This window comes from Pseudomonas sp. 31-12 (assembly GCF_003151075.1).
Lineage (GTDB): Bacteria > Pseudomonadota > Gammaproteobacteria > Pseudomonadales > Pseudomonadaceae > Aquipseudomonas.
The window spans coordinates 4,458,759-4,515,345 of the sequence record NZ_CP029482.1; the positions used below are offsets into that span (position 1 = coordinate 4,458,759).

Sequence of the window (56,587 nt, forward strand, 5' to 3'; positions counted from 1 at the left end):
AGGACTCCCACATGACGTTGCCGCAAACCATGACCCTGATTGAAATCACCGAGCCCGGCGGCCCCGAGGTGTTGAAGCCGCGCCAGGAACCGGTGCCCACGGCCGGCGCAGGCGAAGTGCTGATTCGCGTGCACGCTGCCGGGGTCAACCGTCCCGATGTGATTCAACGCGCCGGCAAGTACCCGATGAAACCCGGCATGAGCCCGATTCCCGGGCTGGAAGTGGCCGGTGAAGTGGTGGCGATCGGTGCGGGCGTCAGCGAATTCATCGTCGGCGACAACGTCTGTGCGCTGACCAATGGCGGCGGCTACGCACAATATTGCGTCGCGCCGGCCAGCCAGACGCTGCCGATTCCAGAAGGCATGGATTGGGTCCACGCCGCGGCGGTCCCGGAAACCTTCTTCACGGTCTGGGCCAATCTGTTCGACATGGGCGGCGCCAGCAAGGGCCAGCGCGCGTTGATTCACGGCGGCACCAGCGGCATCGGCACCACCGCGCTGATGCTCTGCCGCGAATTCGGTGTCAAGGCGTTCGCCACGGCGGGCAGTGAGGAAAAGTGTGCAGCGATCCGCAAGCTGGGCGCCGAGGCGATCAACTACCGCGACCAGGATTTCGTCCAGGTCATTGCGGAAAAAACCGCCGGCAAAGGCGTCAACGTGATCCTCGACATCATGGGCGGCTCGTACCTGAACCAGAACATCGCGGCACTGGGCATGGAAGGTCGCCTGGTGATGCTCGGCTTCCTCGGCGGCGCCCGCGCCAACGACGTCGACCTGATGGCGATCATGGGCAAACGCGCGACGATCACCGGCTCGCTGATGCGCTCGCGCACCCGTGAAGAAAAAGCCTCGATCGCCGAACAGTTGCGTGAATACGTGTGGCCGGTACTCGCCGCCGGGCGTTGCCTGCCGATGATCGACAAGGTTTACCCGTACACCGACGCGGCGCAGGCCCATGCGCGGATGGAAGCCGGCGATCACATCGGCAAGATCGTGTTGCAGGTGGACTGATCAGTAGCCCTCGCCTGCCGATTTTGCGCCGCTGATGATCGCAATGCCCGAGCTGGTGCCCAGTCGCGTGGCGCCGGCTTCGATCATCGCCAGTGCGGTCGGGTAATCGCGCACACCACCGGAGGCCTTGACGCCGATGTCGGGCCCGACGGTACGGCGCATCAGCGCGACGTCTTCTACGGTGGCGCCGCTGCGGCTGAACCCGGTGGAGGTCTTGACGAACGCGACGTTCAGTTCACGGCAGATCTCGCAGCCCTTCACCTTTTCCGCATCGGTGAGCAGGCAGTTTTCCAGGATGACTTTCAACGGCACCTTGCCGCACGCCTGCAACACCTGGGCGATGTCGTCGCGCACCTGATCGAACAAGCCGTCCTTCAACCAGCCGATGTTCAACACCATGTCGACTTCCCCGGCGCCGGCAGCAATCGCCCGCTCGGCTTCGAAGGCCTTGGTGTCGCTCAGCCCGGCGCCCAGCGGGAAGCCGACCACCGCGCAGATATTCACGCGCTGCCCTTCAAGGCACTGAGCCGCATGAGGGACTTGACCCGAATTCACGCACACCGAATAGAAGCCGTGTTCGGCAGCTTCGCGGCACAACGCAGCGATTTGCTCGCGGGAAGCATCAGGCGTCAGCAAGGTATGATCGATGTAGTGCGCCAGCGCTTGGGGTTCGAGGTGTGCCATGGCAAAAACTCCTGTTTGTATATTCAAATGCCCCTGCGCCACAATCGAGGGTGATTCGCGCAAAAACGTTACAAAACTAACAAATAATGTTACTTAAATAACACCAACAATCAACCCCGGAATGCCTGTGGACAGTAAAAAAGCCGAGCGTCTCAAGCTGATTCAACAAGCCCTGCAAGACCAGAGCGCCATCCATCTGCGCGAGATGGCGGCATTGCTGGACGTGTCCGAGATGACCCTGCGCCGCGACCTCAGCAAGTACACCGACCACCTGCGGCTGCTCGGTGGCTATATCACCAAGATCCACGATGGCAACGAGCCCGGCGATTACCGTGTGGCCGAACAGGACACCCGCCACGTCGAGGAAAAACGCCGCATCGGTAAGCTCGCCGCCGGGTTTATCCAGCCGGGTGACACCGTGTTCTTCGACTGCGGCACCACCACGCCTTTCGTGGTCGACTTCATCCCCGACGAGCTCGAATTCACCGCCGTGTGCAACTCCCTGAACGTGCTGCTCAAACTCTCGCAAAAACCCAATTGCCATATCGTGGTGTGCGGCGGCACGTTCCACCGCAAGAACCAGGTGTTCGAGAACACCACCGAGAGCGGCATCCTCGACAGCGTGCGCCTGACCTGGGCTTTCGTTTCCGCTGCCGGCATCAGCCAGGACTTCGGCGTGACCTGCTTCAACTTCAATGAAGTGGAGGTCAAGCAGAAGGTCCTGCGCCAGGCGCAACAGCGGCTGCTGCTGGCCGACCACAGCAAGTTCGACACGGTGCGCACCGCGCATTTCGCCGACCTTGGGGATTTCCAGTTCGTGGTCAGCGACAAGAAAATCCCCAAGGCCTACCGCGACGCCATTACCGCCAGCGGCGCGCAGTTGATCATCTGATCAAGGCCTGTTGCTCACCCGCGCTGAGGTAACCGGTGGTGACGCTGAAATCCGCCGTCGCCCCCGCCGCCAGTGAGCGCACATGGCCCTTGGCGGACTCGGCGCGGTAGCCCTCCGGTTCGCAGGTGGACGGCAGCACGAACGCGGCCACTTGCTGATCGGCGTTATGCAGGATCCACCGCGCAGCGTGGTCGAATTGATCCGGACGGTAGCGGGTGTAGAACGCCGCGCCGTCGGGATGACTCAGCAGAAAATGCGCATGGCCGCTGTCGTCCGCCCGCACGCCGTCGAAGAAAAACACGATCTCGGGATCGTAGAGATGTGGCTGATCCAGACGGTTGAATTGCTGCGGATCTTGCGCCAACGCTTGCATGTATTCGGTCCAGACCGGCGTCGGTTTCACGTGGGCCGGCACGCTGCTGCGCAAGCGCACCCGTTCGAAACCCAAGGGTTCGATGAAACGAGCACCGTCGACATAGGCGTAATTCATGTGCGCCATGTACATCAGGTCCATTGGCTTGCCTGCCAGATTGGTCACTTGCATGGCGATGTCGAACAGTCCTGAATCAGCGCGCAACGTCACGCTTGGCGTGGCCAGGTATCGATCACCAAACCCCTGCGCATATTCGTACTCGCCAGCCAATCGAAGGTAGCCGCCAGCGCTGTCCTCACCGACCTCCAGCCAGGCGCGATCCATCGCCGCGCACGGCATCTCGCCATGCAGCGGATGATCGTCCTCGGGGCTCGGGCAACCGTTGCGCAGCAGGCCGCTGTGAAACATGAAACAACCGTAAGTGCCGATCACCGTCGGGCTCGGCCGGGGCTGGCTGAACAGGTTGCTCATGGTCAGGTCGCAACCATCGAACACGGCGGACCAGATCATCTGCCCCTGATACGGCAACACCACCAGACGGCCGCGGCTGTTGGCCAATTCCAGCGCCAGCACGCCACTGGGATACACCCAGGAACTGACGGTGAACGCCTCCGATTCCAGCAAGGTTTTGCGCGCCTCGCCAAACTGCGACGGCTGAAGGTTGATCCGCGTGTTCATGAAGTCACCACCGCACCCACCGGCGCTCGTTCGCTGTCGGAATGACGCAGGCAACGCACCGCGTACAGCACGATCACGATGAAGCACAGCAACGGCACGCTGTAGGCCAGTTGCATGTTGCCGCCGCTGAAATCGGACAGCAGACCCTGGAAGATCGGGATCACCCCGCCACCGACGATGCTCATCACCAGCAGCGATCCGCCGACGCCGGTGTCTTCGCCGAGGCCGTCAATGGTCAAGCCGTAAATGGTCGGCCAGCACGGACCGAGGAATACGCTCACACCCACCGCCGCATAAACCGCGGTGATGTTCGGCACCAGAATCGTATAAGCCAGCAACACGATGCACAGCACGCCATACACCGCTAACACCTTGGCCGGGTGCAGTTTGCGCATCAGCACGTTGGCGATCAGCTTGCCGACAAAGTACGCGGCAAACGTCGTCAGCAAAAACCACGACGCGCTGCGCTCGTTCATACCGCCCAACTGCATCGCCAAACGAATGGTGAAACTCCACACCCCGACCTGGGCGCCCACGTACAGAACTGCGCCAACACACCAAAGGTGAAGCGCTTGTTGCGCCACAGTCGCGACAGGCTCTGGCCGAGGCTGGCGGTTTTAGTGCTGCTCGGCTGATTGCCCTTGCACTTCGGAAACCGGGTGATGGCGATCAGGATGAACATCAGCACCAGCACCGCGATCATCCATTTGTACGGCAGCAAGGTGGACTGGATCATTTGCAGCTGCTGGACCGCCGCGTCCGAGGCGCTCATTTGCGTGAGCTGCTCGCGGGTCGCGTCGGTGTCCTTGAACATCACGAAGCTGCCGACATAGACCCCGGCCATTGCGCCGAACGGGTGGAAGGTCTGGGAAATATTCAGGCGACGGGTGCCGGTTTCACGCGGGCCCATCAGCGTCGAATAGGTGTTGCACGCGGTTTCGAGAAACGACAGCCCCGCCGCAATCACAAACAGCGCCAGCAGGAACATGCCGTACTTGGCGGTCGACGCCGCCGGGAAAAACAGCAGGCAACCGAACATGTACAGCATCAGACCGATGAGGATGGTGGTCTTGTAGCTGAAACGGCGAACCACCAGCGCGGCCGGAATCGCCACGAAGAAATAACCCAGGTAAAACGCCGACTGCACGAACGCCGTCTGGAAGTCGCTGAGCAGAAAGGCCTTCTTGAAATGCGCGATGAGCACGTCGTTCATGCTCGCGGCCGCCGCCCACAGCGCGAAGATACTGCACAGCAAAATGAAGGCGAACCAGGGCGTGCGGTTCAGGTAGAAACCATCGGCCGTCTGTTGGAGCGGAGGCTTTGTCATTGTTGTTCTCCGTGGTGAGTGTCGAGGGGTGAATCAGCTCGATTTCAAGCGCCGAGTTGGCGCTGGAATTCAGCGAATGTTGGGGCGTCCGGGTAGGAGGACTGGGTGCCGAGGCCGGTGACCGAGCAGGCGGAATACGCCACGGCGTGGGTCATGGCGGCGCGGATGTCGCGGTCGCGGCTCCAGTGATGAATGAAGCAGCCGATGAAGGCGTCGCCCGCCCCGGTGGTATCGCGTGCGGCGACGGACAGGCCGGGAATCTGAAACTCGCCCTCCTCGCCCACGTACAACGCGCCTTGCTGGCCGAGGGTCACGATCACGTGGCGAATGCCGCTGGCGACCAGTGTCTGGGCGGCTTTGTGCGCCGACTCCGGGGAGTCCACGGTCTGGCCGGTGATCAGCGCCAGCTCGGATTCGTTGGGCACCAGGAAATCCAGGTGCGCCAAATGCTCACGGCTCAGGCCCGACAAGGCTGGCGCGGGGTTGAGCAAGACTGGAATGTTGTGCGCGCGGCCGAATTCGATGGCGTGGTAAACGGTGTCGACGTTGATTTCCAGTTGCAGGACGATCAGCGAGCACTCGCGCAATGCCTGGGCCGCCGCGTCGATATCCGCCGGAAGCAGATGCGCGTTGGCGCCTTTGACGATGAGGATGCTGTTGTGCGAGTCGGCCTGGACGAAGATCGGCGCAACGCCGCTGGACACACCGGGCACGCGCTGCACGTAACGGGTGTCGATGCCGAAGCGCTGGAAATTGGCCAGGGTGTTGTCGGCAAACATGTCATCGCCAACCTTGGTGAGCATCAGCACATCCGCCCCAAGCTTCGCCGCAGCGACCGCCTGATTGGCGCCCTTGCCGCCACAGCCGAGGGCAAACCCCGGCGCTTCGAGCGTCTCGCCCTGGGCCGGCATGCGGTCGATGTAGGTAATCAGATCCACCATGTTGCTGCCGATGACTGCGATCTTGCTCATTGCTATCCCACCTTGATCCGGCTTGCCAGACTGATGCTGGACGTTGTTGTTTTGTTATTTAAATAACATTTTGTGTGATTATTCAATCTTTTTGTTGCGTGGGGTTTGAGGCAAAGACGAATGGCTTTGCGCATGGCTTTAAAGATGTGTGGGCAGGAATGGCCTCATCGCGAGCAGGCTCACTCCCACATTGGAATGCGTTCCCCTGTGGGAGCGAGCCTGCTCGCGATGGGGCCCTTAGCATCACCGACTGATCCGGCCCTTTCTACGACTGTCGAATTTATCCCCACCTCCCCCCACGCATCTGTTAAAACCCGAACTTTCCCTTTCATCCTCCGGACCTTTGCATGTTTTCAAACCTGATGAGCCGCCTGAGCCGACGCTGGCTGCCCTGGCTGTGCATGGCCGCGCTGGTCGTCGGCTTGCCTGTGGGTTGCGGCGTACTCAAATACAAGGAGCGCGAACTGCTGTTCCGCATCGAGCCGGGTACCGCCGGCTGGTATCGCGGTTTGCCCAAGGACGTTCAGGAATTCGACATCAAGCCTGCCAGCTTCAAGGCCGGGCAAAACCTGCATGCCTGGTGGTGGCCGGCTGCGCGGCGCGATGCGCCATCAATCCTGTATTTGCACGGGGTGCGCTGGAACCTGACTGGCCAGGCGTTCCGCATCGAGCAGTTACGGGCGATGGGCTATTCGGTGCTGGCCATCGATTACCGCGGCTTTGGCCAAAGCAAGGGTGATCTGCCATCGGAAGCCAGCGTCTACGAGGACGCCCGCGTCGCCTGGGAGCGCTTCAAGGCGATGCAACCGGACGCCAACAAGCGTCTGATCTACGGCCATTCCCTGGGCGGCGCGGTGGCCATCGACCTCGCCGCAGACCTGGCGGCGCAGGCGAAAACGGACCGTAGCGCAATACCGGTGCGCGGTCTGGTGATCGAGTCCACCTTCACCTCTCTGGGCGATGCCGTGGCGCAAGTGGCCGACAGCAACCTGCCGGTGAAATGGTTGCCGGTGCGCTGGCTGCTGTCGCAGAAATTCGATTCCATCGACAAGATCGTCGACATCGACATGCCGCTGCTGGTGGTGCATGGCCTGGCCGATCCGTTCATGCCCTCGCGGTTCAGCCAGCAGCTGTTCAATGCCGCCAGCGAACCCAAGCGCCTGCTGTTGATCCCCGGCGGCACGCACAACAACAGCATGAGCCGGGGTGGCAGCCAATACCGCCAGGCACTCGAAGGCCTGCTGAAAGCAAAACCACCGCAGATCGCCGGGCCTAGCGGTAACCCCGGGCTTGCAGGTTGAACAACTGCGCATAACGCCCGCCCGCCGCCACTAGGCTGTCGTGATCACCGCGCTCCAGGATCGCCCCCTGATCCAGCACGATGATGTGATCGGCATTGCGCACGCTGGAAAACCGGTGCGAGATCAGCAACGTCATGCGGCCCTCGGTGTGTTCGCTGAAATGCTCGAACACCGCCGCTTCCGCGGCCGGGTCGAGTGCTGAGGTCGGCTCATCCAGAATCAGGATGTCGGCGTTACGACGCATGTAAGCACGGGACAAGGCGATCTTCTGCCACTGCCCACCCGACAACTCCTGGCCACCGGCAAACCAGCGGCCCAATTGCGTGGCGTAGCCTCGATCCAGTCCTTCGATGAACGGCGCGGCCATGCCTTCGGTGGCCGCGGCTTTCCAGCGTTCTTCATCGTTGAACGCCAACGTATCGCCGACGCCGATGTTCTCGCCGACGGAGAACTGGTAACGGATGTAATCCTGAAAAATCACCCCGATGCGCCGACGCAACGCGTCTTCTTCCCACACCTGCAAATCGCTGCCGTCGAGCAGGATGCGCCCGTGATCGGGGCGATACAGACGGGTCAGCAACTTGATCAACGTGGTCTTGCCCGAACCGTTCTCCCCCACCAGCGCCAAGCTGCGCCCCGGCACCAGGTGCAAGTCGATGCCCTCCAGAGCGGCGCGACTCGCACCCGGATAACGAAAACCAACGTTTTCGAACCGCAAACCATCGCCGGGCACCGCGCCCACCGTGAGATGCCCGGCATCGGCCACCACCGGCTCGGCGAGGTATTCGTAGAGGCTCGACAGGTACAGACCATCCTCGTAGAGACCGCTGATGGCGCTCAAACTGCTGCTCACCGCCGTCTGCCCCTGCTTGAACAGCACCAGGTACATGGTCATCTGCCCGAGGGTGATCTGGCCGTGGACGGTATCGACCACCACCCACGCATAAGCCAGGTAAAACGCGGCGGTGCCGAGCAGGCCAAGGACAAATCCCCAGCCATCCCGGCGCAACGTCAACCGCCGGTCCTCGGCATACAGACGGGCAAACGTCTCGCGATAACGCTTCAACAGCAACGGCGCGAAGCCGAACAACTTGACCTCTTTGATGTAGCCCTCGTGGGAGAGCAGCGTCTCGATGTAATTCTGCTGCCGACTCTCCGGCGCCCGCCGCGTGAACAGCCTGAACGCATCCCCGGAAAAATGCGCTTCAGCGAAAAACACCGGCAACGCCCCCACCACCAGCAACACCAGCGCCCACGGCGAAAAATGCACCAGCAACACGCCGAAGCTGATCAACACAATCAGGTTCTGGATCAACCCCAACGACTTCATCACTAACGCCAAAGGCCGCGTTGACGCCTCGCGCCGCACCCGCACCAACTTGTCGTAAAACTCGGAATTCTCGAACTGCACCAGCGACAACGTCTGGGCCTTCTCCAGAATCATCGTGTTGACCTTCTGCCCCAACTGCACCCGCAACAACGACTGCTGAACCGACAACGCCCGCTGCGTCCCGGACAGCAACGCCAATACACCCGCTTCAAACAACACATAACGCACCACCGGCCACAACGGCGCACTGCCCTGCTGCGCATGTAACTGCATGGCGAAAACCACTGCGTCGACAATGCGCTGGCCGAGCCAGGCGGCTAGGGCCGGGAGGACACCGGCAATCAGGGTGGCCAGGACCAGGCCAAGGAACAGCCCGCGAGAAGTGCCCCAGACCAGCAGCAAGGCGCGCCGGGCCTGGTCGAGCAATGAGGTGAAACGGGAAAGTGCCGCAGGCATGGATTGATGAACTCGGCAGAGGAAGTCGCTGAACACAACAAAGACGTCATGGTACTTCAGCCAGAAATCCCACAGGCGAGAAACCCTGTGGTGAGGGGATTTATCCCCGTTGGGCTGCGCAGCAGCCCCCAAAATAGCACCACTGCACAGCTCGACGGATTACCAACTACCTGGGCAAATCAATCTTATCCAACACCCGGTTCGCCGTGATCTCCGCCATCATGATGCTGTTGGAAATCCCCAACAGCGCATAACGCGACTCACCTTCCAAATGATCCACCAACTGGTGAACCATCACATCGACCGAGGCCAGCGTCTCAACCAGATACACCGCCAGGGTTTCCGCCGTGGCCTCGGGGTCCACAGAAAACAGCGTGCTGCGTGTTCGCGGAGTGGCTTTGATGTCGGCATTCGACGGAAAGTGGAAGTCGAGCGCGCGCTCGGCGGCTTCGTTGAGCTTCTTTGAATCGGGTTCGTACGGGGAGACTGGATCGGTGTCCGGTGGATTGGGTGTGACTTTGAACATGGCAAAACTCCTAGAGAAATGGAGCTGCCACCATTCGCTGCGAAACGACAAAGAGGTGGCAACTGTACGCGGGTTCGCAGACCAGGACTCTAGGAACCCGGCAGACCCGAAGGTCTCCCACGCACAGCCGCCATGACATGAATGACAGACTATGAATCGTCTGTTCACGAGCGGTAGACGTTGTGCGTCTAGAGTTTACCCGGGCTGCGAAACCCGATCACTGAAGGGCAGTGACGGGAATCAAGTTACCGAGCGACCCCAAGGCGCACAAGCCGGCGGATTCTGGCGCAGCCGTAGGCAACGGCGCAAGGTCTTGTAGCTTTCAGGACGTAACCTCGAGGGCGCTTAAACAAGCTTTAAACAGTCGAGCAGGGCTTCCCACAAAGTGCCCGCTCAAAACCCTTACTGAGAATCCTGAAACCGCGCCCGATAACGCCCGGGACTCTCCCCCGTCCACTTCTTGAACGCCCGATGAAACGCGCTCGGCTCCTGAAACCCCAGCTGCTCGGCAATGTCGCTGATACTCGCCCGGCTCTCACGCAACTGCTCAAACGCCACCCCGCGCCGCACTTCGTCCTTGATCTCCTGATACGAACAGCCTTCCCGCTCCAGCTTGCGGCGGAAGGTACTGGGGCTCAGGTGTTGTTCCAGGGCAAACGCCTGCAAGGTCGGCCAATCGCTGTAATGGCTGTTGCGCAGGCGCTGATGGACTTGCGACGCCAGGCCGTGCTGGTTGCGGAAGCGGATCACCAGCCATTGCGGTGCTGTGCGCAGGAACACTTTCAGTGAGGCCAGGTCCTGAACCACCGGCAGGCGCAGGTAGTGGCTGGCGAATTCGATTTCGGTGCGTTCGGCGCCGAAGGTCAGGTTGGGGCCCCAGAGCAAGCGGTCATCGCTGAGGGAAACGCGCTCATGGCGAAAGTCTGCGCGGTCGATGGGGATGCGCCGCCCGCCGAGCCAGCACAGCAGGCTGATCATCAACACCAGGAACGTCTCTTCACCGAAACGGCTGGCGTCTGCGTTTTGCGCGTGGGTGTCCAGGCTGATAATCGCGCGTTTGCCGCGCACGGTCAGGGTGCCGCGAAAGTCGCGCAGGAACAGGGCGAAGTTGGCCAGGCATTGGCGCATGGCTTTGTGCAGGTCGGGTTCCTGGATCAAGCCGCGGCAGATCAGTGCGAAGCTGCCGGGCGGCATGCCGTGGGAATCGAGGCGGAAGAATTCATCGTTCAATTCTCGGATCTGAATCAGCCACAGCGCAGCAAACGCGCTCGCCGGCACGCGTGCGGTCGGCTGCTCGATCAACGCCGGGTCGATGCCCGCCTCTTCCAACGCAGCGCGCGAGCGCTGCGGAGTGAGCCCTTGCCCATGGATCATCGCCTGCACGAAGTAGGCCGCCACCGAGTCCTTTTCCCGCATTTGAACGCTTCTCTCCCCTCGCCCGAATGGCAAAAAACACCAGCACCGTTGAACAGTTGCGGCATAGGACAACCGCCCGGCCGGTTCTAGACTCGCGGCCAATAGTACGCCTTCGGCCGTTGCGACGGCCAAGGTATCGCAGGGTTTGATCGGAAGGACGGAACATGAATCTGCAAAACATTGGCGTGATCGGCGCGGGCACCATGGGCAACGGCATTGCGCAAGTCTGCGCGCTGGCCGGCTTCAACGTGACCTTGATCGACATCTCCGACAGCGCTCTGCAAAAGGCGCTGGCCACCGTCGGCAAGAACCTTGACCGGCAGATTGCCAAGGAAACCCTGACCGAGTCGCAAAAGCTCGACGCCCTCGCCAGGATCCGCACCAGCACCGATTACAGCAGCCTGCAGAACGTGCAGATGGTGATCGAAGCCGCCACCGAAAACCTCGACCTGAAACTGCGCGTGCTGCAACAGATCGCCGCGCAGGTCAGCGCCGAGTGCGTGATCGCCTCCAACACCTCGTCGCTGTCGATTACGCAACTCGCCGCCAGCGTCAGCCATCCTGAGCGTTTCATCGGCCTGCACTTCTTCAACCCGGTGCCGGTGATGGGTCTGATCGAAGTGATCCGCGGCCTGCAAACCAGCGACGCGACCCACGCCCTGGCATTGGACATGGCCACCACCCTCGGTAAAACCGCGATCACCGCCGGCAACCGCCCGGGCTTTGTGGTGAATCGGATTCTGGTGCCGATGATCAACGAAGCGATCCTGGTGTTCCAGGAAGGCCTGGCCAGCGCCGACGACATCGACGCCGGCATGCGCCTGGGCTGCAACCAGCCAATCGGCCCGCTGGCGTTGGCCGACCTGATCGGTCTGGACACCGTGCTGGCGATTCTCGAAGCCTTCTACGACGGCTTCAACGACAGCAAATACCGCCCCGCTCCACTGCTCAAGGAAATGGTCGCCGCCGGCTACCTGGGACGCAAGACAGGACGTGGCTTCCATGCCTATGCCTGAGCGTTGCTCGCGCTTCGCCGAGTACCGGGACAAAGTGCTGGAGTTGTTCGCCAGCAAGGGGTTCGGGCAGGTTGGCATGCGTGAGCTGGCAACGTGCCTGGGACTGTCCCCGGGCTCGTTGTATCACCATTACCCGAGCAAGCAGCACTTGCTGCTCGACCTGATCGAAGAGTTCTACGAAGAACTGTTGTCGACCCTGGGGCGCATCGATCAAAAGGCCTCGGCCAAACGCGACAAACTGCCCAACCTGATCCGCGCTCACCTGAATCTGCACCGGGAAATGCCCTGGCATTTTCGTCTGGCGGAACGCGATAGCGGCTGCCTGAACGACGAGCAACAAGCGCGTGTTCGCCAGTTGCGCGAGCAATACGAGCGCAAGCTGTTGAAGATGCTCGGCGCCCCGCCCCGTCTCGGCGAACAGGGGTTGATCGCCGCCGGACACGCCATCGCCAACTTGCTCAACAGCGCGCCCGGTTGGCTGGGGCAACATCCGCTGGATGAAGCGCAGCGCGATGAGTTACTGGAAAACATGGTGATCGGTGCAGTCGAGCGCTTGCTGCGCCCGTCTTCCAGCGTGCGCGCGGTAGCTTAAAGTTTCCAGGCAATAAGCTTCTGCGCTTACATAGAAAAAACGTCTAAACAAACCCGGCACATCCCCGCATCTAACGCTTTGCTACTTGGAGTCGATTCAAAGGCCAATGTGGGTCTCCACCCACGGTTACCGGGAGCAAAACATGAAAATCAATCCCTACCTCATCTTCAACGGCGACTGCAAAGCCGCTTTCACCTTCTATGAGCAAGCCCTGCCAGGCCAGATCGAACTGATGATGACCTTCGGCGAAAGCCCGGCGCGGGAGCACTTTCCCGCGGACTACAACAACCTGATCATCCATACCCGCCTGGCGGTGGGCGATCAGGCGATCATGGGGTCGGACACCACACCGGATCGCCCGACTGATGACATGAGCGGGTGTTCGGTGTCGCTGAATGTCGACAGCATTGCCGAAGCCGAGCGTGTCTTCGGCGCCTTGGCGGAAGACGGCAACGTGCAAATGCCACTGGAAAAGACTTTCTGGGCGGCGCGTTTCGGGATGCTGGTAGACCGGTTTGGTGTGTCGTGGATGGTGAATTGCGAAAAGGATCAGTGACTGTTCAGGCCTGAAAAAGCCCGACCTGAAAGGGTTGGGCTGACGCAGAATGTCTATCCCTTCACACACACCACCTGCCGCAAGGTGTGCAGCACTTCCACCAGTTCCCGCTGGGCGTGCATGACGTGGTCGATGTCTTTGTAGGCCATCGGTATTTCATCGATCACCGACGCATCCTTGCGGCACTCGACATGGGCGGTTGCGCGGATCTGGTCGGCGACGGTGAACAGACTTTTCGCTTTGGTGCGGCTCATGACGCGACCGGCGCCGTGGCTGCAGGAACAGAATGACTGCTCGTTACCGAGCCCGCGAACGATGAAACTCTTAGCGCCCATCGATCCCGGAATGATCCCCAACTCGCCCTTCTGCGCCGACACCGCGCCCTTGCGGGTGACCAGAATCTCCTGACCGAAGTGCCGCTCTTTCTGCACGTAGTTGTGGTGGCAGTTCACCGCTTCCAGGGCGACTTCGAACGGTTTGCTGATCACTTTGCGAGTTGCCTGAATCACCGCGTGCATCATCAATGCCCGGTTCTGTCTGGCGAAATCCTGGGCCCAACCGACAGCTTCGACGTAATCGTCAAAATGCCGGCTGCCTTCCTCGAAATACGCCAGGTCGCGGTCTGGAAGATTGGCAATGTGCTGGCGCATGTCGGCCTGAGCCAATTGAATGAACAGGTTGCCAATGGCGTTGCCGACACCGCGTGAGCCGCTGTGCAGCATGAACCAGACCCGGTTGGTTTCATCCAGGCACACTTCGATGAAATGGTTACCGCTGCCCAACGTGCCCAAGTGCCCGCGGTTGTTGGTGTTGGCGAGTTTCGGGTATTTGTCGGTGATCGCCTTGAACCGTGGGTTCAACGCAGCCCACGCCTGATCGGCCTGTTTCGGAACGCTGTCCCAGGCCCCTTTGTCCCGCATGCCACGACCGACGGTGCGGCCGTGGGGCACGGCTTTTTCGATGGCGCAGCGCAACCCGTGCAGGTTGTCCGGCAAATCCGCGGCGGTTAGCGACGTGCGCGCGGCGATCATGCCGCAGCCGATGTCCACGCCGACGGCGGCCGGAATGATCGCGCCCACGGTCGGAATCACGCTGCCAATGGTCGAGCCCTTGCCCAGGTGCACGTCGGGCATCACCGCCAGGTGTTTGAAGATGAACGGCATCTTCGCGGTGTTGATCAATTGCTGCCTGGCTTCGCTTTCTACCGGGACGCCTTCGGTCCAGAGCTTGATCGGTTTGCCGTGGGCGACTTCCAGCAGTTGGTAGCTCTGCTTTTGCATGATGTCCGGTCTTTTCTCAACTGCCTGCACCGCCATGTGCTTCCTCAAAGAAGTAATCTTTCCAGCTGTCAGCCTTGTTTTTCAGCACGCCTAGCGCTTGCAGCTGCTCGGCGTTGATAAAGGTGCGCTGTGGCACCACGGTAAAGTCGATTTCGGGGTCTGCGACAATTTTCTCTACCAATGGCAAGGATAGTTTCGATTGCTCCACGCGGATATGGGTCTGCGCAGATGTTGATATTCGAACGGGCTCATCAGAGCGTGGCGTGGTGTATGTGCGCGTCCATGTCTGGACCAGCCAAGAACTCCGTGGCAACCATTCGTCGCCTATGAAATCCGGCGCACAAAAGGCGGCCCTGTCTGGCTTAGCGATTGCACAAGCCGTTCCTTGGCAGCCCCAGAACGACGTAATTCTGACGCGGCAGCAATCTAATCAATGCTTGGTCAGTCCCCCCGGAGATGTAACGTGTCAACTCTTAATGAAATCGCAGCGAACCACGCGAGAAAAATGGCTATGGCAAAGGCAGAAGAGTCGACCGGGCTGAGTGAGCGACACCTTCAAATCGTCGGTAGTGTCGAAATCCGCACCAGTGATGAGCAACCGCACGTTCCACTGCACTTCATCACCGTGGTGCAGGACAGCCACATCGCCCAAGTGGCCGGCTACTGACACTGCCCCTGACGAGATCAAAACCCGGCGCGATGCCGGGTTTTTCTTTGATTGCTTGTTATCACCCCGAAGTCCTCTCGGTAAAGCCTTGCCCGCAATTTGCGCCGACGCAGCCTAAACTCAACTGACCACGAGCTCGCTGGCGATTGGCGGATGAGGCAGGGTCATGTTCGAAATATCAGAGGTGACGCGGGTTAAGCGCTTCGCCGCAAACACGGTTGGCCAAGATTTTGCCGTCGGCGACATACATGGCCACTTCACTCGGTTGCAGGCTGCTCTGGATGCAGCCAGGTTCAACCCCTCGGTTGATCGCCTGTTCAGCGTTGGCGACCTTATAGACCGCGGGCCCGAGTGCTGTGACGCGCTCAAATGGCTGGACGAGCCGTGGTTCCACCCCGTGTGCGGCAACCATGACGACTATGTGGTTCACTTCGATACCTGTGACGTCGATAGCTGGATCTTCAACGGCGGCTTATGGTTTACGGGCCTGTCGCTGTCCGAGAAGAAAGAGTTCGCCACGAAGTTTGCCGAGTTGCCTATTGCAATTGAAGTCGAAACAGCACAAGGCCTGATTGGGATCGTGCATGCCGATTGTCCGTTTCCATCATGGGGGCAGTTGGTCGGTGAACTGGAATCGCCAGAGAGCAGCCAGCGCCTGTTGCAGGTGCAGAACCGTTGCATGTGGTCACGAAACCGGCTCGAGCAGAAAGAAACGCAGGGCGTTGAGGGATTGCGTGCGCTGATTGTCGGGCATACGCCAATACGTAAACCGGTCAGGCTTGGCAATGTGATGCATATCGACACGGCTGGCTGGAAGCCGGATGCAGGCTATTTCACCCTTTTGGATCTCGATACGCTCGAAGCTGCGGCTTGACGTTTTTTTGTCAGTTCAGGTGTCGCGCCCTTGTACCGCTCGTCCTGGCGTCAGCACGTTCACCGTCCGCGCACTTCAAATGCATACATCCACTCGCACGGCAGGCGCAAACCATGAACAGCAAAATTGCCGCTATTACACTCGCTGGCCTCCTGTCGGTCTGCTCGCTTTACACGCTCGCGGCCGAGAAGGTGACGGAGGACGCCACTATTCCACCAAGTGCTCTTCCGGGGCTTAACCAGGGGGGCGAGTCCAACAAGGAAAAGGCGGACAAAAAGGGTGAGGAAGCTGCGGGGTCTAATTCTGGTGCGGAGTCGCAGGAGATCGAAAAAGATGCGGCTAGCTCGAGTGGCTCGGGCGATGAGCAAACAAAGCCGAAGCAGTAACCGGTGAGCCCCTGGTCCGTATTAATGGAGCGTCGCAACCCTGCGACTTTCGCCAATCCTGATTCGGTCCAGTGCCCGGTTTAGCGAATTCAAGGCATCGAGGAGGGCTTTCGCCTCAACTTCCCGGCCTTCACCCCAAAGGCGTTCTGCCATTTTGTTCAGGGCCTGGATGGAGCGCTCGATTTCAGCAGCAGTCGCTGCTTTGTTTTCCGGCTGTTTTTTCAACATTGAGTAACCCTTTGCTTCAATTGCCAGCTCAAGCGTATCGGCCACTGGAATACATTGATCTGATCCGTTGAGGCTATAACGCCAGCCACGGTTGTCTTTCCGCTCTGGTGCAGCTTATCGCGATCATACGCTGGTAGAGGGCTATGGCCCTCGAAGGCTCCCGAGACTGAAACAGTGACGAAACCCCCATCGAATCGCCAGAGCCCAGCAACTCGAAAAGATACAGGTTGCTGAGGTTCTTGCACTGCTCCAGGCGGTCAGCCTCGGTTGTGGGCATTGGCACCGCATCGACCTGCTTCTCAAATTCAGTCTTTTCCTTTGGGGCACTGCTACAACCCAAGAGAAACGTCGCCAGCAAGAGATTCGCAATGTGAGGTGTGCATATCTTCAATTCCATTTGAGTCCGGCGCCGATGTAGAAATCTGGAAGCCCGATAACCAATAATACGGCCGAGCGCGTCCGAGAAGGTCCGGGCGAGAGCTCGGCTCTGATCAGGTTTTCAGCATGACTTCAACAATCCCCCTCCCCAACCATCAATGACTGAGCATCTCCAACGGACAACTACGGATGATCGATTCGACTCGCTCGGCACTCATCTCAAATTCCTTGAACCATTGCCCGCTCATCTCCAACCACGGACGGATGTCTGGCTGGCTGGTTTGGCCCAAGTCCGAACTGTAGATCACTCGGGGTACGTCGCGCAGCACTTTGGAAAAGTCTTCCTTGCTCTGATAGCCGAGCAGGTAGGTCAGTGCGGTCTGCTCGATGTACAGAGAAGGCAGGCTGCCCAAGTCCAGAAGGTCTTGCGCGTTCAGGCCAGTCAGTGGGTTGGCGGGCTGGTTGAGCATCAGGCGTGGCACTTGCAGTCGATCGGCCGCTTCCACCAGACGCAGAACCTCTTCGCGGTTGGCATGTCCGGTGGAGATCACCACCGGATAGTCGCGGCTCATGCGCAGCAGCTCCAGCGTGGCGAGGTTCAGCTGACCGCTGCTATCGCTGACGGTCAGCGGTTTGATCGGTCGCTCAGTCAGGATTGAGTGACTGAGTGAGCGGGCCAGCCGACTGGTATGTGAACGGCCGGTCACGGTGGGCAGGTGCACGACAAAACGCAGGTCGACGGCACCGTGCTGGCACAGCGAACGTTCAACCACCCGCCAATCAAGGCCGCCGGCGATTTCATTGAGCACGATTGAACCGGACACCGGCAGTCCTTGCTCGCGGGCCTCCCAGGCTTGGGCGGCGGTGCAGCCCAGGTGATTTTTGAGCACCACCCAACCGTCCAGCGCCTGGTAATGGTGACCGGCCTGCAGCGCGCTATGGCGACGCAAATATGCATCAGGGCCGGCGTGGTAATGAACATCAATAAAGCGTGCGCGGGAGGCCGGGGCGGCGGCGGTCGAAGCACTCATGCATGAGCCTCCAGATCGATTCCCAGGTGTGCTCGCACACTGGCGCGCACTCGCGCAAGGTCATCGAGCAACGGTCGCATCCCGGCACCGGGAACGCTGACGGCCAGATGCTGCGCGGAGGTCTTGAAGCTGACATTGGTGGCCCTGACCAATTGGGAGTCCGCGCCGAAGATGCTCAACAGGCGTCCCGGCCAGGCCGCCACTTGAGACTCCACGTTGAGTTCGCTCAACAAACGAAAGCCTTGATCCAGACGTCGCCCGGCCTGTTCGTCGGCGCTCGCCAGCGCATCGGGTTGGCGCACTGGCGGCTTCACATGAGCCGGCAGCACCCATTGATCGAGCAGCATCAGCGCGGTGTCGACATCACCGGCGCTGGCCAGCTCGGCCATCGTCCCCAGTCGGCGATCCAGGACTTTGTCGGCCTTGGTCGGTGAAGAGATCAGCAACGCCCGCGCCACTTGCTGGCCCACGGTGGTAGCGAGCAACCCCTGAACCACTGCCCCGCCCAGCGCCGAACCGGCGATCAGGGCAATGGGCCCAAGCGGCTCGAGCACCGCGGCCCAGCGCTGGGTGAAGCTGACAAAATCCTCCTGCTCTTCGGCCAGTAGCGAGAGCGTGTCAAAGATGATGACCCGATAGCCTTTGTCGACCAGCGACTGGGTCAATGGAGCAAAAAACTGTCCCTGGTCCCAGGCGGGCATGACCGGCGACATCACCACGACCAGTTCCGGGCCCAGACCAAACTGCACATGTACGGGGGCATTGCTGTTCATATCGATTCCTTTCCAGAAGAACACGCGCAGATCGCGTCAATCAAACAGTTTGCGGGCGCCACGCAGGGCCTGTTCCGCGCCGCGCAAGGTCTGTTCGACGATGGTGGCAGCGGGCAAGACATCATTGACCAGGTCGGCGACTTCACCCGCCCAGATCGCGCGGACTTGCGTGTTGTCTTCGCGCAGCGCCTGGGCGTAGTCCTCGCCGACACTGGCCGGGGCCTTCACCAGTTCGTGCTCGAAACCCAGCCAGCGGGCAGTGAAGTCGTTGGCCAGCGCTCGACCGCTGTACTGCTCTGGCCACTCAATACCCCGCACAAGGTCAAACGCGCGAGTGCGCACGGTATCGCCAGCGGTGGCCCGGACCAGCCGTTGCTTGAGTTTGTTGGATGGCAGCGCCTCTTCACTGGCCAGAAACCGCGTGCCCATCATCACCCCATCGGCGCCAAGCAACAGGGCAGCGGCCAGACCTCGGCCATCGGCAATACCGCCGGCGGCGATCAGTACCACGTCGTCGCCCACCGCATCGCGCACGGCCGGGATCAATGGAAACGATGCCCGTCGCAGACTGTGCCCGCCGGCTTCGGCGCCTTGCACGATCAGCGCATCGGCACCGGCCTCCAGGGCCGCCAGCGCCTGATCGACGTCATGCACCTGAACGATGGCCAGCGCCCCGCTCTGCTTGATCGGAGCGATAAAAGGCCGGGCATCGCCAAACGACAAGGCGACCACGCTGGGCCGATAAGACAGGGCCAGCTCCAGCAGTTCGAAGCGCTTGGCCACGGTGAACATCACCAAGCCAACGCCCCAAGGTTCCTTGACGTCTTTCATCAGCTCCAGTTCGGTTTTCATCCAGTCCGGATCGCCATAGCTGGCGCCCACCAGACCGAGCCCGCCGGCCCGTGAAACCGCAGCGGCCAGTCGTCCGCCGGCAGCACCGCCCATGGGCGCCAGGACCACCGGGTTGGCGGTTTTAAGCAGTCGAGTCAGCGCAGAGTCGAAATTGCTCACGGTGTATCTCCTTGATGTACCGATAAAAGAATTCGCCGAGCGGCAAGCCCGCGACGCGCAACGTGCGCGGGCCTGCACCTCGCTTAAACGAGCGCCGCGGCTACCGGGGCGTAGGCTGCCGGGATGTAATCGTTGACCTTGTACAAGTGGAACTCCCAAGTACCGGTCTCTTTCAATCGGTTGTAGCGGCTCAGGAATTGCTCATCGGAAAACAGCGAGTCGAACTCTTCTTTGCTGCTCCATTGCGCCTGGTTGATCACCGTCTTGCCGTCGATGCTTTTGAACAGGCGGCTCCACTGGAACGACGGATAAGCCTGCGCCACGTAGCTCACTGCCGAGCGCAGTACATCGAGGGCGGCGTCCTGTTGGCCTTCGAAGACATGCACGACGTTAACCAGAAAAATCGCATCGCTCTCGTCGGGTGTCGGTGCTTCGAATTTAGTCAGGTTGTTCATGGTTGCCTCCTGGCAAACGTAGGTTAAAAAGTTGTCGCGACTCAGTGAGTCAGCGCGCAAGACTGTGCCGGTTTACCGTCCTGCCAGAGCAGCGGTGAAATGCGTTCGGTGACCAGCGAGCGCTCGACCCGACCGACAATCACCTCGTGGGTGGCGTAGGTCAGTCGGGCATCCACGCTGCAAAACAGCGTGGCTTGCGCGTCAGGCAGATACGGCAAGTCGTCGAACGCTGCCCAGTCACCATGTTCGAAACGCGCATGTCCCTTAAGCTGGCCGGCAAATACGCCGACCAGTTGGCTTTGCGCCGCATCGAGCAGATTCACGCTGAACCGTTGATTGGTCAGCAACGGCTCACACAGACTGGCCGAGCGGTTGATGCAGATCAGCAGCGAAGGCGGATCGGTACACAATGAGCTGACCGCCGTGGCGACCATGCCGCTACGTGCATCGCCAACGCCGGTGGCGATGATCGAAACCGTGCTGGTCAGGCGCCGCATGGCCCGCTTGAAGTCCTCGGCCGGCTCCGGATCCAACGATTCGACGGCCAGCGCCAAAGCGCTTCGGGCGCTCATGCCACCGCTCCAATGATCCGTCGAGCGCTGTTGTGGGGCTGGCGCAGACCGGCGTCTTCCATGCGTGGCAAGACATCTTCGAGAAACTCGTCGAGGCCACTTTTGTAGTCGAGCCAAGTCAGGCAGATACCGTCAATGCCCAAGTCGCTGTAACGCTGGAACTGCTCGGCGATCATTTCGGCGGTGCCCACCAATGGCACCCCGGCGAAACCGGCCTTGAAGTGGAAGCGGAAGCGCTCGGCGTCTTCGGTGCTGGCGAACATCCCGCTCTGGATACCAATCTCCGACGTGACGTTATCCAGTGCGACTTCATCGCCATGCTGATTCACGTAGTAGTCGAGGTACTTCTCGGCTTCCTCGAGCGTGTCTTTCTGCACAACATAGGAGTAGACCCAGATCTGGATCTCGCGGCCATACTCCAGACGCGCCAGGTCGCGGTAGGCCTTGATCTGCGCGCGAATGGTGTCGTCGTCATCTTCGTGCTTGAGGATCAGGAACGCGGCGTCGCAATGCTCGGCACAAAACCGGCGACCGCGCTCGGAACCACCGGCATTCATCAGGAACGGTTGGTTGAGCGGTTTGGGTTGGGCGAAACCTTGGGCAATGTTGAAGAAGTCGCCCTTGAAGTCGAAATTGGCCGGCTCGTTCCAGGCCATCCTGGCGACGTTCAGCCACTCATCGGCATGGTCGTAGCGCCGGTCATGTTCCAGCTGCACGCCGCCGTTGAACATGCCCATTTCTTTACCGTACCACCCGCAGATCATGTTCAGACCGAAGCGGCCACCGCTGATATGGTCGATGGTCGCGGCCTGCTTGGCCGCGAACAACGGGTGCACGGTCGATAGGTGCGAGGTGGTAAACAGGGCGATCTGTTCGGTCACCGACGCCAGCCCCGCGGCCCAGGTGTAGGTTTCGAAAGACACGCCCATCGGGTCGCTCGCGCCACCCCAGCCGCGCCAGCGCCCTACTGGCAGCAGCAACTCAAGGCCGGCCTTGTCGGCTTTTTTGGCGATTTCCAGGTTGCCACTCCAGTCGCTGGCGTTTAAGCGCTCCGGGACGGTGGTCAGGGTGCAACCCCCTTCGATATTGAGCGCGAACACCCCCAGCTTGATTTTGTTGGTGCTGCTGCGCATCGGATTGGTCTTTACCAAATGGTTCGAAGTCATCTCTCTTCTCCTTTAGTGAGCGTCATGTGCCGTTTCGCCTGACGCCTCTTCATCGCACGCAGGTAGGCCGCTCAGGCTGCGCTCGGGGTCTTGGCCTCAGCTGCAAGCCACGGTTGGTCATAGCGGTGCAGGCGTCGCGCCTCGGCCAGCGACAGGCCTTGCGCCACCGACTCGATGATGTCGCGCTCGGTCTTTTCCACCGACTGGGCGCGCTTGATGACTTCCTCGGCCTTGTCGATGGGGATCACCAGGCAGCCGCTGCCATCGCCGACAATCAAATCCCCCGGATTGACCGTCACCGCACCAATCTGCACCGGCACCTGGGTGGCCTTGAGTTGCACGCGGTTCTTTCCCGATTGCATGAACCGACCACGGCTGAACAGCGGGTAACCGAGTCGGGTCACGGTGTCGATGTCGCGGGCAGCACCGTCGATCACCGTGCCGCGAATGTTCCGGCTCAAGGCCACGTGGGTGAGGATGTCGCCCCAAACGGTAGCGTCCAGGCGCCCGGCATTGCTGGATACCACCACGGAGCCCGGGGGGACGTCGTCAATGTAGTTGGCGGCGTTCTTGAACCCGTCGTTCTGGTTGACCGGCTCGTAGAGCACGGTGAAGGCAAAGCCTGAACAACGGGTGCCCGGGACTTGTTGGGCGATACCTTGCAACCCGGCATCAATGCCGAGGCTGTCGAGGGCATCACTCAGTGACGCCGTATCCAGAGCAGCGCATTGCTCCAACAGGGCGCGTTGTTGCACCGAGAGTGAAAGGTGGCTCATGCATGGCTCCTTGCGGGCAAAGCCCGGCCGTTTTCGGTTTGCGGGTTGAGTGGAGATAGGTTGAGCACGCTTCTTTCGATGATGGCCGCGGCGCATTGCCGGGTGGTTGCCTGACCACCGCTGTCGTAGGTCTGGCAGTCATGCTTGACCACCTGCGCCACCGCCTGCTCGATGGCCAGTGCCTGGGCGTGGTAGCCCAGGTGTTCGAGCAGCAATGCCAGAGACAGAAACATCGCGCTGGGGTTGGCCTTGTTCTGGCCGACATGCGCCGGGGCGCTGCCGTGTACCGGTTCGAAGTAGGCCCCGGCATCACCAATGTTCGCGCTGGGTGCGAAACCGAGGCCGCCCATCACCCCGGCACCGAGATCAGAAAGGATGTCGCCGAACATGTTCTCCGCGACGATCACGCCAAAGCGCTCCGGACGACGAATCATCCACAGGGCGACGGCGTCCACGTTATCGATGTTGTAGGCGATGTCCGGGTAGTCCGTGGCAACGCTTTCGAGGATGCCCTTGGCAAACGCGCCGCTGTAACGCAACACGTTGGGCTTGTCCGCCAGGGTCACACGCGGGTAGCCGTGCTTGCGGGCGTAGTCGAAGGCGTAGCGAAACAGTCGGGTCAAACCGGCCCGGGTCTGCAATCGCACCGTCATCGTTGCATCCTCAGGCGAGTCGCGGTGCCAGGGCGCCCCAGCCAGTTCCCGCGCCTTGAGCACCGGTTCGAACTCGGCGGGTATCGCGGCAAAGTCCAGCCCGGCGTAGAGCCCTTCGGTGTTTTCGCGGATCACAGTGAAGCGAAACCGGCCTTCACCCAGGACATCGGTGACTGGCCGCACATTGGCGTACAGACTCAGACGCTGACGCAACTGAATCACCGGCGAGACGTAAACCCGCGAGGTGTTGCGCAAGTGCTCCGGCAGCTCGGCCTCGGCTTCCTGCAAAGCTTTGCTGGTGATGGCGCCGAGCAACGTGGCGTCGGCGGCGGCGATTTTTACCCAGGTCTCGGCTGGCACCGGGTCACCGCCGGTTCGCCAGCACTCCCAGCCGATCTGGCCGAAATCCAGGTCGATGGGCAACGCCAGTGCCTCGAAAATCGGCAGGACTGCCTCGACCACTTCCACCCCGACGCCATCGCCGGGCAGCACACAAACTCGATGACGCGCTGGCTGGCCCGGCAACGCCGATGAATGAAGTACCGTCATCACATTTTTCCTTCCGCGCAAAGGCGAGCAGGGAAACTGGCTCGGGAAATCACCGTCGGCCGTGCAGCGTGCCGCGCAAACAGGTCCTGTTCGTGCATCGCTCTGAGCGCCTGGAATGTCGAATTGATCTGCAACCGGGACATGGTGTCCTCCAGCCGCTGCGACACATCGAACGGCAGGTTGTAAGCGCCCAGCATCACGTCCATGAGCGGGGCTGGCAGACTGCTCAGAGGCACACTTTCAGCGGTGTATTCGGACAATTGCAGCGCCTTGACCAGGTCATAGCCATTGGCACTGCCAATGCGTTCCAGATAGGCGATGAACATGCCCAGGTGCAAGTTGCCCGCCCCTTTGCCCATGCCGCAAATCGAGGTATCGATGTATTCGGCGCCGGCATCGATGGCAGCGATGGAGTTGGAAAGTGCCAGGGAAAGATTGTTGTGCGCATGAAAGCCCAACGGCGCATGCACTCTTCTGGAGATCCGGCTGATCAGCAGTTCGACATCATCGGGAATCATGTTGCCGTTGGAGTCGGCAAAATAAATGATATCGGCCCCAGCCCCCTCCGCACGCAACGCAATGTCGGTTACAGCACCCGGTGTTTGCGTGGTGATATGGGTGATGTTGGCACTGGCCAGAAAGTTGAATGACTTGGCCAACTTGATGGTGTCCAGCCCTTGTTCAAGTTGATCGGCACGCAGGCATACCCGAATCATTCCGACGCCATGTTCGGCCAGCATTTCAAAGTCTTCGCTGACCACATTACGCGGGTGAACCATGACACACAGCCCTAGTTGGCCGTGTGCGGCGCGGCGTAATGAATCCAGATATTCCGGGTTGACCGAACTGCTCAGGCCATGTTCTTTTTTGCGAATGAAAGAACCATTGCAATAGCCCACTTCAGCGTGAACTACGCCCACATCAGTCAAGTGCCCAACTGCATTGGCGGCATAGTCGGCACTGAACTCAAAATTATTACGATAACCACCATCACGGAGCGTTACATCAATAATTTTTACTTTGCTCATGATCCAATTCCTTCTGTGGGTTCTCTTAAAACTCTGGACACGCACGCAAGTACGCTCCGGTTTTATCCAGTAGTAACGAGGCCGTAATACAGGAATATTCCTGACAGGTTTTTACGAGGCATGAGTCGAGGGCCGCGAAGGCCGAATACAAAAGTCAAACATGTTTTTTCAGCGTCAGATGCCGCCATCGAACACGTTCAATGGGCAAATGGAATCATGGCTGTTTTTTTATTATGGGGGTGTCCGCAATCGGAGAGGCGCGCGCCGTGTCCGGTGAGATGGACTCTTGAAAACCCTGGCACAGGTTTTCAATCGTCGAAGGAAGCGTGTTTCTTATTCTTGGACTGATACTGGAATCTGCCCGCTTGTTTGTAAACTCCCCGTATTCACCCTAGGGGGTTAAAAAATTCACCTTGTGTTAATTCAATAGTGAACTACCCCCTCTCACAAAAACGTCTCAGAAATAATGCTCAGTCGGAAAACAACTGACCAGGAAGTCCATTAACGAACGAATAGGGGCTTCCTTGCGTAAATCTTCATGCACCACCAGCCAGATATCGATCATCAGATCAGAATTATGGAACTGGGCCTTTTCCAGCGCCGGGTCTTTCAGGCCATAAAAATTGGGCAACAGCGCGATACCGACACCGGCACGTGCTGCCGAGGCCTGGACTTCAAGGCTCCTGGCGCGCAATACCACAGGGCGCTCCGCAGCTACCTCGCGCAGCCACACCTGTTGTCGGGAGTGTTCCATGCTGTCGTCATAGATGATGTACTCGTACTGTTCGCTGGTGTGCTCTGTCAGATAATGCTCGCTGCCGTAAAGCCCAAACGACACGGTGCCGATCTTGCGCGCCACCAGGTCCATCTGGGTCGGACGGCACAAACGAATCATCAGGTCCGGTTCGGGGTTACACAGGGTGCCGATATCGTCCTGCATCAGCAGGCTGACGTTGATCGAGGGGTGTTCACGACGCAAGCGTCCCAGGTGCGGGGCAATGAACTCGGAGGTCAGCAGGGGCGGCGCACTGACCGAGAGGTCGGCGACCATTTCCGTTTGCACCGAAAGCGCCACTTTGGAAATCGCCTTGGCGTCTTTCTGCATTCGCCCGGCAATTTCGGCGATGCGATGACCAAACGGCGTCATTTCATAGTTGCGTTTGCGTCGGTCGACAAGTTTGAGGTTCAGTGATGATTCCAGCGCCGCGATCCGTCGCGCGACGGTGGCATGTTCCACGCCCAGCTCCCTCGCCGCGCTGCTGAGCGACTGCGTGCGGGCGAAGGTGACGTAATGGCGCAAGTTCTCCCAGTCGAACTTGCTCATGTCGCGCGATTCCAGACCCACGGGCCAGTTGCAAGAAGCATTGTGTACAGGTAACGAGTTCATGTGGCCTCGATCGATTCTCAATGGAATGACAATCCAGGCGGTCGACCCAAAGGCTTCCTTCCTGGAGATCCTTGTTTGGGAAAAACATTCGATGGCGGCCACGCACTGACGAAAATACAACCCCCATCCGTGCGGGCTACGATGCATCGTTCAACTCAGTCTGCGGCGATCTGCGCTCCTCCCTTGCGCGGCTCGGCACTGAAAAACAGGACTTTGACCACGATGACCACTACGGCCAACGCGGCAAATAGAAAACCACTGTAAAGGGTGCCCTGCAAGCCCATGCGTGCCAGGAACCATCCGCCAGTTGTCGACCCGATGGTCACGCCCAGATTGATGAACGAGATGTAAATGCCCGTGGCGAACTCCGGCGCTTCCGGCGCTTCGGAGGTCAGCCATATTTGCGTGACGATCAGCCCACTGGTATGGGTCGCGCCCCAGATCACCACGATTACCAGCATGGTCATCAGTGACGGGCCGGCGAACAGGTACAACAGCCCATAGGCACCGGCCAGCAGGATCGGGTGCAGGATGGTTGTCCGAACCATGTTCTGCCCGATCAGTTTGCCGGCATACAGATTGCCCGCGACGCCGCCAATACCGAAGATCACCAGCAGGATGCTGATCATCTGCGCGCTCATGCCCGCTTCCTTGGCCAGGTACTCGGCGGAGTAGCTGTATACGGAAAACATCGCGGCAAAAATCAAAGTCGAGGCGGTAATGTTCAGCCAGAGCGGGAACTTGCGCAGAATGGCCAGCTGCTCTTTATAGGAAATGCGGGTTTTGTCGGGCGCGTCCGGCAGCCGGGCAATGATCCCGAGGCCAGCAATGCAGTTGACCACGGCGCAGAACAGAAACGAGGCTTCATAGGAAAACTGCGCCGCGATCAGCGTCGTCAACGGCACCCCCAGCACCATGCCCATGCTGGTGCCGACAAAGGCTTTGGCGGCGGCGCGGGTAGACTCCTGCGGTGGGTACAGTGAAACCGCCGCGACAAAGGCCAGGGAAAAGTACACGGGGTGAAACAGCGCCGGGATGATGCGCAGCACCATCAGCGATTCAAAGTTGGGTGCGTAGGCCGACAGCACGCTGGTGCCGGCAAAAATGAACAACGCAATCGTCAGGATCTTCTTGCGATTGAAGCGCGACAATAGCAACACCATGATCGGGCCGAAGACCGCAATGATCAGCGCGAACAGCCCCACCAACAGACCGGCCTGGGACGCACTGATCGCGAAGCGCTCGATAATTACCGGAAGAATCCCGACTACACCAAACTCAATGGTGTAAACGCCAAACAGGCCTAGTGCGAGAAAGTAGATCGGATGGAGCATTTTCATGAGTCGGACTCCAGCGTGACCACGACTTTGCCGAACTGCTCGCCCGCTTCCAGATACTGATGGGCGGCAACGATCTGTTCAAAGTCGAAGGTTTTGGCTATGACCGGACGCAACGTCCCCTCCTCCAGACCGGCGATGACATACGCCTTGGCGGCCTCGAGCAAGGCTGGCCGGGAGGTGATTTCGTGCAGCAGATAGCCGCGCAACGCCAGGCTTTTGCCCAGCACCTTGAACAGCGGGAAAGGCGCGGGCTCGGGGCTCAGAGCGCCATACACGAGAACGATCCCGCCAGTAGCGGCAACGTCGACCAAATGCTCCAGAAACGGCCCACCCACCGGATCGAAGATCACCCGGGCGCCCTTGCCCGCAGTGAACCGTTCAATCTGTTGATTGAAATCCGCCGACTCGCTGGCCACCACATGCGCGGCGCCGGCAGACAGCAACTGCTCGCGCTTGGCCAGAGTGCGGCTGACGGCGATCGGGATGGCGCCAACCTGATTGGCAATCTGAATCGCCGCCAGGCCGACACTGCTTGAGGCAGCCGTAATCAGAACGAATTCGCCGGGCTGCAATGCCGCGACATGAATCAACGCGCCCCACGCCGTGATGTACTGCATCCATACCGCCGAGGCTTCAGCGAATGACAGGTTGGCGGGATGCTTGACCAGCATCGCCGCCGGCACGACGGCCAGTTCGGCATAGGTGCCCCACTGCGCAATGGAGGCCGGAGGAATCAGGCTGACGATGTCACCGACCGTAAACTGGCCGGCGCGTGCGCCGACGGCCTCGACGATACCCGCCGCTTCATACCCCAGACGGGAAGGAAACTGTGCCTCTTCCAGATACTGGCCGGAGCGGAACATGGATTCTGCCCGGTTCAGACCAATCGCTTTGACGGTGATCCGTACTTCATCAGGCCCCGGTTCAGGCACGTCGATGTCATCGATCCTGAGCACTTCCGGACCACCATATTGGCTAAACCGCACGACGCGCGTCATTGACTGTCTCCTTGTTTCGTTGATTGGCGGTAACTGTAAAGTGAGTGCGAATACTGAAAAACAAGCTGCTGTTCCATTCTTAGCGGACAGTTATGTCCGCAACCGATGGCACAAAGTCGTCCGCCACCAAGCGTGATCGTCGTGTCGCAAGCAGCCGCAGCGCGACATAGAACACCGGGGTGAATAACAGGCCGAACAGGGTCACCCCGAGCATGCCGAAGAACACCGCGACGCCCATGGCGTGACGCATTTCGGCACCGGCACCGGTAGAGAGCACGAGGGGTACGACCCCCATGATGAAAGCGATCGAGGTCATCAGAATCGGGCGCAAACGCAACTGACTGGCTTCAATGGCAGCGCGCACGATACTGCGTCCCTGCTGTTCGAGTTCACGGGCGAACTCGACAATCAGAATCGCGTTCTTGCTGGCCAGCCCCACCAGCACCATCAGGCCGATCTGGGTAAAGATGTTGTTATCGCCCTGGGTCAGCCACACCCCGAGCAGCGCTGACATGATGCTCATGGGCACGATGAGCAAGATGACAACCGGCAGCAGCAGACTTTCATAGAGGGCGGCCAGCACCAGATACACCAGCAGCATGCAAATCAGCAGGATCCACAACGTGGAGTCGCCGGAAATGATTTGCTGGTAGGTCAACTCGGTCCATTCGAACTTGATGCCCTTGGGGAGCGTCTCGGCCGCGATTCGCTCCACCGCGGCCTGGGCCTGACCAGATGAATAACCCGGCGCGGGGCCGCCATTCAGGTCGGCGGCGGTGTAGCCGTTGTAGCGCACGACCATTTCCGGCCCATAGGTGGGGTGTACCTCCACCAGGCTGGCCAGTGGAACCATGTTGCCGTCGGCATTGCGGGTCTTCAGTTGCCCGATGTCATCGGCGTGGGCGCGGAACGGCGCATCGGCTTGCACCCGGACCTGATAGACCCGGCCCAGCAAGTTGAAGTCGTTGACATACAAGGAGCCCAGATAGATCTGTAACGTATCGAAGACATCGGTCATGGCAACCTGCGACTGCTTGGCCTTGACCCGGTCAAGATCGACCTTCAATTGCGGCACATCGATCTGGTAGCTGGAAAAGCTTGGCCCCAGCTCAGGTGCCAGCGCGGCTTGCTTGAGGAAGGCGCGAACCGCTTCATCAAGTTTTTCAAACCCCAGCGCGCCACGATCTTCGAACTGCAACTTGAACCCGCCCAAAGTACCCAACCCCAACACCGGAGGCGGCGGGAACACCCCGGTAAAAGCTTCCTTGATCGTGGAAAACTGCTGGTTCAGCGCCGAGGCGATGGCCCCGGCACTCATGTCCGAACCATGCCGGTTGGCGAACGGTTCGAGGATCACGAAGATGATGCCGGCACTCGATGAGTTCATCAGGCCGTTGACCGACATGCCCGGAAACTCCAGGGTGTGGGCCACGCCAGGTTGCTTGAGGGCGATGTCGTTCATGCGCTGGATGACTTGCTCGGTGCGCTCCAGCGAGGCGCCATTGGGCAGTTGCGCCAGGCCGACCAGAAACTCTTTGTCCTGGGCCGGCACAAAACCACCAGGCAACGAATGGCCAAGCCAGGCCGTGAACCCCAGCAACAGTGCGTAAAAGCCCAGGGGCATGCCTTTGCGCTGAATCACCCGGCCCAGATTGCTGCCGTAGGCCTGCTCGCCCCGCGCCGAGAGTCGGTTGAAACGGCTAAACAATGGCCCCAACAACCGATCGATAGCCCGACTGAGGCGATCTCGCGGTGCGTCGTGGGACTTGAGCAACAGTGCACAAAGCGCCGGTGACAAGGTCAGGGAGTTGAACGCCGAAATGATGGTGGAGATGGCGATGGTCAATGCGAACTGCTGATAAAACTGTCCGGTCAGCCCGGGCATGAACGCCAGGGGTACAAACACACTCGCCAGCGTCAGGGTGATGGCGATGATCGGCTTGCTGACTTCCTCCATCGCCTTGTAGGAGGCATCCTTGGGACTCAGGCCGCGAGCAATGTTGCGCTCGACGTTCTCGACCACCACGATCGCATCGTCGACGACGATACCAATGGCCAGAACCATGCCGAACAACGACAGGGCATTGATCGAAAAACCACACGCGAGCATCAGTGAGAGCGTGCCGATGATCGACACCGGCATCGCCAGCAGCGGAATGATCGAGGCCCGCCAGGTTTGCAGGAACAGGATGACCACCAGCACGACCAACAGCGTCGATTCGAGCAGGGTCTGGATCACCGCCAGAATACTCGAGCGGACAAACTGGGTCGGGTCGAACACAATCGTGTAGTCGACCCCGGCCGGCATGTCTTGCTTGGCCTGGCGCATGATGTCGCGCGCCTGATCGGAAATTGCCAGGGCGTTACCGCCGGCCATCTGGAACACGCCGAAACCCACGGCAGGCTTGCCGTCGACCAGTGAGCGCAAACCGTAGTCCGACGCCGCCAGTTCGACACGGGCAACGTCGCGCAAGAAAGTCACCGCCCCACCCGGCAAACTCTTGAGGATGATGTCGCCGAATTCCTTTTCCGTTTTCAGCCGACCCTGAGTGTTGACCGACAGCTGTTGGGCCACGTCCGTACGCATGGGCTGACCGCCGATGACGCCGGCCGCGACCTGCACGTTTTGCTCACGGATCGCCGCCACCACATCGTTGGCGCTCAAACCGCGCTGAGCTACTTTTTGCGGGTCGAGCCAGATGCGCATCGCATAGTCGCCGCCGCCCCAGATCCGCACTTCACCGACGCCCGGGATGCGCTCCAACTGGTTCTTGATGTTGAGAATGCCGTAGTTGCGCAGGTAGGTGGCGTTGTACTGGTCATCGGGCGAGACCAGGTGAATCGCCAGGGTCTGGGTCGACGATGACTTCATCGTCACCACCCCCAGCCGCCGCACGTCTTCCGGCAGACGCGGCAAGGCTTGCGAGACACGGTTTTGCACCAACTGCTGGGCCTTGTCCGGATCGGTACCGACCTTGAACGTGACACTGAGCGTGAGGTTGCCATCGCTGTTGGCCTGGGACTGCATGTACAGCATGTCCTCGACGCCGTTGATCTGCTCCTCCAGCGGCGCCGCGACAGTCTGCGCCACCACCGCCGGGTTGGCGCCGGGGTACTGGGCGTTGACCACGATCAGCGGCGGGACCACATCGGGGTATTCCGAGACCGGCAAGCGAAACAGCGAGATGATCCCGGCCAGCAAAATCAGGGTCGAAAGGGCTCCGGCGAAGATGGGGCGGTCAATGAAGAAGCGCGAAAAGTTCATTGCCCTTCCCTCGCATCGACGTGTTGGGCGAGCAACGGTCTGACGGTATCGCCCGGCCGCGCCCGATGCAGGCCATTGATCACCACCCGCTCGCCGGCTTGCAGGCCGGAATCGATGATTCGCAAGTCGCCCACCAGGTTGCCGGGGCTGATGCGCCGATACTCAACCTGATCATTAGCGGTCACCACCAACACAAACTTCTTGTCCTGGTCCGTGCCGATTGCGCTGTCGTCGATCAGCACGGCCTGACGCGGCGGGCCGCCGCCGAGTTTGATCCGGGCCAGCATGCCGGGCCTGAGCAGGCCGTCGGCATTGTCGAAACTGGCGCGCACCCGCAGCGTAGCCGACTGCACGTCGAGCTGATTGTCCATCGATGCCAGTTTGCCCCCGCGCGAATAGTCCGTTTCATTGGACAGCCCGAGCATGACCGGCACTTCACTGCCCTTCGCACTGCCGTGATTGAGGTAGCGCAGGAACGTTTGCTCATCGACGTCGAAAGCGGCATAGATCGGCGAGAGCGATACCAGGGTGCTCAACGGCGCGGCATTTTCACCGGCGCTGACGATATTGCCCGCGGTCACCAGGGCACGGGACATGCGTCCGCTGACCGGCGCCGTGATGCGAGTGTGGGCCAGATCCAACCGGGAACTGTCGAGTATCGCCTGGGCCTGCCGGACATTGGCTTGTGCTTCGCTGGCGGCGTTCTGTTTCTCGTCCAGATCGCGCATGGCGATGGCATTGGAGTTGATCAGCCGTTGGGCCCGGCCCAGATCGGTGGCGGTGTACAGACTTCGCGACTTCGCCGCCGCCAGACTGGCCTGGGCCTGTTCGACCCGGGCGGTATACGGCCTGGCGTCGATTTCGAAGAGCAAGTCGCCTTCCTTGACGATCGCGCCATCCTTGAAATGCACAGCAACAATCGTCCCGGACACCAGCGGCCGGATGACTACTTTTTCGACCGCCTCCAGACGTCCGGAATAGTTCTGCCAGTCGGTCACTGGACTGGACAGCGCCATGGCCACATCGACTTCGGCGGCCGCTGGCGCGACGCTGGCCTTGGCGATAGTGGACGGTTCCCCGCGTAGCACGATCACCAGGGCAACGACGATAGCGCAAGCAAGACTGGCGCGGAGCATGAGCGCACTGCCCGAGCGTTTGGGTCGGATCGAGTCCATAAACAACTTCCCTGTTATTAAGCGATGTGTGTCGAAGCAATCTGTCGAGGATGGATCAAGGCGCGGTTTCAGGGTTGCCCAGGCTGCTGTCCAGCGCCTTGGCTTTCCCGGTTCGCCCCCAGCGCTGCATGACCGGTCGCTCGATAAAGTTGAACAACAGCCAACCACCGAAGATGGAGAGCGCAAAGGTGGCCGCGACGATCAACGTGGCCGTCCTGTTATCGAACAGTCGGCCGCCGAGCAGTTGTGTCGCGCAGGTCATGATCAGCAGATGGATCATGTAGAAACCAAAGGAGATTTCGCCCAGCCAGACCATCCAGCGACTGTTGAGTAACCCCTTGCGATCCTGCAGGTCACTGGCGGCAATCGCCGTGATCAGCGCTGCAATCGGCACCAGCGTTACCAGGTTCAGGCTGTACTGGAACGGCACCCACATGGCCGCCAGGTAACCGCCGACCATCAGCGCGAAAGCCCAGGGCACGCTCAATTCGATCCAGCGCCCAGCCATGAGAATGCGGGCCATGAGCATGCCCAGCACGAACTCGAACATGCGCGCGGGCGGGAAGTAGTAAGACCACCACCATTGGCTCAGGGAAATCGGGTACTCATTGATAAACGGCGTGGCAGGTGTCAGCAAACGTATCGCCACTTGCGTCAGGGCCAGGCCGGCGACCATCGCCCAGGCCCAGTGCCACAGGCGTTCCTCGGAAATTTTCCAGATCAGCTTGAGAGCCAGCGGAAACAGCAAATAGAAGAACAACTCGCAGCACAGCGACCAGGACGGCCCGTTGACGCTGAGGAAAGTGTCCATCCGTGGAATCCAGGAATGCACCAGCAACAGGTTGGGCAACCAGATCGCCACGCTGGCGGCAGGCACCGCAAACAGCGCCATCGCCAACACCCAGGTGGCGATATGGTTAGGGTAGATTTTCAACAAACGGCGTTTCCAGAAGCCTGTCACGCTGTCGCCTTTGCGAGCCGACCAAGTGATCACGAAGCCACTGAGCACAAAAAAGAACGACACCCCGAGCCAGCCACCACCGCTGAAGATCCGTTGAAAGGCATCGATCACATTGGTGTCGGCATAGGGGTTGAAACCGATGATCCGGGTCAGCGAGGCGTGAAACATGAACACCATCGCCGCCGCCAGAAAACGGATCCCGGTGAGTGAGTCGAGCTTGCTGTGGAAATGCGAATGATAGAACTCTGCGTTTTTCATTTCCGATCCCCAAATAGTCATGGCACGCCCCAAAACACCTGCGTGTGCAGGCGTGCTCCCTGTAAAAAAATCTCACGACAATCCCAGCGGCGTTGCGAGCATTGCAGGCAATGTTGCGAGGGTCCGTTGACCCCAGGGGTACGGCTAGATGCAGACATTTTTAGCGGCGGAACGCTGCTTTTTTTGTGCTTGCGGCCGGTCCCGGGCTGGGACCGGCGCGAAGGTCATTCCCCGTAAACGGCGTTACACAGGTCGACGGTAAATTGCCCGAACATGCCTTCGAAGGCTGTATTGGTGAAGGCGACGACCGTCAATTGCTCGGCCGGGTCGACGAACCAGGAGTGTCCATAGGCACCACCCAATCGCCAACTACCGACCGACTCGACCGTCTGGGCGGCGGCCGGGTCCTTGAGCACGGTAAAGCCCAGGCCGAAGCCGCGACCGGGCCAGTTTTCCAGTTCGAGCTCGCCGGTCTGGTTGGTGGTCATCTCATCGACCAGCGCTTTAGGTAACAACGGCGCGCCGCCTTTGCGCAGGGTTTCGAGCAGATGGAGGAACTCACCAGCGCTGCCGATCAAGCCCGAACCACCGGAGTTGAAAGCCTGTGGGTCCAGGGCCCGGCTCGGCTCCAGCTTGATGCCGGCGGTGCCTTCGAAAACCGGCACCACTTCCAGCTCTTTCATGCGCCGCGGCTGTGGTTGATCGTTCAGGTACGCCGGGGTCAGGCGGCTGGCGTCGGACACACCGAAACCGACATCGCGCAAGCCCAGTGGCTTGGCGATCAATGCCTCGATTGCAGCGGCCAGCGAGGTGCCGGTGACTGCAGCAATCACGCCGCCCAGGACATCGGTCGCAATTGAATAGCCCCACGAACTGCCAGGTTTGTACAGCAAGGGCGCGTGACTGAGGCTGCGCAGGTTTTCTTCCAGCGTCACGTTGCTGCGCTCCATGCCATCGGACACACCGGCATCACGATAAGGACCACCCTGATCGCTTTCCAGAAAACCATAAGTGAGGCCGGCGGTATGGCTCAGCAACTGACGCACCGTGATCGTCGCTGGCTGGCCGTCGCTCAGGGTCGGCTTGAAGTAAGGCAGCCAGCGGGTGATGTCGTCATCCAGGTTGAGTTTGCCCTGACCGATCAGCGCCAGTGCGGCCACCGAAACAATCGGCTTGGATACCGAAGACAGCCGAAACAAGGCATCCTCGCGCATCGGCAACTGCGCCTCACGGTCGGCCAATCCGGCCGCGCGCTGGTAAATGAGCTTGCCGCGGTGAGCCACCAGCACCACTGCGCCTACCAGGCGCTGATCGTGCAAGGTCTGCTCCAGCACCGCGTCGATGCGCGAAGCCAGCTCGACGAGTTCAAACGAGCGTAGAGACTGTAATGAGCGAAGCGGTTCGTTGACTGACATTGGCGGACCTGAATAGTTGGATGAATAAGTCGATGTCTCGATGGTAGAGGGGGCCGTTGTCGGGAAACAGAGGTTACTATTCCGAGGTCCACGGACCTTTTTGTCCGCAATCAAAGGAGTGAGTGTTGGATAAGCTCAATGGCATCACGGTGTTTGTGCAGGTTGCCGAAAGCCGCAGTTTTGTTGGGGCCGGCCGTTTGTTGGGGATCTCCGCCTCGGCGGTGGGTAAGAGCATCGCGCGCATGGAAGAGAAACTCGGCGCACGCCTGTTCCATCGCAATACCCGCAGCATCAACCTGACCAGCGAAGGTTCGTTGTTTCTGGAGCGCTGCCGCCGGGTGCTCAACGAACTGGAAGCCGCCGAGCAGGAACTCTCCAGCTCCAGCGAGACACCACGAGGTAAACTGCGCATCAGCCTGCCGCTGCTGGGCAATGTCCTGTTCATGCAGCTCTCACGATTCATGCAGCACTATCCAGAAATCCAGCTGGAACTGGACTTCACCGATCGGCTGGTGGACGTGGTCGAGGAAGGTTTCGACGCCGTGCTGCGCACCGGCCAGTTGCACGACTCTCGGTTAATGGCCAGGAAACTCGACAGCTTCGGCTTCTACCTCGTCGGCGCCCCCAGCTACTTTGCGAGCCACGACTACCCGCAGAATGTCGAGCAACTGCAGGAACACCACTGCCTGCATTACAAACTGCCCTCCACGGGCAAACTGGAAAAATGGCCACTGTCGGGGCTTGCCGAAGGCACCGAGTTGAAAGTACCGGCCACGATGGTCTGCAATAACCTTGATATGCTGATCCACATGGCCCGACAAGGACTGGGCATTGCCTGCGTTCCCGAGTTTGCGGTGCGCGAGGCACTGGCGACCGGAGAGCTGGTGTCGATACTGCCTGACAAAGTGTTGCGCACGCTGAACATTCAGGTGGTATGGCCGTCGAGCCGCTACCTGACGCCGAAGTTGCGAGCGTTTATTGATTTTGTTTGTGATGGGGGTGTTCGAGACTAAGGACCAACTTGCCGCCATTCTGGTCGACAAACAAAAAGGCATGAAAGTGGCGCGCACTTACCGCCAGGCGTTCACCTCCCCACTGGTGATCAAGCTGTGGCGCATGCGCTATGGAGCATCGGCGTGTACGGCTTCATCATGTGGTTACCGTCGATCATCAAACCAGCCTCAGCGTCTGATATCGTCACCACCGGCTGGTTGAGTTCCGTGCCCTATGGCAGCGGTAGTGACGATGCTGGCGGTGTCCTGGGCCTTCGGACAAAACCGGCCAACGCAAACTGTTCGTCTGGCCCTACCATTGCGCGCGAGTGAAATGCTCGTATCAAGGCAGCGACATCCAAAAAAGTCTTGGCAGATGGGGCGTCGAAGAAGAGGCAAAAAAATGGACTTAAAACCACCGGATGCTGCTGGAGCGCAGCGGATTTCAGCGGGATACCGCACAAATGAAAAAAGGACCCGAAGGTCCTTTTTTCTTTCTCTATGGAATTCAGCAGAACCCCATGGAGCTGGAGCGGGAAACGAGACTCGTATCTAGCGTCCGACCCATTGAAATCTAAGGGTTTTCTTTTCTTGCCGAAGCAGGAAAAGACGTGGGTCCTTAGCAGCCTGTCGCGACCGGCAGCTATCGGCCAATTGTGCCGGTAACGTGCGACAGGAATGGACCTAAAAACTGTCGTCAACTCACTTATCAAGCGGCGGCTAAAGCCCACGGGACAATTTCCGACCTTGGAATCACAGCCGAAGATTCCACCCAGAGCCAGTCGTTTTGTAGGGGTAAAAACGACCAAAAATAAAAAAGGGTCGCGAGATAAAATCTCGCAACCCTTTGAATTATATGGTCGGGACGGAGTGATTCGAACACTCGACCCCTAGCACCCCATCTCCTTTTTCATACTTCTTGAAAGACTCCAAAATTTTACTCTGGATTTTTCTAAGCTAGTATTTGCTTGAGTTCCAGCGGTGTTCTGCTCTATGAGAGTCCAGTAACGTCCATCGAGAGCCGACTTTTTTGTGGGGGGAAAAGTAGGGGGAGTCCATTTCATGGCCGTTGAACATACAGAGCTATGGGCGCGCGCCGAGCGCTTACTAGCCTAAAGAGCGCTACGAGCGTGCAGGCGAATGACGAGCCTTTTATCCAGATCACCAGCATCGGCTGAACTGAATACCCGTCCCGCATTGCCTTGCACAGTGCCGCGGATTGCTCCGTGCAGTATCCACTCCCGGTGAACGCCGCTGCACTCATGAATTGCCCCATCACCGCCAATGACACCTCTGTACGATTGGCTCACTGCCTGACGCCCATTCCCGCGTACTTACGCAAAATGCGGCTATCGACTTGCCAATATCGGCTTTTTCGCCCCGCCCCCCCTCCCTACAGTGTGTACGACTTCAACGGCGAGCAGCGCTCGCCCCGTTCAGGAATCGTGCATGCCCAGCCTGTCTTTGCGTATCGAAAGGATCGACCTGCTCACGCCTCACATTCGTCGCCTGATCCTGGTCGCTGACGCCGGCCACACCCTGCCCGGTTTCACCCCGGGTGCTCATATCGAAGTGCTGATACCAGGCAGTAAACCCATGTGGCGTGCTTACTCGCTGGTCAGCCTGCCTGAGCACCCTCACTACGAGATCGCGGTGCAGCTGGAGAACCAGAGCAGCGGTGGTTCGCGCTGGATGCACGAGGTGCAAGTCGGTCAGCAACTGAGGGTACGTGCGCCCAACAACCATTTCCCATTGGTGGCAAATGCCAGTGAATACCTGCTGATCGCGGGAGGGATAGGCATCACCCCAATGCTTGGCATGGCCCGCTCGCTCGCGGTCAGTCAGCAGCCATTCACTTTGCACTATGCCGGTCGCGACGCAGACCGCATGGCGTATCTGGAAGAGGTCCAGGCGCTCGGCACCGCTCGATGCTGGATCAGCGGCGGTGACCCGGCGCGGCGCCTGCCCCTGAACAGCCTGCTGGACTCGCCCATCAGCGGACGTCAGCTTTATGTGTGCGGCCCCAAGTCATTGATCAGCAACGTGCTGCAAACGGCTCGCGCACTGGGCTGGGACGACAGCCAACTGCACAGCGAATTGTTCATCGGCAGCCTCGGCACCGAGACCGAAGCCGGTTTTGAAGTGGAGCTGCGCAGCAGTGGAATAACGCTTCAGGTGGCCGCGGGCAAAAGCGTGCTGGACGCAATGATAGAAGCCGATCTGGACCCGATGTTCGATTGCCGTCGGGGTGACTGTGGGGTGTGCGTGGCCCAAGTGCTCGAAGGCGCCGCTGACCACCGCGATATTTGTCTGTCGGAGCGCGAGCGGGCTGACGGCAGCTTCTGCACCTGTGTATCCCGCGCCTCCAGCACTCGCCTGGTGCTCGATTTGTAAGTGCGTTGCTGTACCACGCACCTCTATTATGGCTGGTTAAAAGGAGACATCATGATTCCCTCGAACGAACAGATCGCGGCACTGATCCGCGACGACAGCGTGCACAAAAGCGTCTACACCGACCCTCAACTGTTTGATCTGGAAATGCAGCGAATCTATGGTCAGGCATGGATCTACGTCGGCCATGAAAGCCAGGTCAAAAACGTCGGTGACTACCACACAACACGCATCGGCGATCAGGACGTGATTCTGGTTCGCGGTGCCGATAAAAACGTCAATGTGCTCTACAATCGTTGCCCGCACAAAGGCGCCAAGCTGGTGGCCGAAGGCGATGGCAACGTCGGCAAGTTCTTCCGCTGCCCTTACCACGCCTGGACCTTCAAACTGGACGGCCAGCACCTTTCGGCACCGTTGAAGAACGGCTTCGAAGGCACCTGCTTCAACCCCCGGCACCCGGACTTTTCAATGGTGAGCCTGGCGCGGGTCGACAGCTATCGGGGCTTCGTGTTCGCCAGCCAGATCGATCATGGTCCAGACCTGAAAAGCTTTCTCGGCGGCGTGATCACTTCCATCGACAACCTCTGCGATCGCTCGCCAGTGGGTGAAGTCGAAGTGGCCGGTGGTATTTTTCGGGTAATGCAGCGTTCCAACTGGAAAGTCTTCTACGAAAACCTCCACGACACCATGCACGCTCGCGTCACGCATGAGTCCTCGGTGGACGCGGCCCGCAGCGAGGCCGAATCCTTGGGAGAAATGCCATTCGAACTGCTGATCATGGACGGCAACGGCGAGCCTTACGATTTCTGGGAGAAGCTCGAACTGCGCGCCTACAACAATGGACATGGTTACATGGAAGCGATTTTCGACCCGGCGGCGGCCGAGCGCGACGAAGTGTCCAAGGCCCACTTCGAATGCCTGAGCGATGCCTATGGCGAAGAACGCGCCCGAGGCATCATGGGGATGAATCGCCACAACACCGTGATCTACGGGAGCGGCTCGCCCCACACCGTGTTCATGCAGTTCCGAGTGATCCGGCCGATGGCCGTCGACCGAACCCTGGTGGAAATCCAGACGTTCCGCTGCAAAGGCGCTCCGGATGCCGTATTTGACCGGGCGCTGACGTACGCCAACGTCATCAACTCGCCCTCCTCCAACGTCATGCCCGACGACGTCGAAGTCTATGCCCGTTGTCAGGAGGGCAACATGACCCGTGGCGGTGAATGGATCAGCATGCATCGTTATGTCGGCACCGACCGCTTGCTGCCCGATGGCGCGGTCTCGACCAATGGCACCAGCGAGCTGCCGATGCGTAACCAGTTCGCCGCCTGGAAGCACTACATGACCGCCACCCTGATCGCCAAGGAGAGCACCCATGCTGCTTGATCGCACCTTCGACGTCTCGACTCACGCCCTGATCCCGGCCCAGGTACCCAACGAAGCCTTGCGCGAGATCGAGCAGTTCCTCTATCGCGAAGCACGCCTGCTGGATGAGCGCCGCTTCTGGGAGTGGGACCAACTGTTTACCGATGCGGGTATGTACTGGGTGCCACACCTGCATGGGCAGGCCGACCCTTTCGAGCACATTTCGCTGTTCTGGGAAAACCGCATGCTGCGCGAAGTGCGCATCCGCCGGGTAGAGAACATACGTAACTGGTCGCAACAACCACCGACCCGCACGGCTCATCTGGTGGGCAATGTGATGGTCGAAGGACTCGACAGCCAAGGGCTGCTGGTGGTGAGCGCGACGTTCCAAGTCAGCGAATGGCGTCTTGAACAACGCCAGTTGGCCGGGCGCTACACCTACAAGCTGGCCAGTCAGGACAGCGGCGGCTGGAAAATCCAGCTCAAGCGGGTTGACCTGACCAACTGCAACGATGTGTTCGCCAACCTTGAGGTCTTTGTCTGATGGGGCGCCCGACCGTATTGGCCCTGCATTATCAGAATGACGTCTTGCATCCTGACGGCCGCATCCGGGTCGGGATCGCAGCCGATGATCCGGCACGTGACGCCGTGCTGGACGCCGCCATCAGGCTGCAGCAAGGTGCCCGCGCACGGGGCTGGCCGATCATTCATGTGCGCGTGGCGTATCGCCCGGACTATGCCGACCTGGTACAGAACGCGCCGATCCTGCGTGCCGTCGCGGCCAGCGGTGCCGTCCAGGAAGGCACTTGGGGCGCGCAGTTCCATGACGCGTTGCAACCGCTGGAAGGCCCGGACGAGTTCGTCGTCACTCATACCCGCATCAACGCGTTTTACGGCACACCGCTGGACACCCTGTTGCGTCAGCTCGAAACGCGACAGTTGCTGATCGCCGGCGTCGCCACCCACTCGGTGGTGGAAAGCACGGTCCGGCATGCCGTCGATTGCGGTTTCGAAGTCACGGTGCTCGCCGACGCCTGCGCCGCCGCCCGCCCCGCGACTCATCTGGCGGCGCTGGACAGCATGCGGTTGATCGCCACTGTCACGGATGTCGCAAGCACCCTGGAGTCAATGCCATGAAGTCCATTCCTACTGCCAACCTGCAAGGTCAGGTGGCGATTGTCACGGGCAGCACCCAGGGCCTGGGTACTGACATTGCTCGTCAACTGTTAAACGCCGGCGCCAGCGTCATGCTGGTCGGCCGCAACCGTGACACCGGGGCGGCACTGGCCTATGAGTTGGGTCAGCGGTGTCGCTTTGTCGCCTGCAATGTCGAACTGGACGAGGATATCGATGACTGTATCGACACAACGCTGGCCGCCTTCGGCCGTCTCGACATTCTGGTCAATAACGCCTGTGTCTACGAAGATCAGGGGCTACAGTCAGACCGCGAACAATGGTTGAACACCCTCAACACTAATCTGGTGTCGGCGGCAATTTTCGTACAGAAAGCCACGCCACACATGAATGAAGGCGGCACGGTGATCAACATCGGAAGCACCGGCGGTAAGTTCGGCGCGGCCGGGCGAGCCCTGTACCCGGCGTCCAAGGCCGGATTGCTGCAGCTGACCAGAAACCTTGCGGTGAGCCTGGCACCGGCTTCGATCCGGGTCATCAGCGTCTCGCCGGCCTGGACCTGGTCGCCGTCGGTGGCGAACCTGAGCGGCGGCGACCTTGCAGTGGCCGACCGTGTAGGGGCTACCTTTCACCCGCTTGGGCGCGTCGGGCGCGGCGAGGAGATTGGCCAGGTGGTCGCCTTTCTGTGCAGCCATGGCGCGTCCTGGATTACCGGGGTGGACATTCCGGTGGACGGCGGTTTCTCGATCCTCGGCCCCGATCAGGGCCTCTCGCCCCGGGTGTGGTTCGAGCGTTTGCGTGACCCGGCCTGAATCGCTCGACAGCTCCCATTGAACAACGCCAATAAAACCTGATGATGAGTCGATAACGAGGTAACACCATGGGTAAGATAATCACCGTAAAAGCCAGCGACGGCAGCGGCAGCTTCACCGGTTACCTGGCACTACCCGCCAGCGGCAAGGGCCCCGGCGTGGTAATCGGCCAGGAAATTTTCGGCATCAACGCCAACATGCGCGAAGTAGCCGATTTTTACGCCGAGGAAGGGTATGTAGCCCTTGTGCCGGACCTGTTCTGGCGACTGGAACCGGGCGTAGAACTGGGCTACACCGAAGCCGACTTCGCCCGTGCCATCGAGCTGTTTCAGCGCATGGACGTGGACAAGGCTGTCGATGACATCGACGCCAGTTTCAAGGCCCTCAGCGATTTCCCCGAAGTCGAGGACGTCGGTTTCGGCTATGTGGGTTTCTGCATGGGCGGCAAGCTGGCCTACCTGACGGCGACGAGAACCGACGCCGCCTGCTCGGTGGGCTATTACGGCATGGGCATTGAACAGTTGCTCGACGAAGCCGACAACATCAAAGGCCGCCTGGTGCTGCACTTCGCTGAACAGGATGGCTACTGCGATGGCAATGCCCGCCTGCAGATCAGCCAGCGCTTGGGCGGCCGCAACGACGTCGAGATTTACACCTACCCCGACGTCGACCATGCCTTCGCCCGCAACGGTGGCATGCACTACAACAAGCCGGCCGCGTTGATGGCCCATCAGCGCAGCATCGCAGCGCTCAAGCAGGCAATCGGCCCGAATTACAACCTGTCCGAGCTGTGGGAAAAGCACATCGAATTCGAGTTTGCCGTTCGCGATGTCCCGGCGACCATGGCGACCATGGTTGCCGAACCTTACGTCAACCACATTCCGACCATGACTGGTGGCGTGGGCTACCGCGAATTGAGCCGTTTCTACCAGAACCATTTTGTCCATGCCAATCCGCCGGACATGAAGCTGGTGCCCATCTCTCGCACTGTTGGCGCCTCGCAAATCGTCGACGAGTTCGTGATGTGTTTCACCCACACCAGCGAAATCGACTGGATGCTGCCCAACGTCGCACCGACTGGTCAATACGTCGAAATACCGATGCTCGGGGTCATCAAGTTCCGTGGCGACAAGTTGTGTCACGAACACATCTATTGGGACCAGGCCAGCGTTCTGGTGCAGATCGGCCTGCTCGACCCCACCGGGCTGCCTGTGGCCGGTATCGAAACGGCGAAGAAACTGCTCGACGAACAACGGCCGTCCAATACGCTAATGGGCAAATGGGCGGACAGCACCGAACAGTAATCGAACACTGCACCCTTGTAGTAGCGAGCTTGCTCCTACAAGGGGCAGCGTTTGACTATCTGATGGCAGCCGTCTGATGCGGGAGTTCGCCAAAGCGTTCACGGTAATAACGGGCGAAACGACCAAGATGCCCAAAGCCATGCTCCAGGGCGACTTCGGTAATGCTCACGTCGCAACGGCCGAGCAAACGATCACGCACCGCTTCAAGCCGCAGGTTTCGCAACCGCTCCATGGGCGTTTGTCCGTAACAGCGCTGGCACAGAGTATTGAGGCTACGCTCACTCATGCCCGCCGCAGCTGCCAGTTCGCCCAGGGAAAGTGCTTCACCCAGGCGACTGCGCATCAAATCTTCGATTTTATGCAACTGCCGCAATGCCTGACGCTGTGCCGGCGACTCAACGACCGCCATCGGCGAACCGTCGACTTTCGGTGGATGGGTCAGCAGGAACAGCGGCAGGCTTTCTTCCAGATGTCGCAACCAGTGCGCATGCACCGGCTCACCCGCGCTGGCCCCCAGTTGCTCAAGCAAATCATCGACCAGGCGCAACCAGCCACGCGCCTGTCCGGTGTCGAGCCGGTAAGCGGGTGGCAAGCTGAAATCGGCGGCCAGCCCGCCTTCGTCCACCAGCCTTTCCTGCATCAGCCTCAACAATGAGCGCGGCACCTTGAGCAGCAACTGTTCGCAGCCACTGTGCCAGACCAGTCGCGCCTGTCGATTGGGCGAAAGCACGGCCACCTGACCCGCCTCCAGCTCCAGCGCCAGCCCGTCGCACTCGATACTCGCCCGCCCGCGCATCGGCATCTGCATCAAGACGAAATCGGTAAAAGGCCGTGGCCGTACCTCGACCTCGGCGCCATAACGCAGGACAAACAATTGGCAACGCCCCACTTCAGCGCGAAAAAAAGCCGTGTCAACATTGCCGCTGCGCCAACTCAGATCGTGTTCGACCAACTCACGGGCGAGCAGCCGATGACTTTCTTGCCGCGAGCGGCTGGTGAAGACCGGTGTCTGGCACAACCTCGACAGATCAAGCCCCGTGCCAGCGCCTGGCATAGGGTGAACCGATAGCCCAGCCATGGCTCAAAGCGACCGGTTTCGGCGAGCTTCGTTACGTTGCAGGGTGGAGCTCGGGGTTTCATCGAACAGCTTGCGATACTCGCTGGAGAACCGTCCCAAGTGGGTGAACCCCCACCCCATGGCGATCACCGAAATGTTGCGCGCCGAATTGTCCTCGAGGATTTCCTGGCGCACAGCATCCAGCCGGTGCTTCTTCAGATACGCCATCGGCGACATGCCGAAGTATTTCTTGAAACCTTCGAACAGCTTGAACCGCGACACACCGGAAATCGCCTCGATGTCTTCCAGGTGCAGCGCTTCGCGGGCATTTTCGTGGATGTACTGCTTGGCTCGAATCAGGTAGTGGGGCAACTTGACGCCGAGCACACCGCGCAACTCTTCGGAGTAGTTATTCGGCTGGGCGAGGATCAACCCCTTGATCAGCGAACTCTCGATGTCGCGTGTGAAAAACGTCTGGTCATACAGCTCGCGGCTACGCTCCAGTTCGCCAATAAAGTAACGCGCCATGCGCCACCAGGAGGCAGAAGAACCGTTGACGGCGTCCATCACCGGTTCGAAACGCAAGGGGGTTTCCAAGGGTCGCTGCAACATGTCTTCAAGGGATTTGCGCATGGCCGCGCGGGTGATGACGACCTGGATCTTGCGGCAATCACCGTTGATCGTCAGTTCCTGGTTTTCGTGAGGCGACACGATGATTGCGCAGTCCCGATCAGACGTTACCTGACAGCCGCTCTTGCTCAAGTGCTGTTCACCGACGAGGGGCAGACTGAGACTGTAGCTGCTCAGGTGTTCGGCGTCTTCGATGCCGACCGTGACGTCGGTGCCGTACTCGATCATCCCCAGCGTGGTGGACATAGATTTGAGTACATTGCCGCTGTGATGGAACTGAATGCGATTGGGATGGCTGGTCTTGAGCAGATGTGGCCCACAGATCCCGGCCATCCACTGCCGCGCACCATTGAGGTCATAACGCTCGATACGAATGTCACGAACATGTACATCAGGACTTGTACTCATCACGGGGCACCCACGGCTGTTTTATGAACGCGCTCTGACGGCACGCCTCTGTTCGAAAGAGCAATCTTCATGCCGCGTGCCTCCCTCCGGGGGCCGGCCGAAATATACGGATAACATTCACCGAATAATCGGATAGGGACAGTGCATCGCCAGGACCGTCCATGCCCCTGAACGCCCTTCTCACGCCGTAAACTCAGGTATGGCGCTGCAAAAAAGAGCAGACGCCCACCGGTCGGCACAATAGGCATGCATTGAACACCAAGCGTGATTGGGTATTACCTGCCCAGATGAGCAGGCAGGTGTTACCCCCTGGAATTGTTGAAGCGTAGAAGCCCGAAGTCTTGCTCGGGTGGGGCTGATCGCTTACCAGAATTTCCAGGTGTAGGTGGTGATAAGGCGGTTTTCGTCGAAGTCATTACCGTGTCGGAACTTGACGTTGATGTTGCGCAGTTCGACGCCAAGGTTCTTCAGCGGGCCTTCCTGAACCACGTAGGACAGGTAGATATTTCGCTCCGATTCGCTGTTGTCGCTGAGGACGCCGCGATCGATGTCGGTGCCGCGCATGTAACGCGTCATCAGCTTCAAACCCGGCACACCCACACCAGCGAAATCGAAGTCATAGCGTGCCTGCCAGGATTTTTCGTTGGGTTTGACGAAAGCGATGGCCGACCAGTTCACCAGGTAAGGCTGCGGCGCGTAACCATTCAGGGTCGGGAACGTGCTGTCGCCGAGCATCCGCTGATAACCCAGGCCAAAGGAGTGTGCACCTTTGCGCACGGTGGTCATGGCGCCATAGGAGCGGTTATCGATGCGACCGTACAGGGCGTCGCCATCTTCCTTGTTGTTGAAATAACGCAAATCGGTTTTCAGAGCGTAACCGCCGCCCAAGTCTGCCAGGTAGGTTGCACCCAGATAATGCTGGCGATAGATGTCTTCCAACTGACCGTAGAAATAGGTCCCGGTCAGCGCCGGCGTGAACGCGTAGCTGGCACCGCCGAAGTTCAAACCATCGCTGCGGCGCTGCACGTCAGGCCCGTTGAACAAGTACATTTTTTCGCTGTTGGAGGATTCGCGACCGCTGATTTCGGTGAAGCGCCCGCCCGTCAGCGTCAGCTTGTCCACCTCTTTGGACTCGATCAGGGTGCCGTGATACGTGGTGACCAGTTGCCGCGAATCGTCGGTGTAGGCCACCGGCAGCGTTGGCCGATGCTCACCGTATTTCAACTCGGTTTTGGAATAGCGCACCTTCGCGGTGTAGCCGCCACGGCCATAGTCGGTCGCTTGCTCTTGCTTGCTGACGCTATAGGGAATGATGCTGTCAGGCCCCCTGCCACCACCGCCGTCGAGCCGGTAGGCGTACTGCATCGAAGCGTCCAGGCCAAACTGCAGCGGCCCCTCGGTGTAGCCCGAGATAAAGCGCAGGTCGAAGCCCTGGGTCCAGCTGCCGACGCGGGAATTCTTCGGGTTTTCGCCCTTGAAGTCGCGATCGATGTAAAAGTTGCGCAAGCCCAGCCCCAGGTGGCTGTCTTCAACGAAGTCCGCCTGGGCCATCATCGGTGTAATCATTCCCGCCAGGCTGGCCGTCTGCACGCAACGGGTAAACCAACTCGCTTGAAACATAACTTATCCCCTCTTATTTAATGTGCGAACACATCAAGTAGCGGCGCGATCAAAGTGATCACTCCAATAGTTGGCAGTTGTTTCTTTATTAAAATATTCAGCATGAGTCGTTATGGTTGATGTCGCTCCAGCGAGACAGCCGATACGCATCGAGAATGATTAGGCAGCATTGGCGCCAGAGTCTCTATCCTGTTAATTCGAGACTCATATCCGTTTACTTCGAATTATCAATTCCCCCACGTTCGCCGTGCCGCCCCCAACCAGCTATGTCTGGGCCAATTGACATTGGCCAATTTTATGGACTGTGTTTGCCGACAAAGCGGATAGACCCAGGCGCGGGCAACTTATTTAATGCGGACACAAACAACTTATTGAATGCACGAATTAGCCCGATGCAAAGAGGTATCGATTAATGAGCAGTGCAAAAAGCGTCGAACAGTGGAAAAGTTTTATTGAAGGCTGCCTGGACTTCCGGCCAGCGGAAGGCATCTTCCGAATATCCCGGGATATGTTTACCGAGCCGGATTTGTTTGATCTGGAAATGGAGCTGATCTTCGAGAAAAACTGGATCTACGCCTGCCACGAAAGCGAAATCTCCAACAAGCATGATTTCATGACCATGCGCGCCGGTCGTCAGCCGATGATCATCACCCGCGATGGCGAAGGCCAACTCAATGCACTGATCAACGCCTGCCAACACCGGGGCACGACCCTGACCCGCGTCGGCAAGGGCAACCAGTCGACCTTCACCTGCCCGTTCCACGCATGGTGCTACAAAAGCGATGGTCGCCTGGTCAAGGTCAAGGCACCCGGTGAATACCCGGAAGGTTTCGACAAAGCCACCCGCGGCCTGAAAAAAGCCCGCATCGAAAGCTACAAAGGGTTTGTGTTTGTCAGCCTCAATGTCGAAGGCACTGACTCGCTGCAAGACTTCCTCGGCGACGCCAAGGTGTTCTTTGACATGATGGTCGCCCAGTCGCCCACCGGTGAACTGGAAGTGCTGCCGGGCAAGTCCGCCTACACCTACGACGGCAACTGGAAACTGCAGAACGAAAACGGTCTGGACGGTTATCACGTCAGCACCGTGCACTACAACTACGTGGCCACCGTGCAGCATCGCCAGCAGGTCAACAGCGAGAAAGGCCTGGCCGGGGCCGATACCCTGGACTACAGCAAGCTCGGCGCTGGCGACAAGGAAACCGACGACGGCTGGTTTGCCTTCTACAACGGCCACAGCGTGCTGTTCAGCGATATGCCCAACCCGGCGGTACGTCCCGGATACAGCACGATCATGCCGCGCCTGCTCGAAGAGTACGGCCAGGGCAAAGCCGAATGGATGATGCACCGGCTGCGCAATCTGAACATCTACCCGAGCATGTTCTTCCTCGACCAGATCAGCTCGCAGCTGCGCATTATTCGTCCGATCGCCTGGAACAAGACCGAGATCAACAGCTTCTGCCTGGGTGTGGTCGGCGAGTCGGATGCCGATCGAGAAAACCGCATTCGTCAGTTCGAAGACTTCTTCAACGTGTCCGGCATGGGCACCCCTGACGACCTGGTGGAATTCCGCGAAGCCCAACGCGGTTTCCAGGCACGTCTGGAGCGCTGGAGCGACATTTCCCGTGGCGTGGGCAAATGGGTCGAGGGGGCGACGCCCAACAGCGAAACCATTGGCATCTCACCGGAGCTGACCGGCACCGAGTTCACCCATGAAGGCCTCTACGTCAATCAACATGGCAACTGGCAGCGCTTCATGCTCGAAGGTCTGGCGCGCAAAGCCGCCGAAGAGCAACCGTTGAAACTGCGTGAGGTGTGAACATGAATTCGCAACTGCAATACCGCATCGAGCAATTTTTCTACCGCAACGCTGAAGCCTGCGACGCCCAGGACTGGGATACGTACTTGTCGATGTTCAGCGACGACAGCGAGTTCCACCTGCCGCAATGGGACTCGGAGCATGTCTACACCACCGACCCGAAAAAAGGCATGTCGCTGATTTATTACCCCAACCGTGGCGGCCTCGAAGACCGGGTGTTCCGTATTCGCACCGGCAAGGCTGCATCGACCATTCCGATGCCGCGCACCCTGCACCTGATCAGCAATGTGCGGATTGCGCCACTGGACAACGATGAGCTGGAGGTGCGGGTCAACTGGCACACCCTCTACTACCGCTTGCAAACTGCCGAGCAGTTCTTCGGTCGCGCCACCTACCGCCTGCGGCCCGATGGCGAGAGCTGGAAGATCAGCCGCAAGCATGTGGTGCTACTCAACGACACGATCAACTCGGTGCTCGATTTTTATCACCTCTGACTGGCGGAAATCTGGATCATGAGTCACAAGGTCGCGTTCAGTTTTGCCGATGGCAAAACCTTGTTCTTCCCGGTGCAGAACAATGAAATCCTGCTCGATGCGGCGCTGCGCAACGGCATCAATATCCCGCTCGACTGCCGGGAAGGCGTGTGCGGGACATGTCAGGGACGCTGCGAGTCGGGCCAGTACAGTCAGGACTATGTCGACGATGAAGCTCTGTCGGTCGACGACCTGCGCCAGCGCAAAATGCTGACCTGCCAGACCCGCGTCCAATCCGATGCTGCGTTCTACTTCGACTTCGCCTCCAGCCTGTGCAATGCGCCGGGACCGGAGCGGCTCAAGGGCATCGTGCGGGCCGTCGAGCAGGTATCGCCGAACACCGCGATCCTGCATCTGGATGCCGGTGCCGATGGCCAGCAACTGGACTTTTTGCCCGGCCAGTACGCTCGACTGCAAGTGCCGGGCACAGACGGCCAGCGCTCCTACTCATTCGCCAACCGCCCCAATGGCAGCAACCAGTTGCAGTTCCTGATCCGGCTGCTGCCTGACGGGCTGATGAGCAATTACATCCGCGAGCGCAGCCTGATCGGCGACGAGATCATGCTCGAAGCGCCCCTCGGCGCCTTTTACCTGCGCCATGTCGACAAGCCGTTAGTGTTTGTCGCTGGCGGCACCGGGCTCTCGGCGTTCCTGGGCATGCTCGATGAACTCGCGGAGCGTGGTGGGTGCGGGCATCCGGTGCATCTGTACTACGGCGTGCGTAACGCCGCCGACCTTTGCGAAACCGCGCGCATCGCGGCCTACGCAGAGCGGATTCCCGGTTTTCGCTTCACACCGGTCATCAGCGATCCGGCCCCGGACTGGAGCGGCAGACGCGGTTACATCACCGAGCACTTCGACCTTGCCGAGTTTCGTGATCAAGACCTGGACATGTACCTCTGCGGCCCGCCGCCGATGGTCGAGTCGATCAAGCAATGGCTGGCCGTCCAGGCTCTGGATCAGACCCGCTTGTACTACGAGAAATTCACCGAAAGCAACACCTGACACTGGAACCCACAGCCAAAACAAATTTCCAGGCACCCGGACATTTTTTACTGCCCTCAACTAACAACTACGTCACGCGCGATGCGGACTTCATTAAAGGCGGCACTATGAAAAAACTACTCGTGGGTACACTGCTGGCAGCCAGCTGCGTGACCAGTCTGCTGGCCCAGGCACAGGACCCGGTGCGCATCGGTTTTATCACCACCCTCTCGACCCCCGCCGGTTATCTGGGCGAAGACTCACGCGATGGCTTCCAGTTGGCTATCGATCTGGAGGACGGCAAGCTCGGCGGTGTGCCCGTAAACCTGCTGGTCGAGGACGACGGACTGCAACCGGCGCGCGCCAAGCAGATCATCGACCGGATGAGCCTGGACGGAATTTCACTGTACACCGGGGTGATCTTTTCCAATGTGCTGGCGGCGGTGGTCAACACGGCAACCAAGGACGGCTTCTACATCAGCAACAACACCGGCCCTTCGAGCCTGGCCGGCAAGCAGTGCAAACCCAACTACTTCGTGGCCTCGTACCAGAACGACACGATCCATGAAATGGCCGGTGTCGCGGCCAATGAGCTGGGCTACAAAAAGATGGTCATCCTGGCCCCCAACTACCAGGGCGGACGCGATGCGCTGGAAGGCTTCAAGCGCACGTACAAAGGTGAGGTCACCGAGATCTACACCAAGCTCAACCAACTGGATTTCTCGGTCGAACTGGCCCGGGTGCGCTCGCTGGCGCCGGATGCGATTTTCGAGTTCCACCCCGGCGGTGCAGGCATCAACTTCGCCAAGCAATACGGCAGCTCGGGCCTGAGCAAAACCATCCCGATGGTAGTGCCTGTGTTCTCCATGGACGAACGCATGCTCGCCGCCACCGGCGATGTCGCCAAAGGCATGAACATCGTGACCTTGTGGAACCCTGGATCGAACAACCCGGCCAACCAGGCGTTCGTCAAAGCGTTCAGCGAAAAATACAAGCGCGTGCCAACGGTATATGCCGCTCAGACCTATGACACGGCGCGTCTGATCGGTGCAGCACTGAAGAGTGTGGGCGGCAACATGAAAGACCCCGAAGCCTTTCGAAACGCACTGCGCAACGTCAAGTTCGACTCGATCCGTGGCGATTTCGCTTTCGGCAAAAACCAGCATGCGGTCATCGACTGGTACTTGCTGCGCGTAGAAGCCGATGCCAACGGCAAGCTGATTCAGGTGCCGGTGCAGACTATCGCCAAATCGCAAGTGGACAGCTTCGCCGCCGAATGCGCCCTGTGATCCAACCTTTCGGTCTCGTGCCTGGCAGCTTCGGCTGCCGGCGCTTTTCGTAGGATTCCCCAGCATGCTGTTACTTGAACAAATTCTGAACGGCCTGCAATACAGCGCCTTGCTGTTTTTGCTCGCCTCCGGCCTGACGCTGATCTTCGGCATCATGGGCGTCATCAACCTGGCCCATGGCGCCTTCTACATGGTCGGGGCGTTCTGCGCCGCCTACACCGCTTCGCTCAGCGGCTCGTTCTGGCTTGCCGGGCTGGCGGCGGTGATTGGCTCCGCACTGTACGGGCTGCTGATTGAAACCAGCATCATGCGCCGTCTCTACACCCGCGATCATCTCGACCAGGTGCTGGCCACCCTGGCCGTGGTGTTTTTCACCAACGAGTTGATCACCGTGCTGTTCGGTCGCAGTCCGCCGGCCATGCCGACACCCGAGTGGTACGGCACCTTCGTCGAAGTCCTGCCAGGGTTGATGTACCCGATCAGCCGCCTGCTGTTCATCGCTGCCGGGGCATTGGTGGCAGTTGCCATGTGGCTGCTGATCAACCATACCCGCCTGGGGATGCTGATACGTGCCGGGGCCGACGATCACGAGATGGTTGGTGCATTGGGCGTGAACATCGCCCGCCTCTACACCCTCGTGTTCGTCTTCGGCTGTGTGCTCTGCGGACTCGCCGGTTTCATGGCCGCCCCGCTGCTGTCGGTGGAAATCGGCATGGGCGAAAAAGTACTGATCACCACGTTTGTCGTCATCGTCGTCGGCGGTGTCGGCTCGGTGCGCGGCGCGCTCGCCGGTGCACTGCTGATCGGCATGGTCGACGGCCTCGGGCGAGCGTACATCCCGCAATTGCTCGACCAACTGTTGCCCGCCGAAGTCAGCGGCACCTTGAGTGGCGGGCTGATTTCGGCCAGTGCCTACATCGTCATGGCCGTCGTCCTGCTGGTCCGTCCACGCGGCCTGTTGCCCGCCCGCGCCTGAGGAGAACTACATGTCCCGTCGAGTCCTTATCGATCTGCTCTGCCTGGCGACGTTCGCCCTCCTGCCGCTGCTTGCGTCGTTGTTGCACGAACCCTTTCTGGTCAGCCTGTTCACGCGTCTGGCGATCTACGGCATGGCCGCCGCCAGCCTGGACCTGTTGATCGGCTATGGCGCGATGATCAGCTTCGGTCATGCAGCGTTCTTCGGCTTGGGTGGCTACGTGGTCGGCGTCATCGGTTTCCACACCTCGCAGGCCATACCGCTGTGGGGCTGGGAAGGCTCTGACAGTGCGCTGATCGTCTGGCCGCTGTCGCTGCTGGTCTGTGCGCTGTTTGCCTTGGTGGTCGGCTATCTGTCGCTACGTACCAGCGGTGTGCAGTTCATCATGATTACGTTGGCGTTCGGCCAGATGCTGTATTTCCTCCTCAGTTCGCTTTCGTTGTACGGCGGCGACGACGGCATCCTGCTCAACCAGCGCAATACGCTACCGGGAGTGGATCTGGAAAATCCGGTGCAGTTCTACTACCTGTGCCTGGGGCTTCTGGTGGCCTGGCTGTTGTTCTGTCGGCGGCTGGTCAACTCGCGCTTCGGCTATGTACTGCGGGGCCTGAAGCAAAGCGAACGGCGCAGCATCAGCCTGGGTTTGCACCCGTTGCGCTACCGGCTGAGCGCTTTCGTCATCGCCGGCGTCGGTGGTGGCCTGGCCGGGATCTTGTGGGCCAATTACGCGATGTTCGTCAGCCCGGACATGGGCGCTTGGCACAAGTCCGGCGAACTAATGGCGATGGTCATTCTTGGCGGCGTAGGCACCCTGCTCGGACCGGTGCTCGGCGCTGCGGTGTACCTGGGATTGGAGCAGGTGTTGAGCCTCTGGACCGAGCACTGGCTGCTGATCTTCGGTCCGTTGTTGCTGGTCGTGGTGCTGTTCGGCAAAAAAGGCCTGTACGGCCTGCTGCTCAGTCCATGGCCGCAATGGCGCAAGCCCCCGGTGCCACACGCTCCGCCCGCCATTGCCAACAGCGAGGTACGCTCATGATCCCGCAACTGTCGGTCCAGGATCTGGAAAAAACCTTTGGCGCGGTCAAGGCCACCAACGGTGCGAGCTTCGATATTGCCCCGGGGGAATTGCACGCCATCATCGGCCCCAATGGCGCCGGCAAGTCGACGCTGATTTCGCAGATCGCCGGGGAGATACGCCCGGACAAGGGACGGATTTTCCTCAACGGTCAGGACATCACCGCCGCGCCCGCCCATCAACGCCCTCGCCTCGGCTTGGCGCGCGCTTTTCAGGTCAGCCAGCTGTATCCGGAATTCACCCTGCTGGAAAACGTCGCGGTCGCGATCGCCGCACGCGATGGTCAGACCTTCGGCATGTGGAAACCTCTGAGCAGTGACCGCCGCCTGCTGGGCCCGGCAGCGGACTATCTGCAACGCGTCGGCCTCGCGGCGCGTGGCCAGGCACTGGTCAGCGAGTTGTCCCACGGCGAACGGCGGCAACTGGAAATCGCCCTGGCGCTGGCCCAAGAAGCTTCGGTGTTGTTGCTCGACGAACCGATGGCAGGAATGGGGGCAGAGGAATCGGCTCGCATGACGCAATTGTTGCTCGAACTCAAGGGTCGCTACGCGATCCTGCTGGTCGAACACGACATGGACGCCGTGTTCGCCCTGGCGGATCGCATTACCGTGCTGGTCTATGGCCAGACCATCCTGACCGGCAGCGTCGAACAGATTCGCAACGACCCGCAAGTACGTGCCGCCTACCTGGGAGAAGAACATGCTTGAAGTGACGGGATTGCAGGCCGGCTATGGCCTGAGCCAAGTGCTGTTTGACATGCACTTGAAGATCGAACAGGGCCAGGTGGTGTCGCTGATCGGGCGCAATGGCATGGGTAAGACCACCACGGTCAAGTCGATCATGGGTCTGCTCAAGCCCACCGCTGGCAGCGTCTTGATTCACGGTCGGGAAATGCGCGGCGCCCCACCCTACCGCATCGCCCAGGCCGGACTGGGACTGGTGCCCGAAGGCCGGCGCGGTTTTGGCAGCCTGAGCGTGCGGGAAAACCTGCTGGCCACCGCGACCCAGGGCAAGTGGGACCTGGCGCGGATTTACCAGTTGTTTCCACGGTTGCAGGAACGCCAGGATCAGTTGTCGAAAACCCTCTCCGGTGGCGAACAGCAGATGATGGTCGTCGCCCGCGCCCTGCTGACCAACCCGCAGTTATTGATTCTCGACGAGGCGACCGAAGGCCTGGCGCCGATCATTCGCGAAACCATCTGGAGCTGCCTGGCGAGCTTGAAAGCCGAAGGCGAGACGATTCTGGTCATCGACAAGAACCTCAAGGAAATGGCCAGGGTGGTCGACTGCCATCACATCATCGAAAAGGGCCGACAGGTTTGGCACGGTACTCCGGTGCAACTGGCCGAAACACCGGAATTGTCCCAACGTTACTTGGGCGTATGAATCACAGGGTTTGAAGTTCCCCCTTTTGGGGGAACGCGATGGATCGCGCGGAGCAGCAGTCTCATTGCAGTGGCGAAAAGATCGCTGGCAGGTAGATCGTCGAATGCATGTCGCGCAGTTGCGGGCCTGAATTTTCCGGCGGCCAGACGCCGTCCTGCACGGCACGGGTACGCACGTCCAGACGTTGTTCGAGCGAGGCATAAGGCCAGATGTGCAGGTAGCGCGGCAACTGACCGTCGGTGGCATAAAAGGCGGCATACACCGTCGAGTATTGCGCGCCAGTTCGCGGCCCCACGGCTTTTTCCCAGCCCTTGAGCGTGGGTGCCAGCCCCGATGGCACGAGGTCATAGACGCGAAGTTCGTAGAACGGCCCATGTCGCCCGGCAGGCAGCGGTTGGATAAAGGGAAACAACGTGTAGTTTTCCACGCGCATGTCTGTCAGATACGCCTCGATGCCAAACGCGTCGGCACTCGACAGATAACGTTCGCGCTCAGCCTGGCGAGACGCCTCGTCGGCAAAACCACGCAACACCGCGATCTGATTCAGCGGGCCGATTTCCGACGCCCAGCAGCCGATCAGTTTCACTGCTGCGTCATCGACGGCCAGGCGCTGCTCCAGACAAGCCATGGCAGTAGCGACAGTGCGCACCCGCACGGTGAACGTGATCAATTCGTACAGCTTCATGACAACCTCGATTCAGGGCCAGACAGATGCGTGGATGACCTGCATCCACAGCGAAAAAACCGACGCAGCCAAAACGGCGCGCTGGTTATGCAACCAGGTCGTGAAGCTGTCGCGATCACACGTCAGCTCCGCGCTCAGGACGTTGCCACGCCACCGTTGAACACCGGCGACAGCCCCATCAACTCGAGTTTGCGGGTGAACTCACCCAGCCTCTGCAGTTTGTAGGCCTCCAGATCAACGTCCTGGTAATCATAAAAACCCTGACCTTCACGCAGCCCATTCCGCCCTTGCGCCATGTTCTCGGCAATGACTTTGGGTGGCAGGAAACGCGGATCGATGGCTTCAGCCAGATAATGGGAGGCATAAAACAGAATGT

The 56,587-nt window shown here is 59.8% G+C and carries 53 protein-coding genes and 3 pseudogenes (1 of these 56 running past the window's edge); 25 read left to right on the forward strand and 31 right to left on the reverse strand.

Features of this window, described 5'->3' with window-relative positions; translation table 11 throughout:
- Window positions 1–11: 11 nt before the first annotated feature.
- Window positions 12–1,010 (forward strand): NAD(P)H-quinone oxidoreductase, encoded by a 999-nt coding sequence (locus tag DJ564_RS21060; RefSeq protein WP_109633001.1) that lies wholly within the window; start codon window positions 12–14, stop codon window positions 1,008–1,010.
- Here the strand turns inward: DJ564_RS21060 and deoC are convergent, their stop codons facing one another.
- A complete protein-coding gene (gene deoC, locus DJ564_RS21065; RefSeq protein WP_109633003.1) occupies window positions 1,011–1,694 on the reverse strand; it encodes a deoxyribose-phosphate aldolase in 684 nt (227 codons plus the stop codon).
- Between the two features lie 127 nt (window positions 1,695–1,821).
- Between deoC and deoR the strand changes: the two genes are divergently transcribed.
- Entirely contained in the window at window positions 1,822–2,586 is a 765-nt protein-coding gene (gene deoR / locus DJ564_RS21070) for a DNA-binding transcriptional repressor DeoR (protein ID WP_109633005.1), read from the forward strand.
- Here the strand turns inward: deoR and DJ564_RS21075 are convergent.
- From DJ564_RS21075 to rbsK, 3 genes and pseudogenes are all read right to left on the reverse strand, one after another.
- Window positions 2,579–3,637: an aldose 1-epimerase family protein gene (locus DJ564_RS21075; RefSeq protein ID WP_109633006.1), complete on the reverse strand. Its 1,059-nt coding sequence runs from the start codon at window positions 3,635–3,637 to the stop codon at window positions 2,579–2,581. The genes deoR and DJ564_RS21075 overlap by 8 nt on opposite strands.
- Window positions 3,634–4,964, reverse strand: a pseudogene (gene fucP, locus DJ564_RS21080) (L-fucose:H+ symporter permease). Before fucP ends, DJ564_RS21075 begins: the two are co-directional and overlap by 4 nt.
- A gap of 44 nt (window positions 4,965–5,008) precedes the next feature.
- Window positions 5,009–5,935 (reverse strand): ribokinase, encoded by a 927-nt coding sequence (gene rbsK, locus DJ564_RS21085; protein ID WP_109633008.1) that lies wholly within the window; start codon window positions 5,933–5,935, stop codon window positions 5,009–5,011.
- 347 nt (window positions 5,936–6,282) lie between these two features.
- Between rbsK and DJ564_RS21090 the strand changes: the two genes are divergently transcribed.
- Window positions 6,283–7,236, forward strand: coding sequence for an alpha/beta hydrolase (locus tag DJ564_RS21090; protein ID WP_109633010.1), 954 nt, complete (start codon window positions 6,283–6,285; stop codon window positions 7,234–7,236).
- On the opposite strand, the gene DJ564_RS21095 is transcribed toward DJ564_RS21090, so the two are convergent.
- The 3 genes from DJ564_RS21095 to DJ564_RS21105 form a co-directional block, all read right to left on the reverse strand.
- A complete protein-coding gene (locus tag DJ564_RS21095; protein ID WP_109633012.1) occupies window positions 7,208–9,022 on the reverse strand; it encodes an ABC transporter ATP-binding protein in 1,815 nt (604 codons plus the stop codon). The genes DJ564_RS21090 and DJ564_RS21095 overlap by 29 nt on opposite strands.
- Before the next feature lie 166 nt (window positions 9,023–9,188).
- Window positions 9,189–9,548: a DUF6124 family protein gene (locus DJ564_RS21100; RefSeq protein ID WP_109633014.1), complete on the reverse strand. Its 360-nt coding sequence runs from the start codon at window positions 9,546–9,548 to the stop codon at window positions 9,189–9,191.
- 402 nt (window positions 9,549–9,950) lie between these two features.
- A complete protein-coding gene (locus DJ564_RS21105) occupies window positions 9,951–10,964 on the reverse strand; it encodes an AraC family transcriptional regulator (protein ID WP_109633016.1) in 1,014 nt (337 codons plus the stop codon).
- Between the two features lie 164 nt (window positions 10,965–11,128).
- Between DJ564_RS21105 and DJ564_RS21110 the strand changes: the two genes are divergently transcribed.
- The 3 genes from DJ564_RS21110 (at window position 11,129) to DJ564_RS21120 (ending at window position 13,128) form a co-directional block, all read left to right on the forward strand.
- Window positions 11,129–11,980, forward strand: coding sequence for a 3-hydroxybutyryl-CoA dehydrogenase (locus DJ564_RS21110; RefSeq protein WP_109633018.1), 852 nt, complete (start codon window positions 11,129–11,131; stop codon window positions 11,978–11,980).
- Complete coding sequence (locus tag DJ564_RS21115) at window positions 11,967–12,572, forward strand: TetR/AcrR family transcriptional regulator (RefSeq protein ID WP_109633019.1); 606 nt, start codon at window positions 11,967–11,969, stop codon at window positions 12,570–12,572. Before DJ564_RS21110 ends, DJ564_RS21115 begins: the two co-directional genes overlap by 14 nt.
- Window positions 12,573–12,714: 142 nt before the next feature.
- Window positions 12,715–13,128: a VOC family protein gene (locus DJ564_RS21120; protein ID WP_109633021.1), complete on the forward strand. Its 414-nt coding sequence runs from the start codon at window positions 12,715–12,717 to the stop codon at window positions 13,126–13,128.
- A gap of 53 nt (window positions 13,129–13,181) precedes the next feature.
- Here the strand turns inward: DJ564_RS21120 and DJ564_RS21125 are convergent, their stop codons facing one another.
- Window positions 13,182–14,408 carry an RtcB family protein gene (locus tag DJ564_RS21125; protein ID WP_109636151.1) on the reverse strand — a complete coding sequence of 409 codons (1,227 nt, stop codon included), beginning with the start codon at window positions 14,406–14,408 and terminating at the stop codon, window positions 13,182–13,184.
- 16 nt (window positions 14,409–14,424) lie between these two features.
- Window positions 14,425–14,637, reverse strand: a pseudogene (locus tag DJ564_RS21130) (sulfonate ABC transporter substrate-binding protein); the annotation flags it as partial.
- A gap of 234 nt (window positions 14,638–14,871) precedes the next feature.
- Between DJ564_RS21130 and DJ564_RS21135 the strand changes: the two are divergent.
- From DJ564_RS21135 to DJ564_RS21145, 3 genes are all read left to right on the forward strand, one after another.
- Window positions 14,872–15,075: a hypothetical protein gene (locus DJ564_RS21135; protein WP_109633023.1), complete on the forward strand. Its 204-nt coding sequence runs from the start codon at window positions 14,872–14,874 to the stop codon at window positions 15,073–15,075.
- Window positions 15,076–15,241: 166 nt separating this feature from the next.
- The gene (locus DJ564_RS21140) at window positions 15,242–15,949 is read left to right on the forward strand and encodes a metallophosphoesterase (RefSeq protein ID WP_109633025.1); all 708 of its coding nucleotides are present in this window, start codon (window positions 15,242–15,244) and stop codon (window positions 15,947–15,949) included.
- A 113-nt stretch (window positions 15,950–16,062) separates the two neighbouring features.
- Window positions 16,063–16,335, forward strand: coding sequence for a hypothetical protein (locus DJ564_RS21145; RefSeq protein WP_109633027.1), 273 nt, complete (start codon window positions 16,063–16,065; stop codon window positions 16,333–16,335).
- A gap of 21 nt (window positions 16,336–16,356) precedes the next feature.
- On the opposite strand, the gene DJ564_RS21150 is transcribed toward DJ564_RS21145, so the two are convergent.
- The 17 genes from DJ564_RS21150 to DJ564_RS21235 all read right to left on the reverse strand — a co-directional run bounded on the left by DJ564_RS21150 (window position 16,357) and on the right by DJ564_RS21235 (window position 35,754).
- A complete protein-coding gene (locus DJ564_RS21150) occupies window positions 16,357–16,563 on the reverse strand; it encodes a hypothetical protein (RefSeq protein ID WP_109636152.1) in 207 nt (68 codons plus the stop codon).
- A 533-nt stretch (window positions 16,564–17,096) separates the two neighbouring features.
- Window positions 17,097–17,972, reverse strand: coding sequence for a DUF6282 family protein (locus DJ564_RS21160; RefSeq protein ID WP_109633031.1), 876 nt, complete (start codon window positions 17,970–17,972; stop codon window positions 17,097–17,099).
- Window positions 17,969–18,745, reverse strand: coding sequence for an alpha/beta hydrolase (locus tag DJ564_RS21165; RefSeq protein ID WP_109633033.1), 777 nt, complete (start codon window positions 18,743–18,745; stop codon window positions 17,969–17,971). Before DJ564_RS21165 ends, DJ564_RS21160 begins: the two co-directional genes overlap by 4 nt.
- Window positions 18,746–18,781: 36 nt before the next feature.
- Entirely contained in the window at window positions 18,782–19,756 is a 975-nt protein-coding gene (locus tag DJ564_RS21170; RefSeq protein WP_109633034.1) for a nitronate monooxygenase family protein, read from the reverse strand.
- 83 nt (window positions 19,757–19,839) lie between these two features.
- Entirely contained in the window at window positions 19,840–20,211 is a 372-nt protein-coding gene (locus DJ564_RS21175) for an antibiotic biosynthesis monooxygenase (RefSeq protein ID WP_109633036.1), read from the reverse strand.
- A gap of 41 nt (window positions 20,212–20,252) precedes the next feature.
- Window positions 20,253–20,783: a flavin reductase family protein gene (locus tag DJ564_RS21180; RefSeq protein WP_109633038.1), complete on the reverse strand. Its 531-nt coding sequence runs from the start codon at window positions 20,781–20,783 to the stop codon at window positions 20,253–20,255.
- The gene (locus DJ564_RS21185) at window positions 20,780–21,949 is read right to left on the reverse strand and encodes an LLM class flavin-dependent oxidoreductase (RefSeq protein WP_109633040.1); all 1,170 of its coding nucleotides are present in this window, start codon (window positions 21,947–21,949) and stop codon (window positions 20,780–20,782) included. Before DJ564_RS21185 ends, DJ564_RS21180 begins: the two co-directional genes overlap by 4 nt.
- Before the next feature lie 71 nt (window positions 21,950–22,020).
- Window positions 22,021–22,725, reverse strand: a complete 705-nt coding sequence (locus DJ564_RS21190) for an RraA family protein (protein ID WP_109633042.1) — start codon at window positions 22,723–22,725, stop codon at window positions 22,021–22,023.
- Entirely contained in the window at window positions 22,722–23,927 is a 1,206-nt protein-coding gene (locus tag DJ564_RS21195; protein ID WP_109633044.1) for an isocitrate/isopropylmalate dehydrogenase family protein, read from the reverse strand. The genes DJ564_RS21190 and DJ564_RS21195 overlap by 4 nt, the downstream gene beginning before the upstream one ends.
- Window positions 23,927–24,955 carry a nucleoid-structuring protein H-NS gene (locus tag DJ564_RS21200; RefSeq protein ID WP_109633046.1) on the reverse strand — a complete coding sequence of 343 codons (1,029 nt, stop codon included), beginning with the start codon at window positions 24,953–24,955 and terminating at the stop codon, window positions 23,927–23,929. Before DJ564_RS21200 ends, DJ564_RS21195 begins: the two co-directional genes overlap by 1 nt.
- A 457-nt stretch (window positions 24,956–25,412) precedes the next feature.
- Entirely contained in the window at window positions 25,413–26,279 is an 867-nt protein-coding gene (locus DJ564_RS21205; RefSeq protein WP_218277762.1) for a LysR family transcriptional regulator, read from the reverse strand.
- Window positions 26,280–26,497: 218 nt separating this feature from the next.
- On the reverse strand, window positions 26,498–27,682 hold the full coding sequence (locus tag DJ564_RS21210; protein WP_109633050.1) for an MFS transporter: 1,185 nt from the start codon (window positions 27,680–27,682) through the stop codon (window positions 26,498–26,500).
- The gene (locus DJ564_RS21215) at window positions 27,679–28,680 is read right to left on the reverse strand and encodes a zinc-dependent alcohol dehydrogenase family protein (protein WP_109633052.1); all 1,002 of its coding nucleotides are present in this window, start codon (window positions 28,678–28,680) and stop codon (window positions 27,679–27,681) included. The genes DJ564_RS21210 and DJ564_RS21215 overlap by 4 nt, the downstream gene beginning before the upstream one ends.
- Before the next feature lie 79 nt (window positions 28,681–28,759).
- The gene (locus DJ564_RS21220; protein WP_109633054.1) at window positions 28,760–31,945 is read right to left on the reverse strand and encodes an efflux RND transporter permease subunit; all 3,186 of its coding nucleotides are present in this window, start codon (window positions 31,943–31,945) and stop codon (window positions 28,760–28,762) included.
- Window positions 31,942–33,120 (reverse strand): efflux RND transporter periplasmic adaptor subunit, encoded by a 1,179-nt coding sequence (locus tag DJ564_RS21225; protein ID WP_178082313.1) that lies wholly within the window; start codon window positions 33,118–33,120, stop codon window positions 31,942–31,944. Before DJ564_RS21225 ends, DJ564_RS21220 begins: the two co-directional genes overlap by 4 nt.
- A gap of 55 nt (window positions 33,121–33,175) precedes the next feature.
- Complete coding sequence (locus DJ564_RS21230; protein WP_109633056.1) at window positions 33,176–34,339, reverse strand: acyltransferase; 1,164 nt, start codon at window positions 34,337–34,339, stop codon at window positions 33,176–33,178.
- Between the two features lie 224 nt (window positions 34,340–34,563).
- Complete coding sequence (locus DJ564_RS21235; protein WP_109633058.1) at window positions 34,564–35,754, reverse strand: serine hydrolase; 1,191 nt, start codon at window positions 35,752–35,754, stop codon at window positions 34,564–34,566.
- 125 nt (window positions 35,755–35,879) lie between these two features.
- Between DJ564_RS21235 and DJ564_RS21240 the strand changes: the two genes are divergently transcribed.
- The 8 genes and pseudogenes from DJ564_RS21240 (at window position 35,880) to DJ564_RS21275 (ending at window position 43,752) form a co-directional block, all read left to right on the forward strand.
- Entirely contained in the window at window positions 35,880–36,767 is an 888-nt protein-coding gene (locus tag DJ564_RS21240; RefSeq protein ID WP_109633060.1) for a LysR family transcriptional regulator, read from the forward strand.
- Window positions 36,760–37,060 (forward strand): annotated as a pseudogene (locus DJ564_RS32560) (MFS transporter); the annotation flags it as partial. The gene DJ564_RS21240 and the pseudogene DJ564_RS32560, both read left to right, overlap by 8 nt.
- A 1,135-nt stretch (window positions 37,061–38,195) precedes the next feature.
- On the forward strand, window positions 38,196–39,140 hold the full coding sequence (locus DJ564_RS21250; protein WP_109633062.1) for a PDR/VanB family oxidoreductase: 945 nt from the start codon (window positions 38,196–38,198) through the stop codon (window positions 39,138–39,140).
- Window positions 39,141–39,191: 51 nt separating this feature from the next.
- On the forward strand, window positions 39,192–40,523 hold the full coding sequence (locus DJ564_RS21255) for an aromatic ring-hydroxylating dioxygenase subunit alpha (protein WP_109633064.1): 1,332 nt from the start codon (window positions 39,192–39,194) through the stop codon (window positions 40,521–40,523).
- A complete protein-coding gene (locus DJ564_RS21260; protein ID WP_109633066.1) occupies window positions 40,513–41,046 on the forward strand; it encodes an aromatic-ring-hydroxylating dioxygenase subunit beta in 534 nt (177 codons plus the stop codon). Before DJ564_RS21255 ends, DJ564_RS21260 begins: the two co-directional genes overlap by 11 nt.
- Window positions 41,046–41,639 (forward strand): cysteine hydrolase family protein, encoded by a 594-nt coding sequence (locus DJ564_RS21265; RefSeq protein WP_109633068.1) that lies wholly within the window; start codon window positions 41,046–41,048, stop codon window positions 41,637–41,639. Before DJ564_RS21260 ends, DJ564_RS21265 begins: the two co-directional genes overlap by 1 nt.
- The gene (locus DJ564_RS21270; RefSeq protein ID WP_109633070.1) at window positions 41,636–42,448 is read left to right on the forward strand and encodes an SDR family oxidoreductase; all 813 of its coding nucleotides are present in this window, start codon (window positions 41,636–41,638) and stop codon (window positions 42,446–42,448) included. Before DJ564_RS21265 ends, DJ564_RS21270 begins: the two co-directional genes overlap by 4 nt.
- A gap of 68 nt (window positions 42,449–42,516) precedes the next feature.
- Window positions 42,517–43,752: a dienelactone hydrolase family protein gene (locus tag DJ564_RS21275; RefSeq protein WP_109633072.1), complete on the forward strand. Its 1,236-nt coding sequence runs from the start codon at window positions 42,517–42,519 to the stop codon at window positions 43,750–43,752.
- 55 nt (window positions 43,753–43,807) lie between these two features.
- Here DJ564_RS21275 and DJ564_RS21280 read toward each other — a convergent pair whose 3' ends face one another.
- From DJ564_RS21280 to DJ564_RS21290, 3 genes are all read right to left on the reverse strand, one after another.
- A complete protein-coding gene (locus DJ564_RS21280) occupies window positions 43,808–44,806 on the reverse strand; it encodes an AraC family transcriptional regulator (protein ID WP_109633074.1) in 999 nt (332 codons plus the stop codon).
- A gap of 27 nt (window positions 44,807–44,833) precedes the next feature.
- Window positions 44,834–45,847 carry an AraC family transcriptional regulator gene (locus DJ564_RS21285; RefSeq protein WP_178082314.1) on the reverse strand — a complete coding sequence of 338 codons (1,014 nt, stop codon included), beginning with the start codon at window positions 45,845–45,847 and terminating at the stop codon, window positions 44,834–44,836.
- Between the two features lie 363 nt (window positions 45,848–46,210).
- The gene (locus DJ564_RS21290; protein WP_109633078.1) at window positions 46,211–47,467 is read right to left on the reverse strand and encodes an OprD family porin; all 1,257 of its coding nucleotides are present in this window, start codon (window positions 47,465–47,467) and stop codon (window positions 46,211–46,213) included.
- Between the two features lie 412 nt (window positions 47,468–47,879).
- Between DJ564_RS21290 and antA the strand changes: the two genes are divergently transcribed.
- The 8 genes from antA (at window position 47,880) to DJ564_RS21330 (ending at window position 55,526) form a co-directional block, all read left to right on the forward strand.
- Window positions 47,880–49,283, forward strand: coding sequence for an anthranilate 1,2-dioxygenase large subunit (antA, locus tag DJ564_RS21295; RefSeq protein WP_109633080.1), 1,404 nt, complete (start codon window positions 47,880–47,882; stop codon window positions 49,281–49,283).
- A gap of 2 nt (window positions 49,284–49,285) precedes the next feature.
- Window positions 49,286–49,777: an anthranilate 1,2-dioxygenase small subunit gene (gene antB / locus DJ564_RS21300; RefSeq protein WP_084377596.1), complete on the forward strand. Its 492-nt coding sequence runs from the start codon at window positions 49,286–49,288 to the stop codon at window positions 49,775–49,777.
- A gap of 18 nt (window positions 49,778–49,795) precedes the next feature.
- A complete protein-coding gene (gene antC / locus DJ564_RS21305) occupies window positions 49,796–50,821 on the forward strand; it encodes an anthranilate 1,2-dioxygenase electron transfer component AntC (protein ID WP_109633082.1) in 1,026 nt (341 codons plus the stop codon).
- Window positions 50,822–50,928: 107 nt separating this feature from the next.
- Window positions 50,929–52,089, forward strand: a complete 1,161-nt coding sequence (locus DJ564_RS21310; protein WP_109633084.1) for an ABC transporter substrate-binding protein — start codon at window positions 50,929–50,931, stop codon at window positions 52,087–52,089.
- Window positions 52,090–52,153: 64 nt separating this feature from the next.
- Window positions 52,154–53,065: a branched-chain amino acid ABC transporter permease gene (locus DJ564_RS21315; RefSeq protein WP_109633086.1), complete on the forward strand. Its 912-nt coding sequence runs from the start codon at window positions 52,154–52,156 to the stop codon at window positions 53,063–53,065.
- A 10-nt stretch (window positions 53,066–53,075) separates the two neighbouring features.
- A complete protein-coding gene (locus DJ564_RS21320; protein ID WP_109633088.1) occupies window positions 53,076–54,101 on the forward strand; it encodes a branched-chain amino acid ABC transporter permease in 1,026 nt (341 codons plus the stop codon).
- Complete coding sequence (locus DJ564_RS21325) at window positions 54,098–54,847, forward strand: ABC transporter ATP-binding protein (protein ID WP_109633090.1); 750 nt, start codon at window positions 54,098–54,100, stop codon at window positions 54,845–54,847. Before DJ564_RS21320 ends, DJ564_RS21325 begins: the two co-directional genes overlap by 4 nt.
- Window positions 54,840–55,526, forward strand: a complete 687-nt coding sequence (locus DJ564_RS21330) for an ABC transporter ATP-binding protein (RefSeq protein ID WP_109633092.1) — start codon at window positions 54,840–54,842, stop codon at window positions 55,524–55,526. The genes DJ564_RS21325 and DJ564_RS21330 overlap by 8 nt, the downstream gene beginning before the upstream one ends.
- A 61-nt stretch (window positions 55,527–55,587) precedes the next feature.
- Here the strand turns inward: DJ564_RS21330 and DJ564_RS21335 are convergent, their stop codons facing one another.
- Window positions 55,588–56,211 carry an NIPSNAP family protein gene (locus DJ564_RS21335; protein WP_109633094.1) on the reverse strand — a complete coding sequence of 208 codons (624 nt, stop codon included), beginning with the start codon at window positions 56,209–56,211 and terminating at the stop codon, window positions 55,588–55,590.
- A gap of 134 nt (window positions 56,212–56,345) precedes the next feature.
- Window positions 56,346–56,587, reverse strand: partial view of a 3-hydroxybutyryl-CoA dehydrogenase gene (locus DJ564_RS21340; protein ID WP_109633096.1) — the end only. The gene runs 757 nt beyond the window's last position; 242 of the gene's 999 nt are visible here — the last part of the coding sequence; its start codon lies beyond the right edge, outside the window; it ends in the stop codon at window positions 56,346–56,348.

What these genes read in the sequence shown, in the direction of transcription:
- DJ564_RS21060 (WP_109633001.1), top strand. Translation starts at nt 12, where the DNA reads ATGACGTTGCCGCAAACCATGACCCTGATTGAAATCACCGAGCCCGGC.
- deoC (WP_109633003.1), bottom strand. Translation starts at nt 1,694, where the DNA reads ATGGCACACCTCGAACCCCAAGCGCTGGCGCACTACATCGATCATACC.
- DJ564_RS21075 (WP_109633006.1), bottom strand. Translation starts at nt 3,637, where the DNA reads ATGAACACGCGGATCAACCTTCAGCCGTCGCAGTTTGGCGAGGCGCGC.
- rbsK (WP_109633008.1), bottom strand. Translation starts at nt 5,935, where the DNA reads ATGAGCAAGATCGCAGTCATCGGCAGCAACATGGTGGATCTGATTACC.
- DJ564_RS21090 (WP_109633010.1), top strand. Translation starts at nt 6,283, where the DNA reads ATGTTTTCAAACCTGATGAGCCGCCTGAGCCGACGCTGGCTGCCCTGG.
- DJ564_RS21095 (WP_109633012.1), bottom strand. Translation starts at nt 9,022, where the DNA reads ATGCCTGCGGCACTTTCCCGTTTCACCTCATTGCTCGACCAGGCCCGG.
- DJ564_RS21100 (WP_109633014.1), bottom strand. Translation starts at nt 9,548, where the DNA reads ATGTTCAAAGTCACACCCAATCCACCGGACACCGATCCAGTCTCCCCG.
- DJ564_RS21105 (WP_109633016.1), bottom strand. Translation starts at nt 10,964, where the DNA reads ATGCGGGAAAAGGACTCGGTGGCGGCCTACTTCGTGCAGGCGATGATC.
- DJ564_RS21110 (WP_109633018.1), top strand. Translation starts at nt 11,129, where the DNA reads ATGAATCTGCAAAACATTGGCGTGATCGGCGCGGGCACCATGGGCAAC.
- DJ564_RS21115 (WP_109633019.1), top strand. Translation starts at nt 11,967, where the DNA reads ATGCCTATGCCTGAGCGTTGCTCGCGCTTCGCCGAGTACCGGGACAAA.
- DJ564_RS21120 (WP_109633021.1), top strand. Translation starts at nt 12,715, where the DNA reads ATGAAAATCAATCCCTACCTCATCTTCAACGGCGACTGCAAAGCCGCT.
- DJ564_RS21125 (WP_109636151.1), bottom strand. Translation starts at nt 14,408, where the DNA reads ATGCAAAAGCAGAGCTACCAACTGCTGGAAGTCGCCCACGGCAAACCG.
- DJ564_RS21140 (WP_109633025.1), top strand. Translation starts at nt 15,242, where the DNA reads ATGTTCGAAATATCAGAGGTGACGCGGGTTAAGCGCTTCGCCGCAAAC.
- DJ564_RS21145 (WP_109633027.1), top strand. Translation starts at nt 16,063, where the DNA reads ATGAACAGCAAAATTGCCGCTATTACACTCGCTGGCCTCCTGTCGGTC.
- DJ564_RS21150 (WP_109636152.1), bottom strand. Translation starts at nt 16,563, where the DNA reads ATGTTGAAAAAACAGCCGGAAAACAAAGCAGCGACTGCTGCTGAAATC.
- DJ564_RS21160 (WP_109633031.1), bottom strand. Translation starts at nt 17,972, where the DNA reads ATGAGTGCTTCGACCGCCGCCGCCCCGGCCTCCCGCGCACGCTTTATT.
- DJ564_RS21165 (WP_109633033.1), bottom strand. Translation starts at nt 18,745, where the DNA reads ATGAACAGCAATGCCCCCGTACATGTGCAGTTTGGTCTGGGCCCGGAA.
- DJ564_RS21175 (WP_109633036.1), bottom strand. Translation starts at nt 20,211, where the DNA reads ATGAACAACCTGACTAAATTCGAAGCACCGACACCCGACGAGAGCGAT.
- DJ564_RS21180 (WP_109633038.1), bottom strand. Translation starts at nt 20,783, where the DNA reads ATGAGCGCCCGAAGCGCTTTGGCGCTGGCCGTCGAATCGTTGGATCCG.
- DJ564_RS21185 (WP_109633040.1), bottom strand. Translation starts at nt 21,949, where the DNA reads ATGACTTCGAACCATTTGGTAAAGACCAATCCGATGCGCAGCAGCACC.
- DJ564_RS21190 (WP_109633042.1), bottom strand. Translation starts at nt 22,725, where the DNA reads ATGAGCCACCTTTCACTCTCGGTGCAACAACGCGCCCTGTTGGAGCAA.
- DJ564_RS21195 (WP_109633044.1), bottom strand. Translation starts at nt 23,927, where the DNA reads ATGACGGTACTTCATTCATCGGCGTTGCCGGGCCAGCCAGCGCGTCAT.
- DJ564_RS21200 (WP_109633046.1), bottom strand. Translation starts at nt 24,955, where the DNA reads ATGAGCAAAGTAAAAATTATTGATGTAACGCTCCGTGATGGTGGTTAT.
- DJ564_RS21205 (WP_218277762.1), bottom strand. Translation starts at nt 26,279, where the DNA reads ATGAGCAAGTTCGACTGGGAGAACTTGCGCCATTACGTCACCTTCGCC.
- DJ564_RS21210 (WP_109633050.1), bottom strand. Translation starts at nt 27,682, where the DNA reads ATGAAAATGCTCCATCCGATCTACTTTCTCGCACTAGGCCTGTTTGGC.
- DJ564_RS21215 (WP_109633052.1), bottom strand. Translation starts at nt 28,680, where the DNA reads ATGACGCGCGTCGTGCGGTTTAGCCAATATGGTGGTCCGGAAGTGCTC.
- DJ564_RS21220 (WP_109633054.1), bottom strand. Translation starts at nt 31,945, where the DNA reads ATGAACTTTTCGCGCTTCTTCATTGACCGCCCCATCTTCGCCGGAGCC.
- DJ564_RS21225 (WP_178082313.1), bottom strand. Translation starts at nt 33,120, where the DNA reads ATGGACTCGATCCGACCCAAACGCTCGGGCAGTGCGCTCATGCTCCGC.
- DJ564_RS21230 (WP_109633056.1), bottom strand. Translation starts at nt 34,339, where the DNA reads ATGAAAAACGCAGAGTTCTATCATTCGCATTTCCACAGCAAGCTCGAC.
- DJ564_RS21235 (WP_109633058.1), bottom strand. Translation starts at nt 35,754, where the DNA reads ATGTCAGTCAACGAACCGCTTCGCTCATTACAGTCTCTACGCTCGTTT.
- DJ564_RS21250 (WP_109633062.1), top strand. Translation starts at nt 38,196, where the DNA reads ATGCCCAGCCTGTCTTTGCGTATCGAAAGGATCGACCTGCTCACGCCT.
- DJ564_RS21255 (WP_109633064.1), top strand. Translation starts at nt 39,192, where the DNA reads ATGATTCCCTCGAACGAACAGATCGCGGCACTGATCCGCGACGACAGC.
- DJ564_RS21260 (WP_109633066.1), top strand. Translation starts at nt 40,513, where the DNA reads ATGCTGCTTGATCGCACCTTCGACGTCTCGACTCACGCCCTGATCCCG.
- DJ564_RS21265 (WP_109633068.1), top strand. Translation starts at nt 41,046, where the DNA reads ATGGGGCGCCCGACCGTATTGGCCCTGCATTATCAGAATGACGTCTTG.
- DJ564_RS21270 (WP_109633070.1), top strand. Translation starts at nt 41,636, where the DNA reads ATGAAGTCCATTCCTACTGCCAACCTGCAAGGTCAGGTGGCGATTGTC.
- DJ564_RS21275 (WP_109633072.1), top strand. Translation starts at nt 42,517, where the DNA reads ATGGGTAAGATAATCACCGTAAAAGCCAGCGACGGCAGCGGCAGCTTC.
- DJ564_RS21280 (WP_109633074.1), bottom strand. Translation starts at nt 44,806, where the DNA reads ATGCCAGGCGCTGGCACGGGGCTTGATCTGTCGAGGTTGTGCCAGACA.
- DJ564_RS21285 (WP_178082314.1), bottom strand. Translation starts at nt 45,847, where the DNA reads ATGAGTACAAGTCCTGATGTACATGTTCGTGACATTCGTATCGAGCGT.
- DJ564_RS21290 (WP_109633078.1), bottom strand. Translation starts at nt 47,467, where the DNA reads ATGTTTCAAGCGAGTTGGTTTACCCGTTGCGTGCAGACGGCCAGCCTG.
- antA (WP_109633080.1), top strand. Translation starts at nt 47,880, where the DNA reads ATGAGCAGTGCAAAAAGCGTCGAACAGTGGAAAAGTTTTATTGAAGGC.
- antB (WP_084377596.1), top strand. Translation starts at nt 49,286, where the DNA reads ATGAATTCGCAACTGCAATACCGCATCGAGCAATTTTTCTACCGCAAC.
- antC (WP_109633082.1), top strand. Translation starts at nt 49,796, where the DNA reads ATGAGTCACAAGGTCGCGTTCAGTTTTGCCGATGGCAAAACCTTGTTC.
- DJ564_RS21310 (WP_109633084.1), top strand. Translation starts at nt 50,929, where the DNA reads ATGAAAAAACTACTCGTGGGTACACTGCTGGCAGCCAGCTGCGTGACC.
- DJ564_RS21315 (WP_109633086.1), top strand. Translation starts at nt 52,154, where the DNA reads ATGCTGTTACTTGAACAAATTCTGAACGGCCTGCAATACAGCGCCTTG.
- DJ564_RS21320 (WP_109633088.1), top strand. Translation starts at nt 53,076, where the DNA reads ATGTCCCGTCGAGTCCTTATCGATCTGCTCTGCCTGGCGACGTTCGCC.
- DJ564_RS21325 (WP_109633090.1), top strand. Translation starts at nt 54,098, where the DNA reads ATGATCCCGCAACTGTCGGTCCAGGATCTGGAAAAAACCTTTGGCGCG.
- DJ564_RS21330 (WP_109633092.1), top strand. Translation starts at nt 54,840, where the DNA reads ATGCTTGAAGTGACGGGATTGCAGGCCGGCTATGGCCTGAGCCAAGTG.
- DJ564_RS21335 (WP_109633094.1), bottom strand. Translation starts at nt 56,211, where the DNA reads ATGAAGCTGTACGAATTGATCACGTTCACCGTGCGGGTGCGCACTGTC.